The 57,671-nt window shown below is 52.7% G+C and carries 51 protein-coding genes (1 of these 51 running past the window's edge); 25 read left to right on the forward strand and 26 right to left on the reverse strand.

Features of this window, described 5'->3' with window-relative positions:
- Positions 1–276: 276 nt before the first annotated feature.
- Genes F3J38_RS24665 through F3J38_RS24675 form a run of 3 tightly spaced genes read right to left on the reverse strand, consistent with a single transcriptional unit; the run spans position 277 to position 2,838 of the window.
- Positions 277–1,458 carry an acetyl-CoA C-acetyltransferase gene (locus tag F3J38_RS24665; protein WP_167143277.1) on the reverse strand — a complete coding sequence of 394 codons (1,182 nt, stop codon included), beginning with the start codon at positions 1,456–1,458 and terminating at the stop codon, positions 277–279.
- Positions 1,455–2,132: a CoA transferase subunit B gene (locus F3J38_RS24670; RefSeq protein ID WP_167143280.1), complete on the reverse strand. Its 678-nt coding sequence runs from the start codon at positions 2,130–2,132 to the stop codon at positions 1,455–1,457. The genes F3J38_RS24665 and F3J38_RS24670 overlap by 4 nt, the downstream gene beginning before the upstream one ends.
- On the reverse strand, positions 2,119–2,838 hold the full coding sequence (locus F3J38_RS24675; RefSeq protein ID WP_167143283.1) for a CoA transferase subunit A: 720 nt from the start codon (positions 2,836–2,838) through the stop codon (positions 2,119–2,121). The genes F3J38_RS24670 and F3J38_RS24675 overlap by 14 nt, the downstream gene beginning before the upstream one ends.
- A gap of 145 nt (positions 2,839–2,983) precedes the next feature.
- Here F3J38_RS24675 and F3J38_RS24680 point away from each other — a divergent pair, with 145 nt between their 5' ends.
- The 7 genes from F3J38_RS24680 (at position 2,984) to F3J38_RS24710 (ending at position 11,154) form a co-directional block, all read left to right on the forward strand.
- On the forward strand, positions 2,984–3,883 hold the full coding sequence (locus F3J38_RS24680; RefSeq protein ID WP_167143286.1) for a LysR family transcriptional regulator: 900 nt from the start codon (positions 2,984–2,986) through the stop codon (positions 3,881–3,883).
- Between the two features lie 746 nt (positions 3,884–4,629).
- Positions 4,630–5,244 (forward strand): LuxR family transcriptional regulator, encoded by a 615-nt coding sequence (locus F3J38_RS28010; RefSeq protein ID WP_205298400.1) that lies wholly within the window; start codon positions 4,630–4,632, stop codon positions 5,242–5,244.
- A 16-nt stretch (positions 5,245–5,260) separates the two neighbouring features.
- Complete coding sequence (locus F3J38_RS24690) at positions 5,261–5,806, forward strand: fimbrial protein (RefSeq protein WP_167143289.1); 546 nt, start codon at positions 5,261–5,263, stop codon at positions 5,804–5,806.
- A 59-nt stretch (positions 5,807–5,865) separates the two neighbouring features.
- Positions 5,866–6,606 carry a fimbria/pilus periplasmic chaperone gene (locus tag F3J38_RS24695; RefSeq protein ID WP_167143292.1) on the forward strand — a complete coding sequence of 247 codons (741 nt, stop codon included), beginning with the start codon at positions 5,866–5,868 and terminating at the stop codon, positions 6,604–6,606.
- Complete coding sequence (locus F3J38_RS24700) at positions 6,578–9,142, forward strand: fimbrial outer membrane usher protein (RefSeq protein WP_370661741.1); 2,565 nt, start codon at positions 6,578–6,580, stop codon at positions 9,140–9,142. Before F3J38_RS24695 ends, F3J38_RS24700 begins: the two co-directional genes overlap by 29 nt.
- A gap of 4 nt (positions 9,143–9,146) precedes the next feature.
- Positions 9,147–10,466 carry a fimbrial usher protein StbD gene (gene stbD, locus F3J38_RS24705; protein WP_167143294.1) on the forward strand — a complete coding sequence of 440 codons (1,320 nt, stop codon included), beginning with the start codon at positions 9,147–9,149 and terminating at the stop codon, positions 10,464–10,466.
- Positions 10,432–11,154, forward strand: a complete 723-nt coding sequence (locus F3J38_RS24710; protein WP_167143297.1) for a fimbrial assembly chaperone — start codon at positions 10,432–10,434, stop codon at positions 11,152–11,154. The genes stbD and F3J38_RS24710 overlap by 35 nt, the downstream gene beginning before the upstream one ends.
- Positions 11,155–11,191: 37 nt before the next feature.
- Here F3J38_RS24710 and F3J38_RS24715 read toward each other — a convergent pair whose 3' ends face one another.
- From F3J38_RS24715 to F3J38_RS24730, 4 genes are all read right to left on the reverse strand, one after another.
- Positions 11,192–12,460, reverse strand: a complete 1,269-nt coding sequence (locus F3J38_RS24715; RefSeq protein ID WP_369411040.1) for an MFS transporter — start codon at positions 12,458–12,460, stop codon at positions 11,192–11,194.
- Positions 12,461–12,568: 108 nt separating this feature from the next.
- Positions 12,569–13,495 (reverse strand): SMP-30/gluconolactonase/LRE family protein, encoded by a 927-nt coding sequence (locus F3J38_RS24720; protein WP_167143303.1) that lies wholly within the window; start codon positions 13,493–13,495, stop codon positions 12,569–12,571.
- Positions 13,492–14,442 carry a hydroxyacid dehydrogenase gene (locus tag F3J38_RS24725; protein ID WP_167143518.1) on the reverse strand — a complete coding sequence of 317 codons (951 nt, stop codon included), beginning with the start codon at positions 14,440–14,442 and terminating at the stop codon, positions 13,492–13,494. The genes F3J38_RS24720 and F3J38_RS24725 overlap by 4 nt, the downstream gene beginning before the upstream one ends.
- On the reverse strand, positions 14,442–15,134 hold the full coding sequence (locus F3J38_RS24730) for an RraA family protein (protein ID WP_167143318.1): 693 nt from the start codon (positions 15,132–15,134) through the stop codon (positions 14,442–14,444). Before F3J38_RS24730 ends, F3J38_RS24725 begins: the two co-directional genes overlap by 1 nt.
- 167 nt (positions 15,135–15,301) lie before the next feature.
- Between F3J38_RS24730 and F3J38_RS24735 the strand changes: the two genes are divergently transcribed.
- The gene (locus tag F3J38_RS24735; RefSeq protein WP_167143321.1) at positions 15,302–16,033 is read left to right on the forward strand and encodes an IclR family transcriptional regulator; all 732 of its coding nucleotides are present in this window, start codon (positions 15,302–15,304) and stop codon (positions 16,031–16,033) included.
- Positions 16,034–16,076: 43 nt separating this feature from the next.
- Here the strand turns inward: F3J38_RS24735 and F3J38_RS24740 are convergent, their stop codons facing one another.
- From F3J38_RS24740 to F3J38_RS24775, 8 genes are all read right to left on the reverse strand, one after another.
- On the reverse strand, positions 16,077–17,417 hold the full coding sequence (locus F3J38_RS24740; protein WP_167143324.1) for an MFS transporter: 1,341 nt from the start codon (positions 17,415–17,417) through the stop codon (positions 16,077–16,079).
- Between the two features lie 256 nt (positions 17,418–17,673).
- A complete protein-coding gene (locus F3J38_RS24745) occupies positions 17,674–19,002 on the reverse strand; it encodes a M20 family metallopeptidase (RefSeq protein ID WP_167143326.1) in 1,329 nt (442 codons plus the stop codon).
- 3 nt (positions 19,003–19,005) lie between these two features.
- The gene (locus F3J38_RS24750; RefSeq protein WP_167143329.1) at positions 19,006–19,950 is read right to left on the reverse strand and encodes an ABC transporter permease; all 945 of its coding nucleotides are present in this window, start codon (positions 19,948–19,950) and stop codon (positions 19,006–19,008) included.
- The gene (locus tag F3J38_RS24755) at positions 19,947–20,888 is read right to left on the reverse strand and encodes an ABC transporter permease (RefSeq protein ID WP_167143332.1); all 942 of its coding nucleotides are present in this window, start codon (positions 20,886–20,888) and stop codon (positions 19,947–19,949) included. Before F3J38_RS24755 ends, F3J38_RS24750 begins: the two co-directional genes overlap by 4 nt.
- Before the next feature lie 11 nt (positions 20,889–20,899).
- Positions 20,900–21,871 (reverse strand): autoinducer 2 ABC transporter substrate-binding protein, encoded by a 972-nt coding sequence (locus F3J38_RS24760; protein WP_167143335.1) that lies wholly within the window; start codon positions 21,869–21,871, stop codon positions 20,900–20,902.
- Between the two features lie 17 nt (positions 21,872–21,888).
- The gene (locus tag F3J38_RS24765) at positions 21,889–22,656 is read right to left on the reverse strand and encodes an ATP-binding cassette domain-containing protein (protein ID WP_167143338.1); all 768 of its coding nucleotides are present in this window, start codon (positions 22,654–22,656) and stop codon (positions 21,889–21,891) included.
- Positions 22,649–23,305, reverse strand: a complete 657-nt coding sequence (locus F3J38_RS24770; protein ID WP_167143341.1) for a TenA family protein — start codon at positions 23,303–23,305, stop codon at positions 22,649–22,651. The genes F3J38_RS24765 and F3J38_RS24770 overlap by 8 nt, the downstream gene beginning before the upstream one ends.
- A complete protein-coding gene (locus F3J38_RS24775; protein ID WP_167143344.1) occupies positions 23,305–24,150 on the reverse strand; it encodes a BtpA/SgcQ family protein in 846 nt (281 codons plus the stop codon). Before F3J38_RS24775 ends, F3J38_RS24770 begins: the two co-directional genes overlap by 1 nt.
- A gap of 27 nt (positions 24,151–24,177) precedes the next feature.
- On the opposite strand from F3J38_RS24775, the gene F3J38_RS24780 reads away from it, so the two are divergent.
- Positions 24,178–25,044 (forward strand): PfkB family carbohydrate kinase, encoded by an 867-nt coding sequence (locus tag F3J38_RS24780; RefSeq protein ID WP_167143347.1) that lies wholly within the window; start codon positions 24,178–24,180, stop codon positions 25,042–25,044.
- Positions 25,045–25,055: 11 nt separating this feature from the next.
- Here the strand turns inward: F3J38_RS24780 and F3J38_RS24785 are convergent, their stop codons facing one another.
- Complete coding sequence (locus tag F3J38_RS24785) at positions 25,056–26,006, reverse strand: ABC transporter substrate-binding protein (RefSeq protein ID WP_167143350.1); 951 nt, start codon at positions 26,004–26,006, stop codon at positions 25,056–25,058.
- A gap of 341 nt (positions 26,007–26,347) precedes the next feature.
- Between F3J38_RS24785 and F3J38_RS24790 the strand changes: the two genes are divergently transcribed.
- The 6 genes from F3J38_RS24790 to F3J38_RS24815 all read left to right on the forward strand — a co-directional run bounded on the left by F3J38_RS24790 (position 26,348) and on the right by F3J38_RS24815 (position 32,479).
- Complete coding sequence (locus tag F3J38_RS24790) at positions 26,348–27,385, forward strand: LacI family DNA-binding transcriptional regulator (RefSeq protein WP_167143353.1); 1,038 nt, start codon at positions 26,348–26,350, stop codon at positions 27,383–27,385.
- 360 nt (positions 27,386–27,745) lie between these two features.
- The gene (locus F3J38_RS24795) at positions 27,746–28,492 is read left to right on the forward strand and encodes an ATP-binding cassette domain-containing protein (RefSeq protein WP_167143521.1); all 747 of its coding nucleotides are present in this window, start codon (positions 27,746–27,748) and stop codon (positions 28,490–28,492) included.
- Positions 28,493–28,510: 18 nt separating this feature from the next.
- A complete protein-coding gene (locus F3J38_RS24800) occupies positions 28,511–29,512 on the forward strand; it encodes an ABC transporter permease (protein WP_167143356.1) in 1,002 nt (333 codons plus the stop codon).
- Positions 29,513–29,515: 3 nt separating this feature from the next.
- Complete coding sequence (locus F3J38_RS24805) at positions 29,516–30,595, forward strand: phosphotriesterase family protein (protein WP_167143359.1); 1,080 nt, start codon at positions 29,516–29,518, stop codon at positions 30,593–30,595.
- A 13-nt stretch (positions 30,596–30,608) separates the two neighbouring features.
- Positions 30,609–31,364, forward strand: coding sequence for a glutamine amidotransferase (locus tag F3J38_RS24810; protein ID WP_167143362.1), 756 nt, complete (start codon positions 30,609–30,611; stop codon positions 31,362–31,364).
- The gene (locus F3J38_RS24815; protein WP_167143364.1) at positions 31,364–32,479 is read left to right on the forward strand and encodes a M20 family metallopeptidase; all 1,116 of its coding nucleotides are present in this window, start codon (positions 31,364–31,366) and stop codon (positions 32,477–32,479) included. Before F3J38_RS24810 ends, F3J38_RS24815 begins: the two co-directional genes overlap by 1 nt.
- A 50-nt stretch (positions 32,480–32,529) precedes the next feature.
- On the opposite strand, the gene F3J38_RS28415 is transcribed toward F3J38_RS24815, so the two are convergent.
- Positions 32,530–33,393, reverse strand: a complete 864-nt coding sequence (locus F3J38_RS28415; protein ID WP_167143367.1) for a helix-turn-helix domain-containing protein — start codon at positions 33,391–33,393, stop codon at positions 32,530–32,532.
- Positions 33,394–33,618: 225 nt separating this feature from the next.
- Between F3J38_RS28415 and F3J38_RS24825 the strand changes: the two genes are divergently transcribed.
- The 7 genes from F3J38_RS24825 to glgX all read left to right on the forward strand — a co-directional run bounded on the left by F3J38_RS24825 (position 33,619) and on the right by glgX (position 45,700).
- Positions 33,619–35,745 carry a TonB-dependent siderophore receptor gene (locus tag F3J38_RS24825; protein WP_205298402.1) on the forward strand — a complete coding sequence of 709 codons (2,127 nt, stop codon included), beginning with the start codon at positions 33,619–33,621 and terminating at the stop codon, positions 35,743–35,745.
- A 16-nt stretch (positions 35,746–35,761) separates the two neighbouring features.
- Positions 35,762–36,847: an ABC transporter substrate-binding protein gene (locus tag F3J38_RS24830; RefSeq protein WP_167143370.1), complete on the forward strand. Its 1,086-nt coding sequence runs from the start codon at positions 35,762–35,764 to the stop codon at positions 36,845–36,847.
- Positions 36,848–37,030: 183 nt separating this feature from the next.
- On the forward strand, positions 37,031–37,273 hold the full coding sequence (locus F3J38_RS24835; protein ID WP_167143375.1) for a hypothetical protein: 243 nt from the start codon (positions 37,031–37,033) through the stop codon (positions 37,271–37,273).
- A 300-nt stretch (positions 37,274–37,573) separates the two neighbouring features.
- The gene (proP, locus tag F3J38_RS24840) at positions 37,574–39,013 is read left to right on the forward strand and encodes a glycine betaine/L-proline transporter ProP (RefSeq protein WP_167143378.1); all 1,440 of its coding nucleotides are present in this window, start codon (positions 37,574–37,576) and stop codon (positions 39,011–39,013) included.
- 284 nt (positions 39,014–39,297) lie between these two features.
- Positions 39,298–41,082 (forward strand): malto-oligosyltrehalose trehalohydrolase, encoded by a 1,785-nt coding sequence (treZ, locus tag F3J38_RS24845; protein WP_167143381.1) that lies wholly within the window; start codon positions 39,298–39,300, stop codon positions 41,080–41,082.
- The gene (treY, locus tag F3J38_RS24850) at positions 41,079–43,574 is read left to right on the forward strand and encodes a malto-oligosyltrehalose synthase (protein ID WP_167143383.1); all 2,496 of its coding nucleotides are present in this window, start codon (positions 41,079–41,081) and stop codon (positions 43,572–43,574) included. Before treZ ends, treY begins: the two co-directional genes overlap by 4 nt.
- A 50-nt stretch (positions 43,575–43,624) precedes the next feature.
- Entirely contained in the window at positions 43,625–45,700 is a 2,076-nt protein-coding gene (gene glgX / locus F3J38_RS24855; RefSeq protein WP_167143386.1) for a glycogen debranching protein GlgX, read from the forward strand.
- Between the two features lie 36 nt (positions 45,701–45,736).
- Here the strand turns inward: glgX and F3J38_RS24860 are convergent, their stop codons facing one another.
- Positions 45,737–46,075, reverse strand: coding sequence for a helix-turn-helix domain-containing protein (locus tag F3J38_RS24860; RefSeq protein ID WP_240156073.1), 339 nt, complete (start codon positions 46,073–46,075; stop codon positions 45,737–45,739).
- Positions 46,047–46,454: a type II toxin-antitoxin system RelE/ParE family toxin gene (locus F3J38_RS24865; RefSeq protein WP_167143389.1), complete on the reverse strand. Its 408-nt coding sequence runs from the start codon at positions 46,452–46,454 to the stop codon at positions 46,047–46,049. Before F3J38_RS24865 ends, F3J38_RS24860 begins: the two co-directional genes overlap by 29 nt.
- 286 nt (positions 46,455–46,740) lie before the next feature.
- Here F3J38_RS24865 and F3J38_RS24870 point away from each other — a divergent pair, with 286 nt between their 5' ends.
- Together F3J38_RS24870 and F3J38_RS24875 are read left to right on the forward strand one after the other, a co-directional pair.
- On the forward strand, positions 46,741–48,378 hold the full coding sequence (locus F3J38_RS24870; protein WP_167143393.1) for a methyl-accepting chemotaxis protein: 1,638 nt from the start codon (positions 46,741–46,743) through the stop codon (positions 48,376–48,378).
- An 86-nt stretch (positions 48,379–48,464) separates the two neighbouring features.
- Positions 48,465–49,661: an MFS transporter gene (locus F3J38_RS24875; RefSeq protein WP_167143395.1), complete on the forward strand. Its 1,197-nt coding sequence runs from the start codon at positions 48,465–48,467 to the stop codon at positions 49,659–49,661.
- A 103-nt stretch (positions 49,662–49,764) separates the two neighbouring features.
- Here the strand turns inward: F3J38_RS24875 and F3J38_RS24880 are convergent, their stop codons facing one another.
- The 4 genes from F3J38_RS24880 to fliD all read right to left on the reverse strand — a co-directional run bounded on the left by F3J38_RS24880 (position 49,765) and on the right by fliD (position 52,580).
- Positions 49,765–50,100 (reverse strand): SRPBCC family protein, encoded by a 336-nt coding sequence (locus F3J38_RS24880; protein ID WP_167143399.1) that lies wholly within the window; start codon positions 50,098–50,100, stop codon positions 49,765–49,767.
- Positions 50,097–50,411 carry an ArsR/SmtB family transcription factor gene (locus F3J38_RS24885; protein WP_034822684.1) on the reverse strand — a complete coding sequence of 105 codons (315 nt, stop codon included), beginning with the start codon at positions 50,409–50,411 and terminating at the stop codon, positions 50,097–50,099. The genes F3J38_RS24880 and F3J38_RS24885 overlap by 4 nt, the downstream gene beginning before the upstream one ends.
- Before the next feature lie 25 nt (positions 50,412–50,436).
- Positions 50,437–51,048: an ATP-dependent Clp protease proteolytic subunit gene (locus tag F3J38_RS24890; protein WP_167143402.1), complete on the reverse strand. Its 612-nt coding sequence runs from the start codon at positions 51,046–51,048 to the stop codon at positions 50,437–50,439.
- 119 nt (positions 51,049–51,167) lie between these two features.
- Entirely contained in the window at positions 51,168–52,580 is a 1,413-nt protein-coding gene (gene fliD / locus F3J38_RS24895; protein ID WP_167143404.1) for a flagellar filament capping protein FliD, read from the reverse strand.
- A 445-nt stretch (positions 52,581–53,025) separates the two neighbouring features.
- Between fliD and licT the strand changes: the two genes are divergently transcribed.
- Positions 53,026–53,889 (forward strand): BglG family transcription antiterminator LicT, encoded by an 864-nt coding sequence (gene licT, locus F3J38_RS24900; protein WP_167143407.1) that lies wholly within the window; start codon positions 53,026–53,028, stop codon positions 53,887–53,889.
- 30 nt (positions 53,890–53,919) lie between these two features.
- On the opposite strand, the gene F3J38_RS24905 is transcribed toward licT, so the two are convergent.
- The 3 genes from F3J38_RS24905 to F3J38_RS24915 form a co-directional block, all read right to left on the reverse strand.
- Complete coding sequence (locus F3J38_RS24905; protein ID WP_167143410.1) at positions 53,920–55,314, reverse strand: glycoside hydrolase family 1 protein; 1,395 nt, start codon at positions 55,312–55,314, stop codon at positions 53,920–53,922.
- Between the two features lie 15 nt (positions 55,315–55,329).
- Positions 55,330–57,198 carry a PTS beta-glucoside transporter subunit IIABC gene (gene bglF / locus F3J38_RS24910; protein ID WP_167143530.1) on the reverse strand — a complete coding sequence of 623 codons (1,869 nt, stop codon included), beginning with the start codon at positions 57,196–57,198 and terminating at the stop codon, positions 55,330–55,332.
- 296 nt (positions 57,199–57,494) lie between these two features.
- Positions 57,495–57,671: the end of a response regulator gene (locus F3J38_RS24915; RefSeq protein ID WP_167143413.1), read on the reverse strand. It continues 525 nt past the right edge of the window; only the last 177 of its 702 coding nucleotides appear in the window; its start codon lies off the right edge, out of view; its stop codon occupies positions 57,495–57,497.

Consider the following 57,671-nt stretch of genomic DNA (forward strand, 5'->3'; position numbering starts at 1 on the left):
CCTCTTCGACAGGATGATACTGGCGTATTATGACCGGGCAGAAAAACGTATTATCCGAATCGACTGACCACAAAAGTGTTACCTATGTGGTCGGTCTGATCTGTTACCCATGTGCCCGGTTGTACCTAAATCCGCACCCCACGAAAACCGCATCGAACTGTTAGATACGCATAAATGCGCACCCCACGAAAACCGCACCGAACAATGTAGGGGCGCCATTAATGGCGACCGAAACGCACTTAATTGGCAAGCAGGACGCCATTTGCGGCCCTTGTTTTAGGGACGCTCAATCGTCACAGCCACGCCCATTCCGCCGCCGACACACAGCGTGGCCAAACCGCGCTGCTGCTGGCGTTGCTCAAGCGCATGCAGCAGCGTGACAAGAATGCGGCAACCGGATGCGCCAATCGGGTGGCCAAGGGCAATCGCCCCGCCATTGACGTTGACGCGTTCTGGCAACCAGTTCAGTGTTTTACCTACTGCCAGCGCCTGTGCCGCAAAGGCTTCATTGGCCTCAATCAGGTCTAACTGAGCCAGTGTCCAACCCGCCTGCTGCAACGCTTTTTGTGTGGCGGTCACCGGACCGATTCCCATCACGGCAGGATCGACGCCAGCAACACCGCAACCCGTCAAACGTGCCAGCACCGGTAATCCCAAAATTGCCGCACGCTGTGCTGACATCAGCATCACCGCTGCCGCACCATCGTTGAGACTGGACGCATTGCCTGCGGTCACGCTACCGTCCTTTTTGAATGCAGGATGCAGACGTGCCAACCGTTCTGCTGAGCTATCCGCACGTGGCTGCTCATCTTCGCCAATCACCAGCGCCTCCCCTTTCGCTTGCGGCACCTCGATCGTGGTCATCTCTGCGTGGAAACGTCCCTGCTGCTGTGCGGCCACTGCCTTTTGCTGCGATAACAACGCAAACGCGTCCTGCTCCGCACGGGTAATCTGATATTGGTCGGCCAGATTCTCTGCGGTTATCCCCATGTGGTAATCGTTAAAGGCATCCCACAGGCCATCGTGAATCACACTGTCAACAAGCTGGCTATGTCCGAGACGGCAGCCACCGCGTGCGTCGGGCAGCAAATAGGGCGACTGACTCATACTCTCTTGACCACCCGCAATGACGATCTCAGCCGCACCGCTTTGAATCGCCTGCGCAGCCTGAATGACCGCTTTGAGTCCCGAACCACACACCATATTCAGCGTGCTGGCCGGAACGCTATAAGGCACACCGGCGGCCACCGCGGCCTGACGAGCCGGATTCTGCCCGCACCCCGCGGTTAAGACTTGCCCCATAATCACTTCATCAACCTGAGCGGGATCGACCTGGGTCTGCGCCAGTAGCGCGGCAATCACGCGTTGACCTAACTCAGCGGCTGACAGAGAAGCCAGCGCACCATGAAAACGTCCAATCGGCGTTCGGGTCGCGGCAACAATCACGCATTCGTTCATGGCGCCTCCTGAACTTGCGGGGTCAACACCATTTCGCGCACATCATCCGCCACGCGTAACGCTCCGGCGGTCTTGGCACGAATCTCCTCGATGCTGACACCGGGTGCGTATTCACGCAGGACAAAGGTGTCATCCTCAATTTCTAGCCAAGCGAGTTCAGTGATCACACGGCGAATACAACCTGCGCCCGTGAGTGGCAAGGTACATCTTGTTAGCAGTTTCGATTCGCCCTGCTTGGAGGCGTGCGTCATCATCACGATAATGTTCTCGGCACCCGCTACCAGATCCATTGCGCCGCCCATCCCTTTGACCATTTTGCCGGGGATCATCCACGAGGCGATATTGCCTTGGGTATCCACCTCCAGCGCGCCCAGCACCGTGAGATCGACGTGACCACCGCGAATCATGGCGAAGGATTGGGCAGAGTCGAAAATCGCCGCGCCTTTCCTTGCCGTCACCGTCTGCTTGCCTGCGTTAATCATGTCTGCGTCCAACTCCGCTTGGGTCGGAAAAGCCCCCATACCGAGCAGCCCGTTTTCTGACTGCATCATCACGTCCATGCCGGACGGAACGTAATTGGCGACCAGAGTCGGCATACCAATGCCAAGGTTGACGTAATCACCGTCACGCAACTCTTGCGCCACACGCTGTGCCATCTGTTCACGCGTCAACATGCGCGCCTCCCGTTCTTAAGGTGCGTTGTTCAATGCGTTTCTCGAAACTGCCCTGAATCAAACGGTCAACATAGATTCCCGGCGTATGAATCGCTGCAGGGTCCAGCTCACCGGGCGCCACGATCTCCTCGACTTCCACCACCGTGACGCGTGCGGCCATCGCCATCAGCGGGTTAAAGTTTTGTGCGGTGTGGCGATAAATCACATTGCCGTACCAATCGGCTTTCCAGCCTTTGACGATGGCAAAATCACCGCGAATCGCCTGCTCCAGAATGTAATGACGCCCATCGAATACCCTGACTTCCTTACCCTCTGCGACGGGCGTGCCATATCCCGTCGCGGTGTAAAACGCCGGAATGCCTGCACCGCCCGCACGCACTTTTTCTGCCAGCGTGCCTTGTGGCGTCAGAATCACCTCCAGCTCTCCACTCAGCATCTGTTGCTCGAACAGGGCGTTTTCACCGACATAGGAGGCAACCATGGTTTTGATTTGCTGATTCTCCAGCAGCAACCCCAAGCCAAACCCATCTACGCCACAATTGTTGGATACCACCCTCAGCCCTTTGGTCCCTTGACGACGAATCTGGGCGATCAAATTTTCCGGGATGCCGCACAGGCCAAATCCCCCTGCCAGCACGGTCATGTTGTCTTCTAAACCAGCCAGCGCCTGCTGATAACTGGTTACGCGTTTATCCAAACCTGCCATTGCCGTGCTTCTCCTGAATTCACCGGATAAGCCATCCTCGCGTCACAAAAATGATTTGTTAATTTTGTTTTTCTGCGCCTTTCATTTACTTTTTTTATTAATGGGTTGTTAATTGTTGTTTTACATAAAGTTAACAAATTAAAAAATGAAAATGACTATCAAGCAGTTACGCGCATTTTTAGCGGTTGCTCACACTTTGAATTTTGCCCAAGCCAGCGAGCGACTGGCGATCTCGCAGCCGGCATTGAGTCTGGCGATACGCGGATTAGAGGAAGCGCTCGGCGGTCCACTACTGATGCGCACCACCCGGCATGTCTCACTGACCCCAGAAGGCGAGATCTTTTTCCCCATGGCACGGCGGCTACTGGCGGACTGGGAAAATGCCGAAGAGGCCATGCACCTGCGTTTCACATTGCAATTAGGCAAAGTTTCAATTGCAGCCATGCCCTCTTTCGCTGGTAACCTGCTGCCCGCGGTATTGAAGGCCTTCCGTCAGCGCTATCCCGGCGTCAACATCGCCGTGCATGATGTGATCAATGAAACGGTGCTGGAGATGGTGCAGGAAGGTCGTGTGGAGATGGGTGTTGCGTTTGAGCCTGAGCTGGCTGATGCATTGCATTTCACCCCATTAGGGAGCGATCGCTTTGTGGCAGTGGTGCCTGCGGAAAGTCCTCTGGCGCAAAAGTCGCAGTTAACTTGGCGTGAGTTACTGCATCTCGATTTTATTACGTTACAGCGCCCTTCTGCTGTGCGCCTGCTGCTGGAACAGTCGCTGGCCCAAGCTGGGCGGCGCTTAGATGTCGCTTATGAGAGCCATCAGTTGGTCACCGTAGGGAAAATGGTGGCCAGCGGTTTAGGGGCCAGCGCAGTGCCTGCACTCTGTATCCAGCAGATGCGTGAATTAGGCGCCGTCTGCGTGCCCTTGGTATCACCGACGATTGAGCGACGCGTGGGGATATTAAGATTAAAACAACATCAGTTGTCACATGCCGCTGCAGCGTTGGCACAAACCATGAGTGAGCAATGCCGTTGGCCAGACCTATAAAGGTATTTATGTAAAGCCAACCTAAACCAACCCGCAATTTCCTCATTTCCCCGCGGCGATTTCCAGCGCCGCCAGGAATTAAATCACCATATATAATTAACAAATTGCATAGGCACTGAATGATAAATTGGTGAAAGATCATCGCTTAGGAAAATTATTCACCTGCACTTTGGAAAGTTTTGGTTAATCCTACTAATATAAACTCACTTCAGAAATCAATTAGAAAAATCACCTAATTTTTTGGCGGACATTTTAGGATCAAAATAATAAAGACTTAAATGTAAGAATAATCCTAACAACGTCAATTTAATCCGCAATTATATCGAGAATTATCTAAACGTTGTTGTCGTAAAGATACCGATTGATACCCCTGAAACATTATCAATTTGGTTTAATAAGCACGTTATCAATAACAGTGAGAAATAAATATCATTCGCTTGATAGTGATATCAATTGGCCTAAAAACACGGAGGGATTTAGCATTAAGTGCTATAAAAAAATTGATCTTAATGCGTGCTTTTTTAAATTAATCCTGGTGAATTTAGAAAAATCCTAACTCCTTTGAGGTATTCAGAGAAGAACGGCGCTTCAAGTTGAGAAAAGACAAAGAAATTCCATTTTATCCTCACCTGTAGAACCTAAGACTATTCCGAGCAAAGAAAAAACACCACTTTCTTAACTAATTGAATAAAAACAACTATCCTGCCAGGATATCCGCAGCTCTTGATGGGGCGGATGAGTTAGCTATGAGAAACACAACCAAAGAGGACATACGCTGTGCCAGTTGCAAATATGGCTGCCAGCTGACCGATCGGAACAACGATATTCTTAATCGATGCCCAATTCAAAAAATCGCAGTCTGGCCAGACAGTAATCACTATCTGACTCGGGGCGTATTGTCATTGGTAGCAGGTCGCTATGAAAGTGTTTTTTGTCGCGGCTGTATATTTGTTGATTTTTCGATCTACAACATACGTTATTTAACCAATAAGCACTGGATTGATTATCTTAAATCGACCGGCTTAACCATCGTTTTGATTTGCGATCGTGCCTTAGCCGCATTAGCCGCGCACTGGATGAAGAGAGAGGGAATCCACTCTGTTATTTATTGCGAGGAACCGTTGGTCGATATTAAGCGAACCATCAATAGTACTTATTATGGTTTAAAAGGAGGTGCAAAGCGGAGGGTCAATGCGCTCTCCAGTGAAGAAGTAGCCTTTTTGGATTTAGCGCTCAAAGGCAACTCACTCTCTTCCATTTCGTTAGCCATGAACCATGACATAAAAAAGATTTACAACATGAAAGATTCAATTCGTAGAAAAACCGGCACCAGCCTTAATCAGCTGCTCTCGGGTCACTAAGTAAAAGGATTACACGATGATGACTCAAACACATAAAACACTGTTAACGCTGATGATCTCCAGCACCCTGTTCTCCACTGCTGCGTTCGCCGCGTCGGACAACACCATTAACTTCCAGGGTGAAGTATCCGATGAGACCTGTTCGATCTCAGTGAATGGCAATGCGGCATCCCCGGTGGTGTTGATGCCAACCGTCAGCAAAGCCGATCTCGCGGCGAGTGGTAATACGGCAGGACAAACGGCTTTCACCGTGGGACTGTCCGGTTGCACCGGTGATGCTTCCGCCTCCACAAAAATCTCAACCGTGTTTGTCGGGAACAACGTGACGGCCAATGGCAACCTTGCCAACTCCGGTACGGCGACCAACGTTGAGGTGCAACTGGTGGACAGCAAAGACGCGGTGATTAACCTGGCCGGCGGTTACACCGGCAGTGGTGACTTGACGCTGGCCGCAGGTGAAACGGAATCCTCAGCCACCTACAACGCGCAATATTACGCCAACGGCGTGGCCACCGCCGGTACGGTTGAGGCTTCACTGCAATACGCCGTCACCTACCAGTAATCACGAATCCGTGTGGCTCGCATCATTGGGGCCACACGGAATGACATGAGATTGTTTGTATGTTTTTACGTAAGGCCTTGTCTTGTTTATTACTGAGCACGGTGCTGACTTCAGCACAGGCCAGCGTGACGCTGCTGGGGAGCCGAATTATTTATCCAGGTGCGGCTAGCTCGATCGATATTCAATTTAAAAATGGCGACAACATTCCTTATATCATCCAGGCCTGGTTTGATGACGGGGATATTGATGCCAAACCACAGCAAATAAACCGAGTGCCTTTTATTATCACACCGCCGGTATTTCGTATTCAGCCTAAAGCAGGACAAGTTGCCCGCGTCATGTTTAGCTCATCGCGTCCGCTGCCCCAGGATAAGGAATCTGTGTTCTGGTTTAACATGCTGCAAATCCCACCCGCAGGACAGGCTTCTGCAGCTAAGCAGAATGCGATGACCGTGATGTTGCGTAACCGCATCAAGTTGTTCTATCGCCCGGCCGCCATTGGAAAACCAGGCAATATTCTGCAGGGTATTAAAGTCCGTAGCCTGTTCGATGAGCGCCACGGTAGTGGAATCGAGATCGAGAATGCGCAGCCGTGGTTTGCTTCACTCGTTGCCGCCACCCTGCAGATAGCGAATAAAACTTACCGCTGTGAACCCGAGATGGTCGCCCCATTCTCTCAGCAGACCTGTTGGTTTCCCAATAATAAACAGCGCTTACAGGGTGTAGGCACCGTGCGTCTCGACGCCATCAACGACCAGGGAGCAAGAATAAGTGAAAGTTACCCCATCCACTCCCAGTGAATTGAAACTGCCCTTATTCTTCCTGACTGTTTCATTCTATTTTTCTTCACCTGCGCACAGCGATGAATTTTATTTTGATTCGTCGCTGTTTAAAGGATCGGCATTTGGTCAGAACATCGAACAATTTAATCATGGAAATTTACCTGCCGGAGAATATCTGGTCGATGTCTATTTAAATAACCAGTTGGTCTCTTCTGGCGTGAAGCTGAATTTTTTACCCTCTGCCGTGGGTCAGCCAGCAGAGCCGTGTTTGCCGCTCGCACTGGTCAACATGATGCAAATTAAACATAGCACCGGCAACGTGGCTTCAACGCGCTGTTCGTCACTGGCAGCCTGGACGCCTCAGGGCAACTGGGAGTTTGATTCCGCCGCTTTACGTTTAAACATCACGCTGCCGATGTCTGCGCTCAATCGCACGCCCAGAGGATACATCCCACCTGAACAGTGGGATCAAGGCATGACCGCGCTGTTCCTGCGCCATAACACCAACTACACCTGGACGGAAAATAGCGCGGCGGGCTATCGCTATCAGTACTTATGGAGTGGTATCACGGCCGGCACCAATCTCGCTAACTGGCAGCTGCGCCATCAGGGGAATCTACGCTATCTCAGCAGTAGCCTGGGTGGCAGCAGCTATCGCTACAACAGGGTGAGAACCTGGGTACAGAGGCCGGTAGAAGCGATCAATAGTCAGGTTGCCGTTGGCGATAGTTACACCGAAAGCTCGCTCTTCGGCAGTCTAGCCTTCAACGGTATCAAACTCGCCTCCGATGAACGTATGCGGCCGCAAGGACGTCGTGGCTATGCGCCAGAGATTCACGGGATTGCCTCCTCGAATGCACGGGTGGTAGTGAAACAGCTCAACCGTGTGGTGTATGAAACCGTGGTGCCACCGGGTCCCTTTGTCATAAACGATCTCTACAACACCCGCAGTCAGGGTGACTTTGAGGTCGAGGTGATCGAAGCCAATGGCAAGAACGCTACCTTTACGGTGCCCTACGCGTCAGTGCCGGACTCCGTTCGACCGGGCAACTGGCACTACTCACTGGCCCTGGGACGGGTACGTCAATATTACGCGGTCAATAACCACTTCTTTGAGGGTGTGTTACAGCACGGTATCAGCAATAGCCTGACGGCAACCGCGGGTTCCCGATTGGCTGAAGATTATCAGGCTTGGTTGCTGGGCGGCGTCTGGGCAACCGACGTGGGTGCGTTAGGTATCAATACCACTTTCTCTCAGGCAAAAGTCGAAAATGATCAACGTACTTCGGGCTGGCGCGCAGAGCTGAGCTACAGCAAAACGTTCGAAACGGGTACCAACCTCGTGTTAGCGGCTTATCGCTATTCCACTCGTGGCTTTCGCGATCTTGAAGATGTGTTGGGTATGCGACGCCAGCAACAGGCCGGGATCAGCTACTACTCTGATTCGCTCAATCAACGTAACCGCCTCTCCGCCACCTTGAGCCAATCAATGGATGAGTATGGTTTGGTCAGTCTGAGCGCCAGCACCGCTGATTATTACAACAATCAATCACGCATCACGCAGTTGCAACTCGGCTATACCAACAGCTGGCGAGGCATCAGTTACGGCGTTAACGTGGCGCGACAGCGTACCTTCTGGAACACCAGTCGATACGATCTGAGTGTTAATGATGACCAGGACAGCAGCCGTCAGCAGAAATACACCGAAAACACGGTGTCATTCAATATCTCATTGCCGTTGAACTGGGGCTCAGGTTTTTCATCGGTTGCTTACAACTACAACCAGACTAAACAGAGCCGTTCGTCGACGGTTTCCCTTACGGGTTCGGCAGGCGACCAGCGTGATTTCTCCTATTCGCTGTATGGCGGCACCGAGCATTACCGCAATGGTACCAGCGGAGAAGCCAGCTCATTTGGCGGCAACCTACAACAGAACACTCGCTTCGGGGCGGTGCGCGCCAACTACGGCCAGGGGAATAACTATCGTCAGGTGGGTTTAGGCACGTCTGGCACGTTACTGCTGCATCGCGGTGGATTGACCGCAGGGCCTTACACCAGCGAAACCTTCGCCCTGATTCATGCCGAAGGCGCCCAAGGTGCTGTGGTTCAGAATGGGCAAGGTGCTGTGATCGATAGCAACGGCTATGCGTTGCTGCCGTCACTGACGCCCTACCGTGAGAACACCGTGAGTCTCGACACCCTGAATATGCGCGCCGATGCCGAGTTGAGCGGAGGAAGCCAGCGCGTTGTGCCTTACGCCGGTGCGGTGAGCAAAGTGAGTTTCTCCACCCTCCGCGGTAACGCGGTGTTGATCTCATTAAACACTAACCTGGGCTTGCCGCCCCCCATGGGTGCAGAAGTCCGAGATGCGGCCGGTACAGTGGTAGGTGTGGTGGGCCAAGGCAGCCAACTGTATGCCCGTGTGCCGCACGACTCTGGCACATTAAAAGTGAGTTGGGAAGGCAACACAAATCACTGCTTAGTGGATTATCAAATAACCGGAAAAACGCAACAGGCGCTGATCCTTCTCGATGGTATTTGCAGGAAGTCATAACCCCGTGAACATTAAATACACGCTCTTTGCGCTGCTGCTGCTCCCTCTGACGTTGTGGGCTAACTGCATAAAAGTCACCAGTAGCTCCTCGCTCTCTGCCGCCGTAATAGCGGCGGGCTATACGGCGTCCTCCTGGACCGGCGCATGTGATACCTGCTCTGGTAACGTGGGCTTGCCTTCGGTGATCAGTATTAACAGCGGCACATCATTTCAGCCCGCAGGTTCGCTGATTGCCAGTTCGGTAGGATCATTTCTGACTTCGGCCAGCAATGTGGCCTATAGCCCAAACCAAATCCTCTACCGCTGTGCTGTCGCTGATGCCAGCAGCTTGTACGAGATGTACGCCACCAACGGTGACAGTGCTTATGCCGGGATGTATGCCAGTAGCGAAGTCGACGGTGCTTATTATGATGTCGCGAAGAACGTCGCCGTTCGCATGACCAACACCGCGACGGGCGAGTATTACAGTCGCTACTGGAAGGCACGTCAGTTCACCGCTGATAGTTGGTATTCCGATGGGACGTATCTTTATATTCCGGCCAGCGCCTTCAGCAACGTGCTCTATGAGATGTACAAGATCAGTTCGACCAGTTATTACGCCAATGGCGACAACCGCTACAGCGATACATGGACACAGCCGCGCGGCTATATCGCCTTTAAAGGCCCCGGTTTGGATACCAACAGTTTGGTGGTGGGCCAGGACAGCGCCAGTTATTGGTATGGGTGGTACGGCAACTGGCCTGCCGCCTGGAGCACCTATAACAATGTCACCTACGTGCGCGGTGCGCTGTGTGAGGTACAAAACTACCCGTCGGTGGTGCTGTTACCCACCATCAGCGTCGGCACCCTTACCGGCGGTGGCAGCAGCCAGGCCCCTTTTTCTATCTCTTTGCAATGTGAAACGGGCGCCAAAGCCAGCACCAGCACCTCAACCAGCAGTTCCGCCAACGTGGCCATGGGATTGCTGGTGAACCAGTCTAATGCCGTCTTACAGGCAACCCAGTTGGGACTCACCACCAGCGGGGGCGGTCTGACCTGGTTACTGGATTCGCGCTACGGCAGCAGTGGCGTCGCCTCCGGTGTGGGTATCAAAATCTATGACAGCAATGGCAGCGCAATCAATCTGCTGCCTAATTTGGCCAGCACCGGCACAGGCAATACGCGCGGCTGGTATGCCTACACGGATCTGACCTCGCTGGTGTCATCAGGCACCAGCAATATTTACAGCGGTGATTTTACGGCTTCCCTTGAAGCCTTAAGTGGACAAACAGTGACAGCAGGAACAGTGAATGCGCAGTTGCAAGTTGTGGTTAGTTTTCAGTAGCGCAGTGGCGATAGCCAGCCAGTTTTTCAGCGGAAACGCCTTGGCGGTAGTCAATGTAGATCGCACGCGCATCATTTTCAGTGCCAACCAAACCAGCCAGACGCTGAATGTGAAGAATGGGCCGGAGAACCCTACGGTAGTGCAAATTTGGAGTGATGAAGGTGACTTAATGCAGTCACCGGATCTCAGCAAAACGCCGGTATTCGCGATGCCGCCGATGATGAGGTTATCGCCCGATGAACAGCGTTCCATTCGTCTGGTGCTGACGACCCGTCAGTCATTGCCGGAAGACAGAGAAAGCCTGTACTGGCTGAACGTTTATCAGATTCCCGCTCTGACTCAGCAGACCGGCAGTGCAGAGCGGAAGATCGTACTGCCGCTGCGTATTCGACTTAAAGTCTTTGTTCGACCTGCAACGCTTAACGCACCCAAACCCGATGACGCACAAAAACTGCGCTTTGTGGTCAAGGGTAATCAACTCAGCGTGGAAAACCCCACACGCTGGTTTATGAGCCTGCGCTTGCAGATCGCCAATAAGATCCAGGTGAACGATGTGATGGTCGCGCCGCTTAGCACGCAATCCATCACGCTCAGCCAACCTGCGCTGCCCAATGAAAAGGTCAGCTACGAAGTGTTTGACGATAATGGCAATCCGGTGAGTTACATCAGTACTACGCGTTCATCGTGAAGGCTGCCGCGCCAAGGTTTGGCGCGACACTCCAGCATTACTCAGTCTTATAGGGGTCTTTGACCTGTGACACAGCCAGTGCGCCAATCAGTAACACAGCTGAAACGGCTATAAGTGCCCACATAAAACCACCTGACATTTGCTTAACATAGCCAATCAGTGACGGGCCAAAAAATCCGCCCAAATTACCGACAGAGACAATTACCGCCAAGCCAGCGGCGGCGGCATTCCCGGTGAGGAACCCCGAGGGTATCGCCCAAAAGGACGCCTGAAATGCCAGAATCCCACTTACCGTAAAACAAAGTGCCAGCATTTTCAGCACAGGCTCAGACACCACCGCACTGACAGAAAGCGCACATGCGGCAATGATCAAGGCACCACTTACCCAGCGAATTCGATGCGGCGACTGATTGGCTCGCTTAGCCCACAGCAGCATACTCAATGCCCCGCAGATATATGGCAGTGCGGTGAGAAAGCCCGTGGCTGTGTGACTGACGCCCATCTGTTTAATTATTTGTGGCATCCACAAGCCAACGCCAATCGATCCCACAATGCCGCAAAAGTTGATCATCGCCAGTAGCCACAACAAAGGATTGCGCATCGCATGCTGCATACTCGCACCATGCTTGGCGGCAATGCGCTGCTGCTCATCGTCCAACCGACGTTGTAACAAGCTTTTCTCTTCTGCAGTCAGCCACTTTGCCTTGGCTGGTTTATCATCGAGAAAGAACAAACAGAGAATACCGAGGATGACGGCAGGCACACCCTCGATCAACAACAGCCACTGCCAGTTGCGGATATGCTCATGTCCAGTGAGTTGCATCAGCGCCCCCGAAATGGGAGCGCCAATAATATTCGCCACCGGAATACCGACTAAAAACGCAGCGGTGATCTTTGCTCGCCATGTGCCTGGGAACCAATAGGTAAAAAACAGGTAGATTCCCGGTGTAAAACCAGCCTCAGCCATGCCAAGGCAGAAACGTGCTACTGCAAAACTCATCGGCCCCGTGACAAATGCAGTGGCCATTGAGATCACTCCCCACGAGATCATGATTCGCGCAATCCAAATACGTGCGCCGGTTTTCTGCATGATGAGATTACTGGGAATTTCAAACAGGAAATATCCAATGAAGAACATCCCTGCGCCAAAACCAAACTGCTCAGCCGTAATGCCGAGATCGGCGTTCATGCCGAGTGCCGCAAAGCTGACATTGGTTCTGTCGAGATAGCTGATGACATAACAGATAAAAATAAAGGGCAGAATGCGGCGGAATGCTTTGGCGACAGCGCGCTCGCTCTGGTCCATCTCTTGTGCGTTGAGCGTGTTAGATTCGGGCGAAGCAACAGTATTCGGTGCCGCGTCAGGTAAGGTATGCAGGGTCATAAGAGGCTCCAGAGTGCTCTGCGGCACCTGTTATTGTTGTTGTGAGCTGTACAGCACGTTGCCGGGGATTGTCATTTCGCAAGTCAATATGGAACCGGTAACTGACTCGGTAATGAACAGCTTGTGTCGGTGATGACCGCCATAACAGACATTGGTGGTGGAACGCCCTGCGGGACTGGTGATGATTTGTATAGGTTCCGCCAAAGCGTTCAATAACCACAATCGACCTAATCCCGGATTTGCAATCATCAACTCCCCTTCTGCGTTGATGGCCAGCCCATCTGGGCCACTCGGACCATACGAAGTGAAAAATTGGCCGACTTTGCTGACCGATCCATCCCTTTGCAGCGGAACACGCCAAATACAGTTGCCGCGCGTCATGGCCACATACAGCACACTTTCGTCAGGAGATAGTACTAAGCCGTTGGGACTTGGACAGTTGTCCAGCAACAGGTCGAGTCGCCCATCAACGCCCAATCGATAGACGCGGCCGGTTGGGTCATGCAAACCGGTTTGGCCTTGGTCGGTGAAGTAGAGATTGCCACAGCGATCAAAAGTGAGATCGTTAACACCTTTGAAACTCTCAGAGTTACGCCGTGTCAGCCAAGGGGTGACGCTTTTGTCAGAGAGTGACAGCTTCATCAGGCCATTTTGGTAATCGGTGATAATCAGCGTGTCATCATCCAGCAATTTCATGCCGTTGGGCTCACCCGCGTACTGAACGATCAACTCCCACTCACCGTTCATATCGACACGGAAGATGCGGCCATAGGGGATATCCGTGACATACAGACAGCCTGAAGGGTGCCAGACGGGTCCTTCAAGAAAAGAGTCTACGGCCTGCCCACCGCGATTCGCCGCAGACCAGGCATTGGCTGGATCGGGATGCCGATAGTGGTCAGGCAACCGAGTAAAAAATTCTGCCTCGCGGATGACGGGTTGTGTCAACGTGATCACGGTGACACCCCCGCTTCCAGAGGATGCTCTTGCAATACCTGCAAAATATTCTGCGCCGCAACCGTCCCCATACGAATATAAGAGGCATCGCTGACTCCCCCAATATGCGGTGAAAGGATGACATTCGGAATACCCTGCCAACGATGGGGTGCCGCGAGGGGCTCCACACTAAAACTGTCGAGTGCCGCAGCATGCAATGCACCAGATGTCAGGGCCTCGACCAACGCCGTTTCGTTAATCAACCCGCCTCGTGCGGTGTTGACTAAAATGGCACCGGGTTTGAATTTGGCTAAGGTTTCCGAATTGATCATCTCGTGATTGGATGCGGTAAGTGGGCAGTGCAGTGAAACAACATCTGCCTGCGCCAATAGACTCTCCATGTCAGCGACCGCTTCACAAGCTGGCGGCAGTTCTCGCGCGTAGGGATCATAGGCGAGCACTCGCATACCAAAAGCGTTACCTGCACGGGCAACCCGGCTACCAATCGCGCCCAGGCCAATCAACCCTAAAGTACGGCCTTCCAGTTCCACTGACTTATGCGTCGATTTGTCCCAGAACCCGGCTTGCATACGCGCATCCAAGGCAATGACTGATTTGGTGCAGGCCAGGATCAATGCCCAAGTGTGCTCTGCCACGGCGGCGGCGTTGGCCCCAGGAGCAGAGCAGACAAGGATATTGCGAGCTGCCGCCGCCTGCTGATCGATAACATCAATGCCACTGCCATGCTTGGAGATCACCCGTAGCGCAGGTGCAGCGTCCATCACTGCCGCGGGAATTTTGCCGTAGCGCACCAGAATGGCTACTGGATTGTATTGCTGACAAAGCGCGATCAGTTGCGCTTCTGTGGGTTGTTTGCCTGCGAAAACCAGTTGATAGCCATGCAACATGGCCACCGCTTCTGCAGCCAGATCGCTGCCAGTAATCAGTACTACGGGAGCAGCATCCATCACAGCGACTCCCCTTCGCCCAACATACCGGCCTGGCGCAACGCTTTCTCTACCCATGAAGGGCGCAAATCACCTGTACGAATAGCGGCAAGACGCTGGGTTTCCCCTTCCAGTTTTTTCTTCGCGAGTGCGATGATGGCCTGCACTTCAGCACGCGGAATCACAACCACACCATCGACATCCCCGACAACGAGGTCACCCGCCTCAATCTGTGCGCCAGCCACTGAGACCGGGTGATTGACCCGTCCAGGAATGAGTTTTGTCGGACCACAAGGGTTTAAGCCTGCGGCAAAGACCGGATAATTTTGCTTGCTCAGCGTGTCGGCGTCACGCACAGCGCCATCAATGATGATGCCTGCAATGCCCGTCGCTTCTGCCTGCGTCGCCATAATCTCACCCAGCAAAGCACAGCTGAGATCGCCTTTACCGTCCACCACGATGACATCCCCCGGTTGGGCAATTGCCAGCGCCGCATGGATCGCGAGATTGTCGCCTGGGCGGACTTCAACCGTAATTGCCGGGCCTGCCACCTTCATGTGTGATGCCAGTGGTTTGATTCTGCCATGCAACGTACCTCTGCGACCGGCGACATCCGCCAATATTGCGGCCTGATATTCCGCAGCCTGCTGTACTTCTTCTGCCGTCACTCGCTGGATATTTCGCTGAATCATGGTGTTGGTTGGGTTTGTCATACCTGCTCCTGTTGTTTTACTCTGTAAAACTGATGTGTACAATATAAAACAACTATAGCCAGGCTAATGCATGATTAGCCATAGCCACAACAGGGTTTGTGACGTAAACACGAGGTGACTCACAAAATTTCAGGTACACTCTCTGTCGTTCAAAACAGGAGGAATGCATGGGAAATGAAGGCGTTATTGCGGTGGAAAAGGCGCTTGCGCTGCTTGACTGCTTCCGTCCGGGCGACGATAGCCTGACGCTGACAGCGTTGTCACAGGCGTCTGGATATCATAAAACCACAGTTTATCGCCTGATGAATTCTCTGGAACGCATGAACTATGTGGTGCGCCATGAAAATGGCAGCTATGGATTGGGGCCACGACTGCTTTACCTGGGTAAGCTTTATGAACAATCGTTCCATTTAGCGAGCGTTGTGCAACCTGAACTGCATCAGTTGGCACAAACCAGTCACGAAAGTGCCAGTTGGTATGTGATTGAAAGCGGGCAGCGCATGTGCTTGTTCCGTGCAGAAGCTTCAGAAGGTTTACGCCATAGCCGTCTGCCAGGCACTATTTTCCCCCTGGATAATTCGGCGATTAGCCAAGTGTTACGCTACTGGGGGCAAAATGAGGCGCTGTTTGATGTAGAACCGCCACTGCCACTTTATACCTCGGGCGCACGCGATCCCCACACAGCCGCTTTTGCCATGCCGGTATTTGGCGTGAATGACAAGTTGATCGCCGCATTGGCATTAACCGGTCCTGCCTCCCGCTTAGTTGAATCGCGTCGGGAAGAAGGTATTGCCCAACAGATGAGTCAGACTGCCGCTCGTCTTTCCATGAAGTTAGGCGCGTCAAAAGCTTTTTGCACAGTGCAATATGGTGCTGAAGCACTGGCCAGCGAGAGCTGATAGCCACAATATAGAACCGGTGCGCAATGCACCGGTTTGGTTTTCAGGACGTATGACTGGATAAGGCGTCATCCTGCGTTTCACGCCGCGAAAGGTTGCGCCCCATCATCACTACGGCAATTCCCCCGGCTAGACAGAGCGCAGCCAGTGGTAACAGCGCCAAAGTATGACTTCCGGTTTTCTCATTAATGATGCCGTACGCGTTCACCATAACGGCACCACCAATTAGGTTGGCTATGGCACCAATTGCTGCAAGTCCTGCGGCGGCTGAACCACTGCTCATCCAACCTGCCGCCAGTGCCCAAAACGGCCCTTTCATCGAATAAGCACCCACCAAAATCAAGCTCATGATGATGACAGTCGCAGGCAGTGAGAGGCTCACAAAGGCCGCGAATATCCCGCCTGCAATCATGAACAACGTTAGTGCCGTATGCCAACGACGCTCACCTGTGCGATCGGAGCTTCGCCCCCACACAATCATCAATACAGATGCCAGACCATAAGGGATGGCATTCAGCAAACCGGTGGTGAGATTGTCTAAATGGAAAGATTTCAGCAATTGCGGAGACCAAACGCTCAAAGTTGTACCCGCTGCTGACGCGCCCGAGTAGATCAGCGCCATCAGCCAGATATGTTTGTGCTTAAGCAACTGCCAGGTTGAGATGTGACCGATGTTTTTCTGCTGCTGACGTTCCGCTTGTAACGTCTCCACCAGCCACTGCTTTTGCTCTGGATTCAACCAGCGCGCCTCGTGAGGGCGATTACTCAAGACAAAATAGGCGGCAATACCCAGTAACACCGCAGGTAAGCCCTCAATGATAAACAGCAAATGCCAGCCGCGAAGCCCCATCCAACCGTCTAGCGTGAGGATCAGGCCAGAGAGCGGAGAGCCGATAAAATTCGCTAACGGGATCGCCACCATAAAGGAAGCGATGATTCTTGCGCGATAACGGGCGGGGATCCACCAGGTGAGGTAGAGCACCACGCCAGGAAAGAACCCCGCCTCTGCTGCACCCAGCAAAAAACGCAGCACATAGAGAGAGGATGACGTCTCAACCAGCGCCATACACATGGAAACGATACCCCAGCTGATCATGATGCGAGGGATCCACAGCCGCGCCCCCACCTTTTGCATTGCCAGGTTGCTGGGCACTTCAAAGAGAAAATACGCCACGAAGTAGAGGCTACTGGCAAAGCCAAAAGCGGCCTTACTTAAGCCTAAATCTTCATTCATCTGTAACGCGGCCATGCCGATATTGCCACGATCGATAATGGAGACCAGGTAACTCACCACCAGGAAAGGCAAAATGCGCCAGATCACTCGCCGCATCGTATCGCGCTCCAGTGCCGAGGCCGGGGCATGTTTTAGGGTTTGTTCAGTCATTCTTTCCTCGCAGGATCTGATTATGGTTATCAGGAAAAGACGTCATGTTTTACTGTGTAAAATAAGGTTGTACAATATAAACTATCAGAATCCACACAAAGCCCACTCTCCTGGCAACAGGGATGCGGCACGAATCACAGAATCCTATGGGATAAAAGGTTGAATTGTGATCGAAGGCGAGAGTTTAAAACGAAAAAACCTGCCAAATCCGAGGGACTAAAAGCAGGTTGATACGACGCTGGAATGTAGAAGAAGATTAGGCCGGTTCCTTTACACCACACCAACGAACCAGCGTCAGCGCAATCGCCTTCGTGCAGGCCACTAAGTCGCTAATGGGTACATGCTCATTGGGTTGGTGTGACATTGCCGGATCGCCAGGACCAAAGTTCACGGTCGGCGTTTGTCCGAGCGTACTCGGCAGGCCAATATCACTGTGCGCGCCAAAGCCCGCCAGCGCAGGATTGAGTGCTGCCTCACTGACGCCTTGCTGGAAAGTAGTGACGAACGGGTGCTCAGCCTCAATCTCCGCGCAATCGGCATCAAGTATCCACTCCACTTGTGCCGGATGTTTCGCGAGATAAGGATCCAGAGCACACACTTTGGCGATATGCGCTTCGATTTCCTTTTTCACCTTTCCACCCAGCCCCATCTCATCTTTCTCACCAGGCAGGTACTGCACATCGATCACTATCTCTGCGCGACCGGCAATGGAGGCTGGGTGTTCACCCACTTTCAATTGCGTCACGATGATTTGATTAGGCATCGCCATTAGGGGATGATTTTTCTCCGGCTGTGTTTGCCAGCGGCGATTCAACACATCAATGCCATCCAGCATCTGGCGACACAGCATCACAGCATCCACCGGACCGCTGCTGTCCCAGCTGTTTGGCGTCAATTCCGCATGCCCACCAATCCCGTCCAAAATAATTCTCGCCCACAGAATACCGTGGCAGATGGGTGAAATGCGGTTGGCCGTCGGTTCCGTCATGATGCCAGCATCTGCTTTAAAGCCGCGATCTACCATCGCTAACGAGCCCATGCCGCCAATCTCTTCATCCACCACCGTGGTGAACACCACGTCACCCGCTAACTGAATACCGAGGTCTTGTAACAACTCGACGGCCATCAGCATACAGGCCACCCCTCCTTTCATATCCACGGCACCACGGCCATACACCTTATCTTCCTTAATCACCGGCACAAAAGGACCGCTGTGCCAATGTTCTGCCGGGCCCGGTGGCACCACATCAATGTGCCCGGTTAGCATCAGCGATTTACCGCCCCCCGCACCGCGCAGTGTGCCACCCAAGTTGGGACGGCCTTCAAAGGTACGCCCTTTGTGGGCTCCGGGACGACCCGCATATTTTTTCAGTAACGCAGGACCATCGGGATCCCATAAATCCGTTGCCATGCCCAACGCAGTCAGCCGCTGTTGCAAATAAAGCTGGCAATCACGTTCACCCGGACCCGCTTCGCGGGGATCGACTTTGACAATAGAGGGAAAGGCCAGCAGATCACACAGTGTCTGCGCAATACGGTCAGCGCTGGCATCAACGTGTGCGTTAATTTTTTCAGTCAAACTCATGCGTTATCTCCGATAAATGAAAAGTCGTTGTGCCATTAAGACGACGATGAGCAACATGCCAACAGCGCCAAGCTGCCAGACGCTGTTGAGGCCTAGCTGCAACATGCAAGTTTTGATCGTGACCAACATCAATGCTGCGGCCATGACCCCTATCACGCTTCCGCGACCGCCAAAGATGGCGACGCCCCCTAGCAGAGCAGCGGTAAGCGATTCCAGTTCAAGATTGACGCCGATTTCCGGTCGGGCGCTGCCAAGCCACGTTAGTGAGACGAAGCCAGCGCAACCCGCTAACAGTCCGCTAAGGCAATAAGCCAGTAGGCGCAATCGGTCCACGGGAATTCCCACCAAACGTGTCGCGTGCTCGTTGAAGCCACTGGCATAAATCCACTTGCCCCACGCGCTTTTGCTCAAGATCAGCCAAGCAACAACAAACGCCGGAACAACACAGGTAATAAAAGGTAACGGGAATGAGAAGCTCACCCCTCTTCCCCATTGCGTCAGTTCCGGGGGGACACCGGCAATCGCTGCGCCGCCGGTTAATGCCAACGCCAAGCCGGAAAACAGGTAGAAACTTCCGAGCGTGACAATCAAGGGCCACAGCCGGAGTCGAGCCACCAGGAAGCCGTTCAGCGCACCAGCCAGGGTGCCACTCAGCAGGCAAATCAGCGGAAGCAAGGCCGGACTTACGCCTTGGTTCAGCGCTAACATCCCCATCACCGCCGAAAGTGATACGTTGCCACCAACCGACAAATCGATGCCTCCGCCGCCGGTCATCACCACCAGCGACTGGCCTAATGCCACCAGCGAGAGCAAGGTCGCGAATTGCAAAATGGAAGTGAGTGACCATGGCGCCAACATCTGTGGTAATGCCAATACAATCCCCAACACCAGCATCAGCCAAAGCACCAGCAGTAATGCGATTTCGGGAGATCTGCGTAAGATGTTCATGACACTCTCCTGAAAGCCAATACCCGACCGCTGGCCGCCTCGCTACTCAGTACCACCAGCAACACTGCCCCCGTTACCACGGTTTGCCAAAGAGAAGGCACTCCCACCAGCAACAAACCATTTTGCAGAATGCGTAGCAGCAGAACCCCTAACAATGTCCCTAACAGGCTGCAGGATCCTCCGGTAATACGCGTGCCGCCGAGCACCACCGCCGCAATCGCTTCTAGCGCCAGGCTGCCCCCCACCGTCATTTCAACGTTGCGATAGGTCGCGATGTAACAGGTTGCCGCCAAGCCACACAGCGCGCCGCTGATCAAAAACGTGGCAATCCGTACCTGCGTGACAGGAATGCCAGCCAGTCGTGCTTTCTCCTCTGAATTGCCCGCTGCCAACAGCCACAATCCATAGGGCGTATGCCGCAGCGCCAGCCACACCAGCAACCACGCGATGGCGATGATCCACGCCATCAGTGGTATGCCGATCAGCGTCTGCATCAATCCCTGAGTTAACGTATTGGGTAAACCCGAGAGCCACTGCCCTCCGAGCAACACAAATAACCCAGTACGCCAAACGCCAAACAACCCCAATGTCCCGACAATCGCAGGCATGCGGCCCAGCACCACCACCAGTGCAGTGATCAACCCTGCCAGTAGACCGATAAGAGGTCCGGCTAGAGCAGCGAGCCAAGGAGATTGCAGCATCAGGAGTTGGCCTGTGCCCCATGCCGCCACGCCCATCACTACGCCAACAGAGACGTCCACGCCACCCATAGCAATCACCAGCGTCATACCCAATGCAATTAACAACAACTCGCTGCTGTTACGCAGCACAGTCAGCAGATTGTCGACTGTGGCAAACCAGGGTGAGAACCATGAGAAGCAGCCAATCGCTATCAAGGCGATCGCCAGTAAGGCGATCTCCCGTGAAGTCATGTGCATGCGAAGCCCCGTCAGAAGTTGAACTGATCCACGTTATCTTTGGTAAATACAGCCGGATTACCCAATAACAGCACGCCGGTTTTACTGTCAAAGGTTACGGGTTGAGCGAAACCCGGCACGCTGTTTTGCGCAGCAAAAGGTTTACCATCGATAAGCTGCTTGCCCGCCCACACTGTCAGGTATCCCAGCTTCTCTGGATCCCACAGCACGGTGTAGCCAAACGCACCGCTTTTCAAATAGGCGCGTGCCGTGTTCGGGCTGCAAAAGCCGCTGCCGATCACTTTGTCATTTTTCTTTGCACTCTCAATCGCTTGTGCTACGCCGGGGCAGGTTGTCGAGGCCATCGCGATCACTCCTTTTAGATCGGGATTGGCTGACATAAGGTCGGTGGTGATCTGCGCAGCACGGCTGGCCGAGCCACCGGCATATTGCGGCTTGAGCAGGGTGATGTGCGGGTATTTACTTTTAACCCGTTGCTGCATAAAGCTAATCCAGCTATTAAGGTTCGAGGCAGTGGCTTCGCCGGAAACAATGCCGATTTTCCCTTTATCACCCACCCGCTTGACCATCTCGTCGATGATGGTGTCACCGAGCCCCTGGTCGGTGGCTTGTGCAACGTACACGGGACGTCCGCTGTCTGGCGCATCGCTGTCACTGGTAAACAGATGCACATTGCTGGACTTGGCTTGTGCCATTACTGGCGCGATACTTGATGCATCTAACACACTGATACCAATGGCATTGACCTTTTGTGCAATCAGGTTTTGCACAATTTGTAGTTGATCCATGGGATTGGTGTCGACCGGTCCGCTATAGACGAACTCGACCCCCAAATCCTTCGCCGCGCGTTTCCCCCCGGCTTCCATCGCCTGAAAATAAGGAATCCCAATAATCTGCGGCACAAAGGCCACTTTTTCCGCCGCGATCGCGACGCCAGCAACCAGCAGTGACAAAGAACAGACAGCCGTAGCAATTCGACGCATGATGTTTCCCCTGGTATTTAGGTGTTTTCGAAGGCGCGCGCATCAGGATGCGCACCGGTAATCAATGAGACGATTTCATCTGGTGTGGTGTCAGCATGGCGACGCTCAGCAATTTTGCGTCCGCGTCGGAACACCACCATGCGATCGGCCACCGCAAACACATCACTGATGTTGTGGCTGATCAACACCACCGCACAGCCGCGTTCGGCGAGTCGTCGTGTGAGTTGCAGGACTTTCTGGGTTTCAGCGACGGCTAGAGCCGCAGTGGGTTCATCCATGATCACCAACTGTGCATTAAGATTCAGAGCGCGGCAGATCGCCACAGCTTGCCGTTGCCCACCCGACAAACTGCCAACCGCCGCCTCTGCATCGGAGATATGTGCATCAAGATCCTTCAATAACTGATCGACCTGCTCGCGCATCGCACGCCGCTTAAGGAAGGGGATGCCCAAAAAACGTCGTTTCAATTCACGGCCCAGAAAAACGTTTTCAGCGATGCTCAGGTTCTCAGCCAATGCCAACTCTTGATAGATAGTGGCGATACCGTGTTCAGCAGCTTGTCTGGGCGAGGAAAATTTCACCGCTTTTCCCTCGATCCACAGTTCGCCATCACTGGCGCTATAGGCACCCGAAAGTACTTTAGTGAAGGTGGATTTTCCCGCGCCGTTATCACCTAGCAACGCCAACACTTCTCCACGATGAATAGATAAGCTCACCTGATTGAGTGCGGTTAATGCGCCAAAGCGCTTACAGATATTGCGCGCTTCAATAAAACAGCTATTCATCCACACTCTCCAGATAGGCCGCACTATGGAAGTCGATTTCCCATTGCAGTACGGTGCCGTAAAGCTCGGTAAGCCGCTGTTTCTCTTCAATGCTGAGTGACAATGCGCACTGATCCAGTTCGGCTTTCAACCATAACGCCTGTTGGTGGAACTCCTCTTCAGCGTGCATCTCTACCCAGCGGCGCACATCCGCATCGCTTTGAGGTTGCGCGCTGACGCGCTTGCACCAGTGGTAATACATCCACTCAGCACCAAACATCAGGGTAATAATCTCGGCATAGCTGCCCTGCAGCGCCACACGCAGCATGCCGTCACGGAAGCGATTCACGCCCGGCAAATCATCGGGATAGTCGCTGGGGTTAATTGCTCGCTGCGCGAGCACGGCTTCGAACCAGGCTATTTGGGTGTCCACCAGGGCATTGAGCACCCCGATAAGCCAGCGCTGCTGACGTATATCCGGCGCTTTGCTCACCCCCAATGCAAAAATAGCGATGGCGGTGGCCACGAAGTTGCCTTCAAACACTAAATAGCGATTGAACACGCTGTCTGGGAGTTGGTCATGTTCAATGTCCAGCACAAAGCGATGCTGTTGCATGGCTTGCCACACCGCTTGATGCTCGTTCAACAAGTGATCGGTAAAGCTGCTCATTACGCCTCCTCCAGTGCAGCCTGCGCCACCGACATAAAATGCTTCACGCGCGCCAGTTCAACGTCGTTCCACCACACGCCATCCACTTTCATGGTGCTGGCTACGATCACCCCTTGGGTGCGCCCTAAAATCTGGCAAACATTGGCTGGCGTGACGCCTGAACCCACCAGCAGCGGCAATTCGGTAGCAGCACGAATCTCATCGATTTCACTCAAGGTGGCGCTGTCACCGGTTCGTTGTCCGGTGGCAATCACAGCATCCGCTTCGAAGAAATCGACATCGCGTGTCAGTTCCTGAATCGATCTATCCGCCACAATCGCATGGCTGCCGTGTTTTACGTGGCTATCGGCAAATACGCGGATATGGTCAGCGCGCAGCTGGTTGCGGTAACGCAACGCTTTCGCTGCGGCGCCTTCAATAAAGCCCTCATTGGCGATATACGCATTGGCCCATTGGTTGACGCGCACAAAATCAGCGCCACCTGCCAGCGCGGTGGCAATGGCTGGAATCGCGGCATTCGCCAACACGTTAATCCCCAGCGGTGCGCCAAAGCGTTGACGGATCTTCTCAGTAATGACTGCCATAAAAGCAGCGGTTTCAGGGCCGATGTCCTCGGGTTTAGCGAAAGGAATGTCGCCATGATTCTCAACAATCAAACCATGAACACCTCCAGAGAGATAATTATCCGCATCGCGTAAAGCACGATCGATAATATCTGAAACTGATTTTCCACGATATTTTGGCGACCCTGGAAATGCATCGCAATGAATAACACCAATCACTGCTTTCTTTCGTGAAAAAATATCTTGTATCGCGCTACTTTTTTCTGCTGATATAGAAGCCATCTCTTTCACCTTATTAACGAGAAAACCATGCGTGTATATGTTGCAGGTAATATTGTTGTTGACGAAACGTGGTCCATTGATGAACTGCCACAAAAAGGCGCCTCAATACATGGGCGAAAAATATCCCAGGATATTGGTGGGAAAGGCGCTAACCAAGCGATTATTCTTTCACGCTGCGGTATCGACACTCATTTAATCGCAGCTACGGGCCGTGATATTCATGGTCAGTGGATCCGCGAGCGTATGCAGAGTGAAAACTTATCGCTACAGCCCGAAGTGGCTTTATTCGATCACAGTGACACCTCCATTATTTTCAATAGTCGTGATGGTGACAACGCTATTATTACCACCCTCGCCGCAGCAGAAGCGTTGGCGCTGGAGCGCATCCTGCTTTATTTAGCGGATGCTGCACCTGGCGATATACTGTTACAACAAGGTAATTTCTCCGTAGAAAAAACCCGCGCGCTGTTTAGTTGGGCGAAATCCCACGGCTTAATCACTGTTTTTAATCCCTCACCGGTTAATCCTGACTTTGCCGATTTATGGCCGTTGATTGATATTGCTGTGGTCAATCAACATGAAGCCGAATTACTGCATCCCACGGGTGTCAACACCTTGGTGATCACGCAAGGGGCTGCTGGTGCCGACATTTTCCGGGCTGACGACCACCTTTTTTGTCCCGCGGCACCCGTACAAGCAGTAGATAGTACCGGCGCTGGCGATACCTTTTTGGCGGTGTTACTGGCGTCTTCCCTGATACGTGGCGTCGAACCTGATGCACTTGCCCTGTATCATGCCAGTGCCGCGGCGGCCATCACCGTCAGCCGCACTGGTACCCTGAACGCCTTCCCTACGGTAGATGAGCTGACGGCAATCCTGACTCACCGCCCGTAAGGGCGGTTTGCTTACTTAAACAGCGGACGGTAAGTGTCGACGTTCGCTTTGGTCACCACAGTTGCGGGAACCAAAATATTCTTGCTGACCGTTTTGCCCTCATTAATGGCATTCAGGGCTTTCAACGCGTCTTCACCCATCTTTTTCGGGTCTTGCTGCAGCACCGCAGCAACGTAACCGCCATCAATTCCACTGATGGCTTTAGCGGTTAAATCCCAGCCGAAGACTTTGATATCTTTCTGACGCCCCTGATTCTCTACTGCTGCGATAGCCCCCAGCAGTGCCGGCTCTCCCGTGGCATAAATTGCCGTGAGGTCTGGATTACCGGTGATCAGGTTTTCCGCTGCACTCATCGCGTTGTCCTGAATATTTTGCCCATCAACCACATCAGCAACCGTGATTTTGCTGTTGCTCTTAATGGTCTCTTCAAAGCCCTTCTGCCGCTGGTTCTGGATAGCTGAATTCAACGCACCTACAATACCGAGACGCGCTTTGCCGCCCATCTCTTTCGCGACATAATCAACAAAGTATTTACCGAGGATTTTCCCGCCTTCCAGGTTATCTACCCCAACCTGTGAGGCTTGCGGTCCTGCCGGTAATACCGCGTCAATGGCAATCACCGGAATTTTCGCAGCGGCAGCTTCTTTAATCGCCGGCATGATACCGTTAACATCAATGGCATCCACCAGAATACCTTTCACACCCTGCTGAATATAATTTTCAATCGCATCATTCTGCGCCACAGGATTATCGTTGGCATTGTAGATCACCAACTCTTTGCCACTGGCTTTCGCCGCATCCTGTGCCCCTTGGTTCATCAGATTAAAGAACAGCGCCTGCTGATTAATTTGCACTAATGCATAAGTGGGTGCGGCCTGAGCCATTGCAAATAACGATCCTGCGGAGAGGAGTGTCGTTGCCAAAACCATTGAACGCAGTTTTCCGGTGAAAGATGACATCATTGAGTTCCTCGTCGGGAATAAATAATAATCAGCGTTACCCAGCGCTATCACGCTGAGAGTTTATGTTGGCAGGCAAATATCGATTAAATAATGCAGAACACGCCATTTAAGTCGCGTTTTTGATACCACCGAATTTCACTATTTCGGCATCCCCTCCGTTGGGAGTGCGGTTGAAATAGCTCGAAGCGGGTTGGGAAGCTATTCCCGGTACTGCGGTAAACGGTTTATACAATTCGCCTCATGGATTTTTTTGTCAAGTGTTTATTTATCGATCAGCGTAAAAGGGAAAGCGCTGTATCAGTAACGCTTAACTGTGTTACAGATAAACCACCTGAGCAGAAATGGCGAAATTCATGAGTACAAAACGCGTGTTGTTGTCTGATGTCGCGAAGCTGGCTGGCCTGTCGAAAGCCACGGTTTCACGTTATATGAATCACAGCATCGTGCTGCCTCAGGAGACCATTGACCGTATTGAAACCGCCATTCACACCCTCGATTATCGCGGCAACAGTCTCGCGCGGCGCTTAAGCAAAGGCGGCAGTGAAACGCTGGGTTTGGTGCTGCCTGATATCACCAACCCCTTCTTTGCGGAACTCGCCGATGCGGCCGAAGAAGCCGCCTCTGCGCGCGGCTACAGTCTGGTGTTGTGCATCACGCGGAACAATCCGGACAAAGAGGCGCAATTTATTCGCTGGCTGGACACGCGCCAGGTGGATGGTTTGCTGTTCACCACCAACCGCCCAGATAACGGCGTATTGCGGGCTGAAATCCAGCGTCAACACCACGTGGTATTGCTGGACGAAGATATCCCCGGCAGCCAGGTACCCAAGGTGTTTGCGGATAACGTGCAGGGTGGACGCATTGCCACTGAGCAACTGATCGCCGCTGGGCACACGCGAATCGCGTTTATCGGCGGGCCGGAACAGCTGATGAGCGTACGCGAACGCTATCTGGGTTTTTGCACTGCGATGCAGCAGGCCGGTTTGGCGGTGCCGCCCGAGTGGGTGATGTACGGCAACTATGCTCGCGAATTCGGCCAGCAGGCGCTGAATCATCTGTTCAGTTGCGACCAACGCCCTACCGCGGTATTCGCCGCCAGTGATTACCTGGTGTTGGGCTTGCTCGACGGTTTGCGTGCCAACGGTTTACAGGCTCCCGCCGCCCTGTCACTGGTTGGTTTCGATGACGCAAACTATACCGACCTTACGCAACCCCGAATCTCCACCATCCGCCAGCCCGCAAGGGAACTCGGCCACACAGCGGTCAACATCATGCTACGCCTGCTCAACAACGAATCCGATATCCCCATGGAGACACGTTTGCCGGTTGAATGGATTGGGCGTGATTCGATTGGATTTGTTAACAGCGTCCCAAAATGATGCAAAAGCGCACAACAATGGCGCAAAAAGTGAGCTAAATTTTTTAATCGCATTATAGTGAGTAAACCGGTTTACTTGAAAATTACCTAACAAGTGATGCTTTACAACAAGTTAACCGAAAGTGCAGTGCCTGCGATGCAGGCTGGCATGGATGCTGCAATGTCGTACCTGGCGAGTAAATATCATTGTAGCGTTTGTCCTGTTGGTTTTGACAAAAGTCTTATCTGGTAGGTAAACCGGTTTACTAGATTGTAAACCGTGCTGGATGAGTCCTTTTTCCCAACAGGACAAACATTTCCCACAAGCGTTGATGGGAGTTGTCCAATGCAGCAATTACAAGCTCTTCCTGCCCGGGTTGAAATGGTGAATATCACCAAAACCTACGGTTCGATTCGCTCCCTGCGCGGCGTCAATTTGCAGCTTGCGCCGGGAGAAGTGCTCGGTTTGGTCGGCGATAACGGTGCCGGCAAATCGACACTCACCAAGGTCCTTTCAGGCGCCGTGATCCCCACCAGCGGGACCATCCGTATTGACGGGGAACTGCAACATTTCAACAACCCGGCTGATTCACGTCGCTGCCATATCGAAATGGTCTATCAAGATTTGTCACTGTGCGACACTGTGGATGTGGCGGGTAATCTATTCATGGGCCGTGAGCCGATGAAAAGCGTGCTCGGTGTGCCCTTTCTTGACCAAGCAAAAATGCATGCTGAAGCCCGCGACATGCTGAAAGGGTTGGGGATCTCGATTCCCGATACTCGCTTATTAGTTCGCAACCTCTCAGGTGGACAGCGTCAGGCGATTGCCATTGCACGCGCTGCGGCATTTGACCCGAAAGTCCTGATCATGGATGAACCCACGGCGGCACTGGCAGTCGCCGAAGTGGAGGCGGTACTTGAATTGATTCGCCGCGTGTCGGCGCGCGGCGTCAGCGTGATTCTGATTACGCACCGCCTGCAGGATCTCTTCCTGGTGTGCGACCGCATCATGGTGATGTATGAAGGCACTAACGTAGCCGACCGCCGAGTGGCCGATACCAGTCTCAGCGACATTGTGAACCTGATCGTGGGTGAAAAATTTACCGCGCACTCAGCGGCTGCACATTGAGGTAACAGGATGAGCATCATGAATTTAGGCAGTTCCCGCATGATCCAGCACTCACTTCCTCGCCGCCTGCTACATAACCATTCCGGCGTGGTAAGCATTGCACTGTTTTTTATCTTCTGCTGTGTGGTGTTTTCGCTGATTACCAGTAATTTCCTCACCAGCACCAACTGGCTGAATATCGTTCGCCAAAGCGCACCGTTGCTGATTGTCGCCACCGCGATGACGCTGGTGATCACCACTGGCGGCATTGATTTATCGGTGGGGTCGACGCTGGCGTTGGTCGGCGCGCTTTCCGCTATTGCGCTGAACAACTGGGGTTTGCCGTGGCCGGTGGTGCTGATCGGCGGGCTGCTGCTGGGGGGCTTAGTGGGGGCGATCAATGGCTTCTTTATTGCCTTCGAAGGGATACCCGCCTTTATCGTCACGCTGGCCACCCTCGCCGTGGTGCGGGGTATCGCACTGTTGGTGACCCAAGGTTATTCGATTCCGGTTCCCGCCGACAGCCTGTTTACCTTTATGGGTCGCGCCTGGGTGCTGGGTATACCGATGCCCGCGCTGATTGGCATTGTCTGTTTAATCGCCGGACACATCCTACTGAATCACATGCGTTTTGGCCGTTACGTGACCGCCATCGGGGCTAACGCTGAAGGCGCGCGCCGCAGTGGTATCAATACCAAAGCGGTGACCATGAAGGTGTACATCATCAGCGGGATGGCAGCCGCACTGGCGGGCATGATCATCACCGCACGTCTCGGCAGCGGCTCCTCTAACCAAGGCGAAGGCTTTGAACTGCAGGTGATTGCCGCAGTGGTATTGGGCAGCACCAGTTTGTTCGGTGGTTTTGGCACGGTCATCGGCACGCTGTTGGGTGCGCTGTCTATTGCCATTATCCAGAACGGGCTGATCTTGTCGCACATTTCGCCGTTCTATACCCAGATTGCGACAGGCACCATCATTCTTCTCGCCATCTGGCTCAACACCCGCATTCTCAACCCAACCCGCGCCGCCGCGAAAGGATAGCTCATGAAAGGATCAATATTTCGCCACGCAGATCCGTTACCCCTCGGGGTGAGCAGCGGTCATGTGATGACGGTGCTGGGTCCGCTGCCACTGGCAGAAATGGGTGTGACCTTGATGCATGAACACATCCTGCTGGATGCGTCAGGAAAATGGGTGGCACCCTGCTGTTGCAGCGAACGCCACGTGGCCGAGATGCCCGTCAAAATGGAAAACCTGGGTGAGCTGTCGCTCAACCCTCTGATGAGTCGTGATAACTGCCAGCTTTTTGATGTGGATACCGCCATCGAAGAATTGATGAAGTATCGCGCGCTGGGTGGAGAGACCGTGGTCGACCCTACCAATATTGGCATTGGTCGCGACCCCAAAGGCTTGCAACGTATCGCACGTTTGACGGGCTTAAACATTGTGATGGGTACCGGATTGTATCTGGAGCCTTCACATCCTGAATGGGTAAAAAGCATCAGCGTTGAGCAACTCGCAGACAAACTGATTTATGACCTCGGTGGCGCCGAAGAAAAACCGGAGGTGATCGCGGGTTTGATTGGTGAAATCGGCATCTCCAGCCGTTTCACGCCAGACGAAGAGAAATCACTGCGCGCCGCTGGACGCGCCAGTGCGGCCACCGGCGTGCCGATTCAGGTGCACTTACCCGGTTGGGAGCGACTCGGCCACAAAGTGCTGGATATCCTGGAGCAGGAAGGCGCGAACCTGCGGCATGTTGTGCTGTGCCATATGAACCCTAGCTTTGCTGACAAGCGCTATCAGCGCGAGCTGGCAGAACGCGGGGTGTTTCTGGAGTACGACATGATTGGTATGAGCTATTACTACGCCGATGAATCTGCGCAATCCCCTTCCGATGAGGAAAATGCGCGTGCCATCTGCGAGCTGATTGAGGATGGCTACATTCAGCAGATCCTGATGTCGCAGGATGTTTTCCTCAAGACCATGCTGACGCGCTATGGCGGTCACGGTTATGGCTACATCCTCAAGCATTTTGTGCCGCGTCTGAAACGCCATGGTGTCACTGGCGAACAACTGGAAACCTTAATGATTGCCAATCCGCAGCGGGTATTTGGCGGATAAACGGAGAGATGTCATGCAGAAAAACGTTTTGCTGGTCGGTGAATCCTGGACCAGTACCTCGACCCATGTAAAAGGCTTTGATCAATTTGCGACCGCGACCTGGCACAGCGGTGCGGTGGATTTTATGGCGGCCTTAAAACAGAGCGAATACGCCATCACACACATGCCTGCCCATGCCGCGGCAACGGAATTCCCTTTGACACTGGAAGCATTACAGCAATGGGATGTGATTATCCTGTCTGATATTGGCGCCAACACCTTGCTGCTACACCCAGATACCTGGCTGAAAAGCCGACGCACGCCCAATCGTTTGGCGCTGATTCACGATTACGTGGCAGACGGTGGTGCATTGATGATGATTGGCGGTTATTACAGCTTCCAGGGCATTAATGGCGGCGCGCGCTACCGTAATACCTTAGTGGAAAAAGTCTTGCCGGTGCGCTGCCTGGCCTGGGACGATCGCATTGAAACCCCCGAGGGCAGTCATGCAGAAGTGACGATGTCACATAAAATTCTGGATGATATTCCCACCGACTGGCCTTGGTTGCTGGGTTATAACGAGGTGGAAATGCAGCCCGAAGGTCAACTCCTCGCCACCATAGCCGGTACCGGACATCCATTACTGGCCGTGCGTGAATATCAACATGGTCGTTCACTTGCCTGGACCAGTGATATGTCGGCCCATTGGCTGCCGGAAGAATTTTCAAAATGGCCCGGTTATCGACAATTGTGGATTAATTGCCTCGACTGGCTGACGGAGCCCCGCTGATGCAACCCAAGTCCCTTGAATTAGCTCAGCGCTTGTTGGGCTTCGATACCATTAACCCACCGGGTAATGAAGCCGACTGCATGCACTATTTCGCCAACTGGCTCACTGAGCAGGGCTTTACTGTTACCCTCACCGCCTTTGGTGAGGGGCGCGCCAACCTCGTGGCCCAACTGCCAGGTCAACACGCTGGCAAACCGCTGGCATTTACGGGCCATCTGGATACCGTTCCGCTTGGCAACCAGCCGTGGCGCTTCGATCCGTTTGGCGGCGATATCGAAGGTAACCGTCTTTATGGCCGTGGTGCCAGTGACATGAAAGCGGCTGTGGCTGCGTTTGCGCTGGCCTGCGTGCAGCAAAAAGCCGCCATTGAAGCGGGACGCGGTGTGGTATTGATCATCACGGGGGGTGAAGAGACTGGCTGTGATGGTGCCAAAGCGCTTATTGACGCTGGCAGCTTGCCTGATATCGGCGCATTGATCGTAGGAGAGCCAACCGCAAATTATCCGGTAATCGGCCACAAAGGTGCGCTGTGGCTGCGTTGTGAAACGCGGGGTAAAACGGCGCATGGTGCCATGCCTGAACTGGGCATTAATGCTATTTATCTGGCGGCAGATGCCTTGGGTAAAATCCGCCATTTTTCTCCCGGCGCGCCTCACCCGCTGATGAAGCACCCCACGTTGAATGTGGGGCGCATCCAGGGCGGGTTAAACATTAATTCGGTGCCAGACCGAACGGCATTCGATGTCGATATCCGCAGTGCGCCTAATCTAGAACATGCCACCATTCGGCAACGACTCGCTGACCTGTTAGGCGCAGAGGTCACGTTAACCACCCTGGTGGATTTGCCTGGAGTGCTGAGTTCTGAAGCGCATCAGTGGGTTCAATCCGTGTTCCAACACTGTCAAGCGCTGTTCGACCGGCCCCTTGAGGCCAAAGTGGTGCCCTACTTTACCGATGCCTCACTGCTTTTGCCTGCGCTTGGCAATCCACCTTGCGTGATTCTTGGTCCGGGGGAACCGGCGATGGCGCACCAAACGGATGAGTATTGCCTGCTAAGTCGCCTGGCTGAAGCGGAAGTGCTGTATGCGCAACTCATTGAGGACTGGATGCGCTAATCAGTCACGGGCCAGATTCTGGAGTGAAGAGATTGACTTCACCCTGTGCGCTAAATGCGCATCTCTTTGGGTGCAAAACCATACTTTTTGCGGAATGCCACCGACAAATGCGCGGGTGTGTAGCCAACTTTGTAGGCAATCGATGAAATACTGGCTTCACCGGTTGAAAGCATGCGCCATGCTGTTTCCAGCCTTAACGTTTGCAGATAGCCATAGATACTTTGATCAAACAAACGTTTAAAACCTGAGGTCAGTTTGCGTGTGTTAATGCCCACCAAGGCACTCAGCTCACTGATTGAAGGGGGTTTATCAATGTGCTCAGCCAACAGGCGTTTCACATCATGTAAGCGCGCGATATCACTCGCATTTAAGCGCGGCAATGCTGGCTGCGTTTCTGCTGTCAGGCTATCGAGCGTATGCGCCACAATTTCCAACGCTTTCCCGGTCATATACAGCTGACGCGCCAAGCCTTGCAATGGCGTGGTAAAGAGTTGTGCACGAAGGCCGTTGAGTGTTTTGGGCGCGGAATGAATGCGCATTTTAGGGCGCGCCGCGAGGTCGAGATGCAAACCCGACGCGAGTTGTTCCATGACATCAGCACCAAGATGCTGGGACAGCGAACGCGTGGAGAGAGACACGGCGCTGTAGCGCAAATCTTTGCCCGGCAGGAAACACTGGCTGGCTTCGGCTCGATCTTGATTCCATACCGCACACAGGGCTGGCCCCGCGATATGCCGTTCCTGTTGCGCAGGGAAACGGCAGAGTAGCTCGCCACTCTCAATAATGATGATTTTAAGCCCAAGACACAGCTGTTCATCCTGCCAGATAGCCCGCTGCGGCCTGACGCTTCCGCTCATTAATGCAATATCCCCGCTGAGCAAGGTGACCTGATCATGGAAAGGAGGTTCCGTCACCACCTCCCGATTTTCCCGCTGTAGCATGACCCTACTCTCAATGCAATTAATGATATTGATTCTCATTTGCACTCTAAGCGTTTTGCTGCTCGCTGTCTATTTTTGCTTTTTTCCTTCCAGCTAAAGAAAGAGTTCGGCAAACAAAAGGGTTGCAGATTGTTCACAAAATCCCGCGCTGACACACTTTCAGCCGACAAATTGGCTGATTCATTTCGGGAGAATACCTTGCAAAACAATAATAAAAATCGGGCGCGCTGGAGCACGCCACTGACCTGTCTTGCCCTGCTGGTTCAGGCGCATTGCGTGATGGCGGAAGAAACATTAACCGTCAACACTAACGGCGAAAGCTCATCTGAGAAAGGCTATGTGGCGCAAACCAGCAGCACAGCCAGTCGCACCAATCAATCCATTCTGGCAACACCACAATCCGTCTCGGTGATTACGCGTGGCGAACTGAATGACCGTAATGTGCAGAGCACCACGCAAGCCCTGCAATATACGCCGGGGGTTTTTGCCTCCACTACCGCCATTTCGTCACGCTTTGATTATTTCAGCATTCGCGGTTTTGATGCCACGCTGAATGGCACGCTGCTGGATGGACTGCGCTCAACCACGCGACAATCCTATGTGCGTTATGAACCTTACGGTTTGGAGCAACTGGATGTCCTGCGTGGTCCTAGCGGCTTCCTGTATGGGGCCGGATCGCCAGGTGGCATTGTTAATGGGATGAGCAAGCGCCCTACACTCACTGCGCAGCATGAAGTCGCGCTACAAACGGGCAGCCATGGGCGTATGCAAGGCCAATTTGATACTTCAGGCCCTCTCGATGACGACAAAACTCTGCTCTATCGCGTGGTTGGCGTTGCGCGGGACAGCAACACGCAATTCAATAACGTACCTGATGACACGCTCTATCTGGCCCCCTCTTTGACATGGCGCCCTGATACCGATACCACCTTAACGGTACTCGCCTCGGTCAACCGCAACAAGTTTGGCCCACCTCGCCCATTCCTGCCGCTTCATGGCACTTTGCTTAGCAATCCCAACGGGCCGGTCAACCGTAACAGTTATCTTGATGGCACCAACCTTGATAACCACATGACCCAGACAAATTTGGGTTACGAACTGGATCATAAGTTTGCCGATCGTTGGACTTTCCACTCGGCCAGCCGCTACAGCGAAACGGACCTCACAACACAGACCCTATCAGGGTCGGCGCTGGCTGCTGATATGCGCACGTTAAGCCGCGTGGCCTACGCATTTAGGATCAGAGGAAAAATCTTTGCCACTGATAACAACCTGAAAACACAATGGGAAGCCGGTCCGGTGCAGGGTTCGAGTGTGGCCGGATTATCGTTTCGCCACACCGGCGAGGATTACACGCTGGATTACGGTCGTGCCAGCAGCATTGATATTTATAACCCCACCGGAAATGGCCGTTTCTCTGCTCCCACGGCGTATACCAGCACACAACAGAATGCCAATGAAACTGGCGTCTATCTTTCAAACAGCCTGTCACTGTTTCAGCATCTGAATCTGGATCTCTCCGCGCGACAGGATTGGGCAACGGTCAACACTAAAAATCGACTGAGCGATAGTTATACCTCCCAGAATGACCAACGCTTCACCTGGCGTGCAGGTTTGAGTTGGATCACCGATAGCGGCATGGCGCCATATGTTAGCTATGCCACCTCCTTCGCGCCTACGCTGAGCACCAACATTTATGGTGAAAATTATAAGCCCACCACCGGCAAGCAGTGGGAAGTGGGCGTGAAGTATCAGCCTGTCATGATGGATGCGCTATTCACGCTGGCTTGGTTTGATTTGCAGCAAAACAATGTGCTCACCACTGATCCCAATAATTCACTGAACAGTGTACAAACCGGGCAGATCACCTCTAAAGGCATTGAAGCATCTGCAACCGCTAACCTGACGGATCAATGGAAATTAGTGGCCAGCTACAGCTGGAACGATTTGGAAACCACTCAGTCCAGCGTAGCGGGTGCACAAGGTAAAACACCTGTCGCCATGCCAGAGCATATGGCCTCATTGTGGAGTCACTATACCGTACAGAGCGGGCCATTGGCTTCGTTAGGGCTCGGTGCCGGTATTCGCTATTCAGGTTCAACTTGGGCGGATACCAACAACACGATAAAAGTCCCGGATTACACCCTGGTTGATGCCTCAATTCACTACGACCTCGGCCAACTCAGCCAGCGATTGCGTGGTGTGAATGTGGCCCTCAATGCCAATAACCTGTTTAACAAACATTATTGGGTGAGCTGCTCAACCACCACCTGCAGCACCGGCTACGACCGTTCACTGCTCGCCACTCTCTCGTACCGTTGGTAAGTGAAGGAGAACACTCATGAAAAATTATCTGCTGCTCACGTTGTTGTGCTTGATGTTTGGTATGTCCTCCGCGTCGGCCTCGATTACGGTGACAGATATGCTGCAACGTAAAGTGACCTTGCCGGGCCCAGCGAAACGCATCGTGTTAGGCGAAAGCCGCCACATCATTACGCTGGCACTATTGGAAAAAGATCCATTCCGCAATTTGGTGGGCTGGGGAGATGATCTTCAACGCTACTCGCCCGCCACTTGGGATGCTATCAAGCAGCAGTATCCAGCGGCGCGCAATGTTCCGGTGCTGGGTACCATGAATAGCGGTACTTTTTCACTGGAAGCGGCCATAGCGACAAAGCCTGACCTCGTTATTTTCACGCTTTATGGCCCCATTCCACCGGGACTGGAAGCGCTGGATGCAGCGCACATTCCTTACGTATTTGTGGATTTTTTCCGCAAACCTTTGGTGAATACTGTACCCAGCCTGAAACTGCTCGGATCGGTGCTGGGCGAGAGCACACAGGCTGGTAAGGTGATTGCATTCTGGCAACAGCACATGGACGAGGTAAAAAAACGGCTCGCTACTGTCAGCACACGTCCTTCGGTATTCTTTCATCTCAATCCCGGCAAAGGTGACTGCTGCTTCACTTCAGGTCCCGGCAATATGAGTGATTTTATCGCCGCGGCGGGTGGGCACAATATCGGCACCGATCTGTTGAGTGCGCCGATTGGCAAGCTCAACCCGGAATATATTGTGTCACGGAACCCTGACTTTTATTTAATGGGCGGGGGTTCTGCAGTGAGTCGCGAAGGCTTGCAGATTGGCACTGGCGCAACAACACAACAGGTCGCTCAAAGCAGCAAGCATTTGCTTAGCACGCCCGAAATCGCGAACTTACCTGCCGTGAAAGCTGGGCATGTGGGAGGCGTCTGGCTGTTCTTTTTTGATAGTCCACTCTATTTCATCGGTGTCGAAGCCATGGCGAAAATGTTCCATCCGGCCCTGTTCTGCGATATTGACCCCGACGCCACACTGCGCGCGGTAACGCAAGACTGGCTTTCGGTGCCGCTGCGGGGCACCTTCTGGACAACCTTGCCACAGCAGTAAACACCATCGACCACCGCTCTTCGGTGGTCGTTCCCCCCCAGCCTTCATCGCCGTAGATACGCCCTCAGGCCAGCCCCTGACGCAACTGTGATAACCGTCTTAACGCAATCCATCAGGATTTGATAAAGTGGCTGGCAATAAAAGAAAAAAGCCGCATTTGCACACTTAACCGGGAAAATGACCATGCCAAATTACATCTTCTATCGTAAAGATCAGGTGGTTGCTACCGTAGAAAGAGCGGACGTTGAAAACGCCGTACTTTTGATATCGCAAGGCTATGAAAAGCTGACGGATGAAGTTGAAGCAGCAAGTCCGGAAGCGGCATTAAGGCGATTAGCTGATATTCGCCAGGAAGATAATGTCACTGAACACGCTTTCACCACCGGCAGCGTTTTCTGTTCCATCGTGAGTGCCATGTTCAAATAGCCTGTTGCTCTATGAGCAGCATATTTGTCTGGCTGGGTGAGCCTCACCACATATTATTGTGGTGAGCCATCTAATTAACATCGTCAGCCCTATAATCATTTATTTCACTCCTTCAGCACTTTGACAGATTATTCGTTCATCGCTACGCTTAATTGCAAGGATATATGTCACAAACTTGCACATCTTAAAAATATTTCCTAAGGTGTCCGCCTTTCAGCCTCTTATAGCTTTCATTTCCATTAGTGAATTGTACGGCTGCGAAAGCTATAAGATCGCTCCAATTTTACTCATGGGGAGTTTATGAGCACCGGAACGATTTCTAAACAAAATAACTTAACCGTTGATGATATTACCGTTATCGACAACAAATTACTTAAACGTGCCGTCAGCGCTGCTGCATTGGGCAATACCATGGAATGGTTCGATTTCGGCGTATATAGCTATCTCGCGGTGATAATTGGCCAGGTGTTTTTTCCCGGCGCCAGTAATACCGCACAATTAATCGCCTCATTCGGTACATTTGCCGCCGCATTTTTAGTCCGCCCGATTGGCGGCATGGTATTTGGCCCCCTGGGTGACCGCTTTGGTCGCCAGAAAGTATTGGCTTTCACCATGATCATGATGTCGATTGGCACCTTCTGCATCGGACTGATTCCGAGTTATGCCAGCATCGGCATTGCCGCGCCCATCTTACTGCTGGTCGCCCGTCTGGTGCAGGGTTTCTCTACGGGAGGCGAGTATGGCGGTGCTGCCACCTTTATCGCCGAATATTCTACCGATAAGCGCCGCGGCTTTATGGGCAGCTTCCTGGAGTTCGGGACTCTGGCGGGCTACCTGTTGGGTGCCAGTCTGGTAACCGGTATGATCGCGATATTACCGCATCAGGCGATGATGGATTGGGGCTGGCGTATTCCGTTCTTCCTGGCCGCGCCTCTGGGATTATTTGGTCTCTATATTCGCCTTAAACTGGAAGAAACCCCCGCCTTTAAAGAACATATGGATAAACGCGAGGAACTGGAGCACAGCAAACCGCAACTGGGCTTAATCCAAATGCTGCGTAAGCAGAGCAAACCGTTATTGAAATGCATTGGTTTAGTGCTGCTATTCAACGTTTCAAATTATATGCTGACCGCCTACATGCCGAGTTATTTAACCGGCGTATTGGGGCTGAGTGAATTATCCGGCCTGATGCTGGTTATGGTGGTGATGTTTATTATGATGCCACTGACCTTGATGTGGGGGCATTTCACCGATCGCATTGGCCGCAAACCGGTTATTGGCTTAGGGGCATTAGGTTTATTATTGCTGTCAATTCCGAGCTTTATGTTAATTGGCTCCGGCAATATGATGCTGGTATTTTCCGGCCTGGCGATATTAGGTTTACTCCATACCTGTTTTAGCGGCACCATGCCAGCGACACTACCAGCCCTTTTTGTGACCGATATTCGTTACAGTGCTTTGGCCATTGGTTTTAATCTATCGGTGTCACTGTTTGGTGGTACGACTCCCTTGATCACCGCCTGGCTGGTCGATACCACGCACAACGCGATGATGCCTGCTTATTACATGATGGGAGCGGGCGTCATAGGCCTGATTACCGTCTTAACGCTGAGTGAGACCGCGCGTAAGCCGTTGAAAGGCTCTTCACCCGCTGTAGCCACCAAAGCGGAAGCGCATAAATTGATCGATAAACTGCGCAAACAGCGTGGCCGTAAAATTCAGCAGCAAAAACCGGCTTAAGGCTATTAGGTTAGGCCATGACTGGTGTTCGGGCGTGCCAAGGTACGCCCGAACATCCTCCCTGATTCATCGTTTTTCTGCCCCAATTAGCGAAGCGCAACGCTCCGGTAATTTCCGAAACCCACCGAATTCCCTTCTGCACCCGCCTGAAAAGGCAAAAATATCGACTATGATCTGTTCTCAGTCCTGATGAGCCGTCCCACTTTACGCCATACATTTTTTAACGGAACGCTTACCGCTTGATGTCGTCCATTGCCCTTGCGTGGGCTTAACGAGGCAATTGAATGGAATTCAGATCATTTGAGAAATCCTGGGGTGCGGAGATTAAGGCAGATGGCAGCGTGCTGTTTCGTCTGTGGGCACCCGGCCAGCAGCAAATTACACTGCGCATCGCTGAGGGTGACCATCCCATGCACGCGATGGGTGAGGGTTGGTATGAGCTACAACTAAGCGACATTGCTCATGGAACGCCATACCATTACCTGCTCGCCGATGGCACTTTAGTGCCCGACCCTGCATCCCGCGCACAGCAATCGGCGGTGAATGGCCCTTCACTGGTGATAGACCCTCGCCATTACGTATGGCAACACCCAAACTGGCGCGGCCGGCCCTGGGAAGAAACCGTGGTGTATGAACTGCATATCGGCACCTTCACCCCGGAGGGCACCTTCCAGGCGGCGATAAAAAAGTTGCCGGAATTAAAAGCACTGGGCATCACCATGATCGAAGTTCTACCAGTGTCGCAATTTGGTGGAACCCGCGGCTGGGGTTACGACGGCGTATTGCTTTATGCTCCGCAAGCCAGTTATGGATCGCCGGATGATTTCAAAGCGTTCGTTGATGCCGCGCATGCGCATGGCTTATCGGTGGTTCTCGACATTGTGCTTAACCACTTTGGTCCAGAAGGCAATTATTTGCCGCTGCTGGCACCCGCGTTCTTCCACCAGGAGCGTATGACGCCTTGGGGCGCGGGTATCGCCTACGATGTGGATGCCGCACGCCGCTACATTATCGAAGCCCCGCTCTACTGGCTGCAAGAGTTTCATCTCGACGGTCTGCGTTTTGATGCTATCGACCAGATCGAAGATAGCTCCAGTAAGCATGCATTAATTGAGATTGCTGAACGCATCCGCCGTGACATCACCGACCGACCCATCCATCTCACCACGGAAGATTGCCGCAACGTGACCTTCCTGCACCCACGAGACAAACAGGGTAACGCGCCACTGTTTACCGGCGAATGGAATGACGACTTTCACAACGCCATCCATGTGTTTGCCACCGGTGAAACCCACGCCTACTACCAGGACTTTGCCGACGTACCGGAAAAACTGATTGCACGCATTCTGACTGAAGGCTTTGCCTATCAGGGCGAAATCTCCCCGCAAAGTGGTCAGCGGCGTGGCGTACCGAGTGCCGGGCAACCGCCGGTGGCCTTTGTCGATTTCATCCAGAATCATGATCAGGTCGGTAACCGGGCGCAAGGGGATCGATTGATTACGCTGGCTGGCACAGAACGCACCAAAGTGCTACTCGCCACCTTACTGTTGTCACCGCATATCCCATTGCTGTTTATGGGAGAAGAGTTTGGCGAAACCAACCCGTTTTTATTTTTCACAGATTTCCACGGCGATCTCGCCAAAGCCGTACGCGAGGGACGTGCCCGCGAATTCACCGGCCACGCTGGGCATGATAGCGACGTGCCCGATCCTAACGATGAACAGACCTTTATTCGCTCTAAACTCGACTGGAATAAACCGCACAGCGTTGAGGGGAAAGCCTGGCTAGCGTTCACACAGAGCCTGTTGCAGTTGCGCCAGCGCCACATTGTACCTTTGCTGGGTTCGGCTGCGGGTCACAGTGGCAAGGTAGTGAAAACTGCCAAAGGCTTTGTGGCGGTAAGCTGGTCATTCCCGGCTGGAGAGCTGTCAATAGCCCTCAATATCGGTAAAACTGCACAACCCCTTCCTGCTCTGCCCGGTGAAACCATTTTTGCGTGGCCACAGGAAAGTGCGTCCCTGCCACAACACACCATTGTCGTTCGTCTGAACACGGGAGTATCCGCATGACTGTGCCTTCCGCCACCTACCGTATTCAGTTTCGTAATGGCATGACGTTTGACCGCGCCATCGAACTCATCCCCTATCTGCAACGTCTGGGGATTAGCCATCTGTACGCTTCGCCCATCTTCACCGCCACCCGTGATTCCACTCACGGATATGATGTTACCGATGCCAATGAGATCGATCCCGCACTCGGTGGACGTGAAGGGTTTGATCGCCTGTCTGCCGCTTTGCAGCAGGCACACCTCGGTTTAATTCTCGATATTGTGCCAAACCACATGGCCGCATCGCTGGAAAACCCCTGGTGGCATGATGTCATTGAACAGGGTGAGCACAGCCGCTATGCCCGCTACTTTGATATCGACTGGTCACGCCGTTTAACCCTTCCGTTCCTGGGCGACGACTTTGACCGGGTACTACAAAATAATGAGCTCAGCGTAAAGCCCCATCCACAAACTGGCCGTCCAGTCATGGCTTACTACGACAGCTTCTACCCCCTGACGCCGACCAGCTGGGAAAATCGGGTTGATGAGGTGCTGGCCATCACCGACCATGAAGCCATTGCCGAACTGCATCAACAGCAGCCCTGGCAGTTAATCAGCTGGCGCGATGCACGAAGAAACCTCTCCTACCGCCGTTTTTTTGAGATTACCGGTTTGGTGGGGATACGCGTGGAGGATGAAGACGTATTTAACGCGTCACACGCGCTGATTCTGGAATTGGTGCACCATGGCGCAGTGAGTGGATTACGTGTCGATCACATTGATGGATTGGCCGATCCGCAAGGCTATCTGCAACGTCTGCGCAAGGCCGCGGGACCAGATTGCTACATTACGGTGGAGAAGATTCTGGCCGAAGGGGAACAGATCCCCGCAGAGTGGCCGATTTCTGGCACCACCGGCTATGAGTTTATCGCAGCGCTGTCTCATGCCTTAATCGACGACACACAGATTGATGCGCTACACCTCGCTTACGAAGCCGCGACGGAAGAGAGAAACAACCTTCGAGCGGGTTTGCGGGCGGCACGTGAATTAATGGTGGATCGCAATTTTGCCGGTGAGTTTGCCCGCCTGCTGGCATTAGCCACCGATATTGCTGGCGAAGAACAGCGTAATTTTGGCGAAGCGGAACTGCATGTTGCGCTGAGAGAAATGCTGATTGCCTTCCCTGTTTATCGCACATACGGTCGCCACGCTGGCATGACGTTGGCGGGAGAAGAGTTGCTGCAGCGGGTGCTGGAGGAGGTGAAGTTCAGTGCGTCACCCGTTGCCCTGAGCTTTCTGCAAGCCGTATTACTGGGGGCGCTATCTGAACACAGCGAGCAGAACGCTGCTGAATTCCGCTCGCGTTTCCAACAGCTTACCGGCCCGCTGATGGCGAAGTCCGTCGAAGATACCCTGTTTTTCCGCAATCACGTGCTGCTGGCGATCAATGAAGTGGGCGCAGAACCGTTGCCGCACCCCTTCTCGTTGCAACATTTTCACCAAGAGATGCAAACCCGTCTTCAGCGCCAACCTGATGGCATCTCTACCACCTCAACACACGATACTAAACGTGGCGAAGATGCCCGTGCGCGCCTTTATACACTCAGTGAAGCCCCCGCATTGTGGGCTGAGCATGTGACGCGCTGGCGTGATCTTCATCAATTACAGATAACGCCACTGCGAGATGGCGTTGCCCCTGAACCCGCTGTCGAGTGGATGCTGTATCAGGCATTGGCAGGCGCATGGCCCACAACCTTACAGCCACAAGATGCCGCAGGATTAGCCGCACTGCAGGAACGTGTTGTTCCTTTTGTTGAGAAAGCACTGCGAGAGGCCAAACTGCGTACCGATTGGGCTGAAGGCAACGAGCAATACGAAAAGGCGGTGCTGGACTATACGCGCCACCTGCTCTCACCGCACAATCAGGCGTTTTTGGTGGACTTCCATCAAGCGTTACAACCCTTCCTGACCGCCGGACTGATCAATAGTCTGACCCAAACCGTCATCAAACTCACCGCGCCCGGTGTACCCGATATTTACCAGGGTAGTGAAGCGCTGGATTTCAGCCTGGTTGATCCTGATAACCGCCGCGAGCCCGATTTTTCCACCTTACAACAGCAGCTTAGCGCAACGGATACACCGAATTTTAATCAGCAGACGGATTGGTTAAATGGCACGCTCAAACAGCAGGTTATCGCCCGTATGTTGCATCTGCGTCTGGATAAACCGCAGTTGTTCCGTTTTGGCGATTACCAACCGCTGTATGCCACGGGTGAAAATGCAGAGCATGCCATCGCGTATGCCAGGCAGGACAGCAGTGATACGTTGCTGGTCGTGGTTCCCCGTTTGCTGCTAAACAGCCAAGGCTGGGCACGAGCCATCATTCAATTACCGGAGCCATTGGCACATCGCCGCTATCGCAATCTGTTGAGCGGCGAAATGCTCTCGCTTAACGAACAACTTTCACTGGAAAACATGCCGTACTACGCGCCGCTGGTGCTGATTGCCAGCTAAGCGTTCATCACATCAACCTGTATTTCTGTTCATTGGATGGAGAGGAATGAATGTCTAACGGTAAGCCTTTGGAAATCACCGCGGGTTCGGGTCTGCAGTTGGGTGCGAACTATGACGGTGCAGGGGTGAACTTTGCCCTGTTCTCAGCCCACGCTGAACGTGTTGAGTTGTGTCTCTATGATGAGAGTGGGCAGCATGAGATCGCGCGTTTTGATCTGCCCGAATATACCCATGAAATCTGGCATGGCTATGTGCCAGGATTACCTGCGGGCGCTCTTTACGGTTATCGCGTACATGGCCCGTTCGACCCGGAAAATGGGCATCGTTTTAACCCCAATAAGCTGCTTCTTGATCCTTATGCGCGTGAACTACGCGGCAACATTGACTGGAATGACGCGCATTTCGCCTACGATCTGCTTCATGAAGATAAAGACCTGACCTTCGACGAGCGTGACAGCGCACCCTTCACACCGAAATGCCGTGTTATCGACCCTAACGAATTTGACTGGCAGGACGGTAAGCGCCCTCACATTCCGTGGTCGCAAACTGTCATTTATGAAACGCACGTGAAAGGCTTTAGCCAGCTCAATCCGGCCGTGCCGCCAGAAATGCGCGGCACCTATGACGGAATGAGCAATAAAGCCACGGTGGAGTACATTAAAAGCCTGGGGGTGACGTCGGTTGAACTGCTGCCGGTGCACTGGTTCCCCGACGATCAGCATCTGCTGGATAAGGGGTTGAAAAACTTCTGGGGTTATAACTCACTGGCCTTTTTTGCACCGGCATCGCGCTATTTTGGTCCGCGAGGGATTCAGGGTTTTCGCGATATGGTGCGCGCCTTCCATGATGCCGGGATTGAAGTGATTCTTGATGTGGTCTACAACCACACCGCTGAGGGCAACGAACTCGGCCCAACCTTGTCATTTAAAGGCATCGATAACTTCTCCTATTACCGCACGCTGCCCGATCAGCATCGTTATTACATCAACGACACTGGCACCGGCAATACCCTCAACACCTCACATCCTCGCGTGCTGCAGATGGTGATGGATTCGTTGCGCTATTGGGCAGAATCGATGCATATCGATGGTTTCCGTTTTGATTTGGGCACCATTCTCGGACGCGAACCCGAAGGCTTCGATCAACGCGGCGGCTTTTTTGACGCCATGACGCAAGACCCGGTGTTGTCGAAACTGAAACTCATTGGCGAGCCTTGGGATATTGGACCGGGAGGTTATCAGGTAGGCGGTTTTCCACCTGGCTGGGCCGAATGGAACGACAAATATCGCGACACAGTACGCGAATACTGGAAAGGCGATAACGTCTCTACCGACTTCGCCGCGCGTTTATTAGGTTCCGGCGATCTCTACGATCAGCGCGGACGCCGCCCGTGGGCCAGCATCAACTTCTTAACCGCGCATGATGGCTTCACGCTGAACGACTTAGTGTCATACAACGAGAAACACAACGACGCCAACGGTGAAGACAACAACGACGGCCACAACGATAACCGTTCCTACAACTATGGTGCAGAGGGCCCTACCGACGACGAAGGTATCAATGCAGTGCGTGAAAGACAAAAACGCAATTTCCTTGCCACACTGCTGTTCTCACACGGCACACCGATGTTGCTGGCGGGCGATGAGTTTGGCCGCAGCCAAATGGGCAATAACAATGGCTACTGTCAGGACAGCGAAATTTCGTGGCTGCACTGGGAGAATTTGCCAGAATCTGCCGACGCGCTGCGTGAATTTACCCGTCACCTGCTGTCCTTGCGCGCCAAACAGCCGCTACTGCGACGTGAAAACTGGCGCGATGGTATGGATATCAAGTGGTTCAACGCTGGCGGCGGTTTCCAGCAAGCTGAACAGTGGGATGAGGGCACTACACTTGGCGTCTATATTGGTCGCCCCGATCTCCAGACTGAAGAGGGCATCTGGCACGATGTGCTGATGCTGTTCAATCCGTTTGAAGGCAATGTGCCCTTCCGTATTCCACAATTCGGTGAAGGCGGCTGGGTACTGGAACTCACCACTTCCGATACCGCTAAAAAAGGTCTCGTCATCACCAAAGAGAAAGATTTCGAGCTGGAAGGACGCAGCATGGCGCTATTTAGACGGCCTTAACTCATTATGCGGGAAGCTGAACGGCAGCTTCCCTTTTTAAACCGCAAATGCATCTGGCCCCTTGGCAGCAAGGGTATTGAGAATACGTAATGCTGGACCACTTGGTTTGATCTCTCCGCGCTCCCATTTCGAAACGCTATCCACCGTCATTCCCAAGGTATAAGCCAATAGTGCCTGAGTTAAACCATACTGGTTTCGCATCCGTTTGATTTCCTGCCCGGTCATATCATGTACGGCAGCGACGCGTTTGCGGTATTCACTGGCTGAGATGCGCGTTTTAATTTGTTCGACATCTTCACCAGAGATTAAACCTAATGCGCGCAACTCTTCAGCATCTTCAAGCATCTCATTCAATGTCGCTGACGTCGTTTTCATTACAATTTACCTCTCTAAAAGTCCCTCTATTTTTGAGTTGAAGCAGATCGGCCTCACTCGCCTGCAAATAACCCTTAGCGAGAATTTTGTAAGCAGTCAGCGCATCATCTTCAATTTCCTTGGCGTTTTTCTTGTTCAACTCGCCCTTGGACCAGCCATCATAAAAAAATAGCGTGTTTCCTCTTTTGAAGAAAATCACCGAACGCGCCCCACCGCTCTTTCCAGCCTTCAACGCTATACGCTTTTTGATAACACCACCGCCTAAATCAGCTTCGAACTCTCCTCTTTTGACCTCAGCAGCAGCGTTGCACAAATCGGCATCAAATAGTTTTGTTTTCTTGAAACTCCTGTCAAACCGCTTATGCACATAAATCCCCATTCCCTGCCCCTAAAATCCGTAATGATTATTATAGTAATCATTACGGCATTGCTTCAACATCTCCGTTGATAAGATTCATACATGTCTGTCACATTAAATTTTATTGGCACTGAAATGATCCACGACTTCGGTTAAATGCGTCACAATCTCACAACGGTTTACTCGCAGTGCACCACCCCTTCATAAAAAAAAATTAACTAAATCTCACAATCTGCCGATGGTTATTAATCTGCCCTATTCCCTGATTTTCCTTAAGCCAGGGGTGCTTTTAGATTAAGGATAATAAGTGAACATCTCCCAACGTCTTTTACTGACCCTCACCATGCTGTTTGGCGCCATCATCCTGCAAGCCGTGTTTGCTATCTCACTGCTTTCTGGGTTTCAGGACCGTTTTGAATTTGTGCAAACCAATGCCATTCCTTCCATTAAGGACCTTGGCAAACTCATCGATCAAAGTAACCAACTGGCACTGACGCTGTATAAGCATCAAAGCCAAATTCATGACAGCAATATGCCCGCCGTTGAGCAACAAATTGACGGACAAATCAATGGATTGAAAGCACTGACCGATTACTACAAGGCAAACGACATTTCCAATGATGAGGACAAGCGTTTAACTCAGGTCGCTTTTGATAACATTCAAAATGTTGTCGCGCAGTTGCCAGCCTTTTTAGCTGCCTCACGCGCGCATCAAGATGAAATCAGTTTAGGTTTGATGGAAGGCAACAGCGGCGTCGGCGCTGCCATTCGTCAAATGATCAGTGATTATCAAAAACAGCTCATGTTGAATATTGCCGTTGGTGATGAATTGCGTGCCACCAACCGAAGCACCTTTCATTTCGTCTTTTGGGCCACCATTGCGGGTGTTGTCGCGACCGTGGTGATTTTCGGCCTGTTCTCGCTGTTTACCGTCATGCGTATTCGTCGCAGCTTAAGCGCAGTGGGCAAGGTGATGTTATCCGCTAGCGAGAATCTTGATCTGACATTGAGCGCAGATGAAAGCCGTCGCGATGAAGTCGGCAATATGGCGCACTCATTCAATATTTTGATGCAGCGTGTTTCAGACGCACTCTCCTCCGTGCGCAAAGCGTCACAATCGGTGAGCAGTGCTTCCGTGCAAATCACAGCAGGTAACGAAGACCTTTCAGCACGTACTGAGCAGCAAGCGGCCTCGCTGGAACAAACCGCTGCCAGCATGACAGAACTGAGTGAAACGGTCCGTCAGACAGCGGATAACACCCGCCAGGCGAGCCAGTTAGCAGCCAACGCCAGCGAGTTATCCGAGAAGAGCGGTACAGCGCTCACCACCATGTTATCGACGATGGATGACATTCGCGGCAGCTCACGCAAAGTCACGGAGATCGTCTCGATCATTGAAGGTATTGCCTTCCAGACCAACATTCTGGCACTGAATGCTGCTGTTGAAGCGGCACGCGCGGGTGAGCACGGTAAAGGCTTTGCAGTGGTCGCGGGTGAAGTGCGCAGCCTGTCACAGCGTTCAAGCAATGCGGCACGCGAGATCAAAGTATTGATTGAAGAGTCGCACCGATTGACCGAAGCCGGTGCAAATCAGGCCAGCGATGTCGGCCGCAATATGGACGTGATGAATGATGCCATTCATCAGGTCAGCCAGTTGGTTGGTGAAATTGCTGCGGCGGCTGTTGAACAGAGTCAAGGCATTGTGCAGGTTCAACAAGCCGTGAATCAGATGGATGATGTCACCCAGCAAAACGCCGCGCTGGTCGAGCAAGCCGCGTCAGCCTCGCAGTCACTGCAGGAACAAGCGGGAACCTTGAATCAACTGGTGGGCAAATTCCATGTCAGCGATGCGATTGATGTTCCACAGCCTGTTCTGCGTAAAATCTCACAGCCAAAATCTCAGCGTTTAACCGTGGTGAACGACGCCGACTGGCAGAGTTTTTAAGCCCTGCCCCTTCCTGCGCCGCGCGCGCAGGAAGGGTTTCTGTTACCCTTGCCCGCAGGTAATGCCTCCAGGCACTAAGGGAAACGATGAATTTACAGCAACAGCTACGCGGCAAATGGGCGATTTACGGCCTGATGTTTTTACCCGGCTTCACCTGGGCTTCATGGGTTAGCCGCACGCCCTTTATGCGTGACATTCTGCATGCCTCCACCGAGATGATGGGCCTTATCCTGTTCGGCTTTTCCTGTGGTTCCATGCTGTGCGTGTTGCTGGCAGGAAAATTAATCGCGCATTGTGGCACCAGCCGTGTCATGCGTTATGGCTTTGTGCTGCTGCTGAGTGGTGTCGCCGTCATGTTAGCTGCCCTACTCCTGCATAACGCTTACGGGGTGTTCGCCAGCCTGGTGTTACTGGGCGGAGGGACAGCGTTAATCGATGTGGTGATAAACGTTGAAGGCGCAGCCTTTGAACGGCTGATCGGCAAGTCAATTATGACCACCATTCACGGCTTCTTTAGCTTTGGTACGCTGATTGGCGCTCTGTCAGGTCTTGCTATGACGGCAGCAGATATCAGCATTAGCTGGCACTTTGCCGCCGTGGTGCTGGTGAACCTGCTGATCGTCTCCACTGCGCTGCGTCATTTACCCGCCACCAGCGGCAGCGAACGACATGAACAGGATCACAGCGGGGGTTTTCTGGCGCAAGTTGGACGAGAGCTGCGCGACCGTCAACTGCTCATCCTTGGGGTGGTAATTTTGGCCATGGCGTTGGCGGAAGGCTCTGCCAATGACTGGCTGCCGTTATTGATGATCGATGGTCATAATCTCAATCACACGCAAAGCACGCTGGTGTACGCGGGTTTCACTGCGGGCATGACCGTTGGGCGTTTCCTTGGCGGATATGTCGTGGATCGCGTGGGGCGTGTTCTGGTATTACGTGCCAGCGCATTCTCAGCCGCCTTGGGCCTGGCAATGGTCATTTTTTCCAACAACCAATGGCTGGCGGCAGCGGCGGTGTTGTTCTGGGGAATTGGCGCATCGCTTGGCTTCCCTCTGACCGTCTCCGCTGCGGGCGACGGCCAAAACAGCGCGGTTCGTGTGACCATCGCTGCAACACTTGGCTATCTGGCCTTTCTAGTGGGACCGCCGGGCTTGGGCTTTATTGGTGAACACGCGGGTCTGCGCATGGCGATGTTACCAGTGCTGGTGATGGTGCTGCTGGCGTTAGTGTGTGCAGGTGCGGCGGGTTCTCGATACCTCAAAAAGGCTGATCAATCGGTTTAACTGGGGCGGCCCTCAGGCCGCGCAAGGTATCAGAGTAGGCGCTTGATCGCTGAGCAACCTAAAACCGATGCCGCTCTCAATGATTAACCCATTCTGCCAGGCGCTAGGCGGCCAGCATGAGTGGACTGAATCCATCGTTGGCTGCTTGCAGGCGCGGATCGCTCAGGCGATGCACAATGGTCAACAAGGTGCCACCGGCATTATCTGGCGCGATCATAAACGCCACCTCGCTCTCCAGATAGGGGGGCGTGTCATCGCGCATACGATAATGGATCGCTTTGCCAGGTTCACAGGCAACGGGTTCAGCATCAGCTAAAACCGCATCGGGCAGCCAGGCTTCCCGGTATTCGGCGATACTGATGGCGCGCCACACTTTCTCCGGCGGCGCGTCCAGTTGATACTCCTCAACGCGTTCGATAGTTGTCTCGACCTCACTCATTGGTCCATATCCTTCAGCAAACTCTTTAGGGCATCAATGCGTGTCGGCCAAAACGCACGATACTTGGCTAGCCAGTTGACCAGAAACGTCATGCCAACCGGGTCGACTTCATAGTTCACAAACCGCCCTTGCCGCTCTTCACGCACCAGCCCAGCACCACGTAACACCGCAAGATGCTGAGACATCGCCGATTGGCTGATCTCCATCCCGTCGCGCAACGCCGTGGCATTCATGCGCCCCACCGACAGCTTTTCAAATATGGCACGGCGGGTCGGATCCGCCAGTGCTTTGAATATCGCATTTTCAATCATGTCGATGACATTAGCATTTGCTTATTTATTCAGCAAGATAATGTGCAGCAATTTCATGCTCGGAAACAATGACGTTGTGCACTAAACCGTATTCCACCGCCTGCTCCGCACTCAACCAGAAATCACGCTGGGTATCCTGCTCAATTTTTTCGATTGGCTGCCCAGTGGCGTCAGCAAAAATGAGGTTAAGACGGTTTTTCATGCGCACGATTTCATTGCTGTAAATCTGCATATTGCTGGCCGGACCTTGCATGCCGCCGGATGGCTGATGCAGCAGAAAGCGTGTGTTAGGCAATGCATAACGATGCTCCTTTTTGGCCGCCACATAGATGAGCGCCCCGGCGCTGGCGACACAGCCTGAACCGATAATAATCACGTCTGGCGCGATAAAGCGGATAGCATCAAAGATCATATCACCGGATTCCGCATGACCACCGGGAGAGTTAATGAAAAGGGTAATGGGTAGGCTGTTGATGGCTGCAAGAATGTGTAAATGCTGCACCACCTCTTTCGCCATTTTTTCATCGACGGTTCCGGTGATGAAGATCTTACGGGCGTCGATCAGGTGTTCCATCAACGAGGAATTAAGCGGTGCAGCGGCGGGCGGCTGAGGCGCTTCAGAGTGGCTATCATGCATGGGTTGGCTCCGTGAAAAAGACACCCTTACACATTAGCAATCACTTATCTATTTAGCGAATGTAAAATAATCGGTGTCAGGACTCAACGAATGCGTCCTGACACCGATTGAAAGAGAGGTTATTTTTTGCTGCTATTGGAGTTATCGAACTGTTCGGTAAGGTAGTTGCTGGTGTTATTCAGCGTACTGATCATCTTATCTAAATTAGTGAACTGGGTTTTATAGCGTGCGATTTTGTCATCAATGCGCTTACTGGCCGTATTGTATTGATCGGTGAGTTGATTCAGTTTTTTACTGATACCGTCGGTTGCCCCCTGCAACACGCCTTTGCTACTCAGGAAGGCGCTCAAGGTCGTATCCATCACGGTGATTACACCCGATTTTTTACCATCGCCCGTGAACATTTCGCGCAGGCCGTTTGGATTGACATCCAGCGCGCTGGAAAGCTTGTCCGTGTCGAGCTTTAATTTTCCGTTGGTAGGGTCCGTAGTGATACCCGCTTGGCTCAGAGTTTTATAGACGGTAGAGCCCGATGAATTGGCCAGAATACTTTTCAACTGCGTCTGAATGTTTCGTAGTGTGCCATCACCCAGTAACGCACCGTTTTTGCTGTCAGGGTCTTTGCCTGCATCCACCGGGGTGTACTTGGTTAAATTACTCATGGTGTCTTGCAGCGAGTTATAGGCATTGACCCATTCAGTAATGGCACTTTTAGCCTTACTGGTATCTTTGCTCACCGTGAGTGTCTGATTACCAGAGGTTTCATCATTCAGCTTGAGTGTGATCCCTTCTACCGCTTCAGTAATCGTATTGCTGCTGCTTTCAATGGCCACATTATTGACGGTCAGATTAGCATTTTGCGCTTCCACGCTCTGCTTCATACCGCTGTTGGTCTGGTCTGCCGCATCGAAACCAATAAAGCGATTAAGGTCATCATCCCCCGACACGCTGAGGGATTTCACTGCATGGTCAGTGCCGGTCGCGGTAGACGTCAAAGAGAGACGAAACTCGGTGCTTGATACCTTAATTAGACTCGCACTGATGCCTACGTCAGATTTGTTAATGGCGTCACGTAAGGCTGAGAGTGATGTCTGGTCTTTCGTCAGCGTAATGCTCTTTTCTTTACCATCTGCGGTGACAAATTTCATGGTGCGTGAGGCAGCATCGCTGCCGATTGCCGCTTTTACGTCGGTGCCTTTTTCACTGGTCAGCGTTTGCGATTGCGCCAGATTCTTCACGCTAATGGTGTACTTACCGGCTAACGCATTGCCATCACTATCGGCACTAAACGCTGTAGAGCTCGATGCGGTTGAAGTCGAGGTGTATAGCGCAGCATCTTTTAATTTGGTGTTAGCCGTCTGAAAAGTCTGAATTGCAGTTTTAAGCGAGCCATAAGCCGAAAGCTTTGCCGTCGCAGCCGATTGCTGCTTTGAAATTGGCGCTAAAGATTGCTTTTCCGCGCTGGTCAATTTGTCCAGCGTGTCACTCAACTTCATCCCAGAACCGATGCCTAAAGTTGATATCCCGGTCATGCACGTAACTCCTGTTATTTTGACGTTACGGTACTATCGGCGACTTAAGGCAAACCTTTAATGAAAACCTGATCATTTCCTTACGATTTCCTTACGAAACCCCTTACATATCGCCCGGATTTGGTGCAAATGCCCGCTCCACGCCCTTTGCAGGAGATTTGCCATGCAAACAGTCTCTTTACGTTTCGCTATTCCTAGCTATTTTGCGCATCATGCGCCGGCAAGTTTTGGCAAAAGCACGCTTTTAACCCCGGGTATTCTTTACTGCGCTTAGCCTGCCATGGCGTAAAAACATGATGTAAATCACATATCACGGCTATCTCGCTTGTCGGAATCACGCAGCCGCTTATGATCCTGCCAGATTGTTACTGCGTGCAACGCAGGCAAAACCTGACACGCCGTCCTCCCGGTGGGTCAGGTTTTTTCTTTTTCAGGGCCGATAAAAATGAAAATCGCGAAAATCCTCAACAATAATGTCGTGGTGGTACTGGGCGACAACGGCAAAGAACAAGTGGTGATGGGACGCGGGCTGGCTTTTCAAAAACGCGTGGGCGATGTGCTCGATCCCCAGCAGATTGAGAAAGTCTTTGCGTTGCAAAGCGATGCGTTAACTGGACGGCTCAGCGAATTGCTGTCTGATATCCCGCTAGAGGTGATCACCACCAGCGAACTGATCATTGCGCATGCACGTCAGCAACTGGGGCAACCGCTGCATGAGAGCCTGTCGATTGCGCTATGCGATCACTGCCATTTTGCCATTGAACGCCATCAACAAGGCGTGCCGATCCGCAATGTGCTGAAGTGGGAGATTAAAACCTTATATCCCAAGGAGTTTGCGCTAGGTCTAGAGGCACTGGCGTTGATTAAAAAACGCATCGGTGTCGATTTACCCGACGATGAAGCCGGCTTTATTGCCCTGCACTTGGTTAACGCCCAGCTCGGCAGTGACTTTGCCGATGTTTCCCACGTCACACAATTTATGCAGGAGATCCTGCATATCGTTAAATATCGACTGCAACTCGACTATCGCACCGACAGCTTGAGCTATAACCGTTTCGTCAATCACCTGAAGTTTTTCGCACAGCGAATGCTGGGTAAACGCGGCGTGTGCAGTGAGGATGAGTCGTTACATGACGTGGTGCGCGACAAGTACCCCATCGCGTATCAGTGTGCGATGAAGATCGATCAACACATTCAGCAGAAACACCTGTACTCGCTCTCAGCAGAGGAGCGCATGTTTCTAACCATCCACATCGAGCGAGTGCGTAAAGAGACGTTGGCGTTAGAGGAAGATGCGGATGAGGCATGAAACCGGGCGCGCCCGCGCCCGGTCGCAAAATTATTTCAGTGATTCGCCGTGGCTACGGATCACATCCTGATACCAGAAGAAACTCTTCTTGCGCGAGCGCGCCAGTGACCCGTTACCCGCGTCATCACGATCCACGTGAATAAAGCCGTAACGCTTGGAGAATTCCGCTTTGGATGCGCTGACCAAATCAATTGGTCCCCAGCAGGTGTAACCCATAACCTCAACACCATCTTCAATCGCCTCACGCACCTGTACCAGATGGTCATTCAGGTATTGAATACGGTAATCGTCATTGATACTGCCATCCGCTTCCACCACGTCCTTCGCCCCTAGCCCGTTTTCAACAATAAACAGCGGCTTCTGGTAGCGGTCATACAGGATGTTAAGCAGAATACGCAGCCCTTCAGGATCGATCTGCCAACCCCACTCTGAACTGGTAAGATGCGGGTTAGGCACCATCGATAAAATATTGCCGCGCGCTTTCTGATTCTCCTCTTCATTGGTAGTCACACAACCGGTCATGTAATAACTGAAGGAGATGTAATCCACGGTGTTTTGCAGGTCGCGTTTATCTTCATCGGTGATGCTGATGGCAATTCCACGGTCGGCGAAGAAACGCTTCATATAAGCCGGGTAAGCGCCACGCACCTGCACGTCACCAAAGAACAACCATTCACGATTCTGCTGCAACGTTTCCAGCACATCGGCCGGGCGGCAGCTCAGCGGATAAAGCAGTGCGCCGAGTAGCATGTTGCCAATTTTACCGTCTTTCACAATCTCGTGGCAGGCTTTCACCGCGCGTCCGCTCGCTACCAACTGATGGTGGATGGCCTGATAGATGGCTTGTTGATCGCTCTCTTCCGGCAGCCCCACGCCGGTAAACGGCGCGTGCAGCGACATATTGATCTCGTTAAACGTCAGCCACAGCTTCACTTTATGCTGGAAACGAGTAAACACCGTGCGCGCATAACGTTCAAAGCAATCAATGGTGATGCGATTACCCCAACCACCGTACTGTTTGATCAGTCCATAAGGCATCTCATAATGTGACAAAGTCACCAGTGGCGTAATGTTGTATTTAGCCATCTCGTCAAACAGGCGATCGTAGAATGCCAGCCCTTCTTCATTAGGCTCGGCTTCGTCCCCTTGCGGGAAGATACGCGTCCATGCGATGGATGTACGTAACACGGTGAACCCCATCTCAGCGAACAATTTGATGTCCTCTGGGAAACGATGATAGAAATCGATAGCCGTATCTTTGATACCAAAATCAGCACCGCTACGCTCCACGCGTGCGCCGAATATCCCTTTAGGTTGTAGATCCGACGTTGATAATCCTTTGCCACCTTCCTGCCAGGCACCTTCAACCTGATTGGCAGCGACAGCGCCACCCCATAAAAATGCTTCTGGGAAACGAGTAGTCATTTGCTTGCTCCTTGGTTATTTCAGTACGGCCAGCAGCGGTGAGCCTTCACTCACCACGCTGTTATTCAGAGTTAGGACATCAATAAAATCATCACTGTTAGTCACCAGCACCGGCGTGGTGATGTCGAATCCGGCGGCTTTGATGGCTTCAATATCGAACTCCAGTAACAGATCGCCTATCTTCACCGGCTGATCGTTTTGCACTTGCGGGTGGAAGTACTGTCCCTCGAGTTTTACCGTGTCCAGACCAACGTGAATCAATACTTCAGCTCCCTGACTGGACGTTAAGCCGATGGCATGCCCGGTTCTAAACATTGAGGACACCACGCCATCCACCGGCGACACCACGCGTCCGTTCTGCGGCAAGATGGCCGCCCCTTTACCCAGTAAGCCACTGGCAAAGGTTTCATCTTTCACGTGGTTCAGTCCGATCACTTCACCGGCGATCGGACTGACAACGCTTTCACGACGCGTCAAAGGTGCCGAGACTGGCGCAGTTACGGGTTCTGCCACTGCGGCGACAGGGGCGCTCTCTTGCAGGCCAAACAGATAGGTCGTGACGCAGGCAAACAGCAGCGCCACGGCGGCACCGGCAAACGAAGCCAATACGCTGGCATCAATACCCGTGCTGGGCACTACCTGTATAAAGGTGAATACGCTGGGGAAGCCAAACGAGTAAATTGTGGTGTGCCAAAAGCCGAGAATGGCCGCGCCCAACGCACCGCCGATACAGCCAAAAATAAACGGACGCCGACGCGGTAAGGTGATGCCATAAACAGCCGGTTCCGTAATACCAAAGATACTGGCTGTAAAGGCTGAACCCGCCATCGCCTTCACTTTGGCTTCTCTTGTACGCAGGAAAACACCCAGGGTCGCACCTGCCTGCCCCAATACCGCAGGCATCAGCAATGGCAACAGCGTGTCATGCCCAAAGTTGGCGAGATTGTTGAGCATGATGGGGACTAATCCCCAGTGCAGGCCGAAAATCACGCACACTTGCCAGATCGCACCCATCACTGCGCCTGCAATCATGGGGCTGAGGCTATAAATCCACAGATAGCCTTCGGCCAGCATACGGCTAAGCCAAGTTGCCGCCGGGCCAATTGCCAGGAAAGTCAGCGGTACCGTAACCAGCAAGCACACCAGAGGCGTAGTAAAGTTACGCACTGCAACAGGTGAACGTGGATGCACCCCACGTTCAATCAGGCTGGACACCCACGCGGCAAATATGATTGGGATCACCGATGAGCTGTAGTTCAGGATCTCCAGCGGAATGCCGACGAAGGTCAGCGTCTTGCCTGCCTGCTGCTGTTGTAAGGCGTCGAGTATCAGTGGATGCACCAGCGCAGCGGCGATGGCCATGCTGACGAAAGGATTGCCGCCGAATTTTTTCCCGGCGCTGTAGCCGAGCAGAATAGGCAAGAAATAGAACAAGCCATCGCTGGCAACAAAAAGCACTTTATAACTGCCACTACTGGCTTCCATCACCCCCAGTACCAAGGCAAGTGCCAGCAAACCTTTAATGATGCCGGTTGCGATCATCACGCCAATAAAAGGGGTGAAAATCCCAGAAACCAGATCGATAAAGCGGGCGAACAGGTTTTGTGGGGCGGCATCTTCCCCCTTATCTGCGTGGTCGAGTGCATAACGGGCGGTGAGTGCCTGATAAACATCGGCAACCTGATTGCCAATCACAACCTGATACTGGCCGCCGCTCTCAACCACCATGATCACGCCAGGATTGTTTTTCAGCGCGGCGGTCTGCGCTTTTTGGCTATCTCTTAGCTTGAAGCGTAAGCGTGTTGCGCAGTGCATCACACTAAGGATATTTTCTTTGCCGCCAACGCCCGCAACGATCTCATCTGCCAATTCCTGATACTGCATCATCCCTTCTCCCGAAAAATGCCCCGAATTTCACGCAAAAAAAAACCTGAGACACGCCCTCTGTCTTGAGAAAGGGCGCGTCTCAGGTTTTGCCTGCCGAACAGTAACAATCCTAAACGCAGATTATATTGCTCAGCCACCTTAAAAAATGGCAAGGCGTTTTCAAAAAAAACGCATAAAAACGTGAAGTGAGTCAAAATTTGCGTGGTATTGAACAGCAGAAAATTTGCCCATCACTGATTGCTTTGAATGAGAAGCCTTCCAGTCAATGCGCCCGGTCATGGCCCTCTTAACGGTTAAAGAAAAAGGTCGTCATGATACTTGAACAGTTCGAGTTCGGAATGAATACCCAATTTTCTCATACCGGATTGTTTATGCCCGCTTATTGTCTTATTGCTTCTTTTTAATTTCTCTGCAATGTCACTATTTTTCATCCCAGCCAGGATGTAGCGAATCACTTCAGCCTCACGAGG

It is taken from the genome of Candidatus Pantoea formicae, from assembly GCF_011752625.1.
Classification (GTDB): domain Bacteria; phylum Pseudomonadota; class Gammaproteobacteria; order Enterobacterales; family Enterobacteriaceae; genus Pantoea; species Pantoea formicae.

Bases quoted from the DNA above. Each gene is read 5' to 3' on its own strand.
- F3J38_RS24795 (WP_167143521.1), top strand. From the start codon at position 27,746: ATGGTGAATATCACCAAAACCTACGGTTCGATTCGCTCCCTGCGCGGC.
- F3J38_RS24710 (WP_167143297.1), top strand. From the start codon at position 10,432: ATGCGCAGTTGCAAGTTGTGGTTAGTTTTCAGTAGCGCAGTGGCGATA.
- F3J38_RS24830 (WP_167143370.1), top strand. From the start codon at position 35,762: ATGAAAAATTATCTGCTGCTCACGTTGTTGTGCTTGATGTTTGGTATG.
- F3J38_RS24890 (WP_167143402.1), bottom strand. From the start codon at position 51,048: ATGCATGATAGCCACTCTGAAGCGCCTCAGCCGCCCGCCGCTGCACCG.
- F3J38_RS24790 (WP_167143353.1), top strand. From the start codon at position 26,348: ATGGCGAAATTCATGAGTACAAAACGCGTGTTGTTGTCTGATGTCGCG.
- treY (WP_167143383.1), top strand. From the start codon at position 41,079: ATGACTGTGCCTTCCGCCACCTACCGTATTCAGTTTCGTAATGGCATG.
- F3J38_RS24665 (WP_167143277.1), bottom strand. From the start codon at position 1,458: ATGAACGAATGCGTGATTGTTGCCGCGACCCGAACGCCGATTGGACGT.
- treZ (WP_167143381.1), top strand. From the start codon at position 39,298: ATGGAATTCAGATCATTTGAGAAATCCTGGGGTGCGGAGATTAAGGCA.
- F3J38_RS24740 (WP_167143324.1), bottom strand. From the start codon at position 17,417: ATGACTGAACAAACCCTAAAACATGCCCCGGCCTCGGCACTGGAGCGC.
- F3J38_RS24760 (WP_167143335.1), bottom strand. From the start codon at position 21,871: ATGCGTCGAATTGCTACGGCTGTCTGTTCTTTGTCACTGCTGGTTGCT.
- F3J38_RS24905 (WP_167143410.1), bottom strand. From the start codon at position 55,314: ATGACTACTCGTTTCCCAGAAGCATTTTTATGGGGTGGCGCTGTCGCT.
- F3J38_RS24675 (WP_167143283.1), bottom strand. From the start codon at position 2,838: ATGGCAGGTTTGGATAAACGCGTAACCAGTTATCAGCAGGCGCTGGCT.
- F3J38_RS24865 (WP_167143389.1), bottom strand. From the start codon at position 46,454: ATGGGGATTTATGTGCATAAGCGGTTTGACAGGAGTTTCAAGAAAACA.
- proP (WP_167143378.1), top strand. From the start codon at position 37,574: ATGAGCACCGGAACGATTTCTAAACAAAATAACTTAACCGTTGATGAT.
- F3J38_RS24755 (WP_167143332.1), bottom strand. From the start codon at position 20,888: ATGCACATGACTTCACGGGAGATCGCCTTACTGGCGATCGCCTTGATA.
- F3J38_RS24770 (WP_167143341.1), bottom strand. From the start codon at position 23,305: ATGAGCAGCTTTACCGATCACTTGTTGAACGAGCATCAAGCGGTGTGG.
- F3J38_RS24875 (WP_167143395.1), top strand. From the start codon at position 48,465: ATGAATTTACAGCAACAGCTACGCGGCAAATGGGCGATTTACGGCCTG.
- fliD (WP_167143404.1), bottom strand. From the start codon at position 52,580: ATGACCGGGATATCAACTTTAGGCATCGGTTCTGGGATGAAGTTGAGT.
- F3J38_RS24735 (WP_167143321.1), top strand. From the start codon at position 15,302: ATGGGAAATGAAGGCGTTATTGCGGTGGAAAAGGCGCTTGCGCTGCTT.
- bglF (WP_167143530.1), bottom strand. From the start codon at position 57,198: ATGCAGTATCAGGAATTGGCAGATGAGATCGTTGCGGGCGTTGGCGGC.
- F3J38_RS24860 (WP_240156073.1), bottom strand. From the start codon at position 46,075: ATGAAAACGACGTCAGCGACATTGAATGAGATGCTTGAAGATGCTGAA.
- F3J38_RS24670 (WP_167143280.1), bottom strand. From the start codon at position 2,132: ATGTTGACGCGTGAACAGATGGCACAGCGTGTGGCGCAAGAGTTGCGT.
- F3J38_RS24800 (WP_167143356.1), top strand. From the start codon at position 28,511: ATGAATTTAGGCAGTTCCCGCATGATCCAGCACTCACTTCCTCGCCGC.
- F3J38_RS24810 (WP_167143362.1), top strand. From the start codon at position 30,609: ATGCAGAAAAACGTTTTGCTGGTCGGTGAATCCTGGACCAGTACCTCG.
- F3J38_RS24695 (WP_167143292.1), top strand. From the start codon at position 5,866: ATGTTTTTACGTAAGGCCTTGTCTTGTTTATTACTGAGCACGGTGCTG.
- glgX (WP_167143386.1), top strand. From the start codon at position 43,625: ATGTCTAACGGTAAGCCTTTGGAAATCACCGCGGGTTCGGGTCTGCAG.
- F3J38_RS24750 (WP_167143329.1), bottom strand. From the start codon at position 19,950: ATGAACATCTTACGCAGATCTCCCGAAATCGCATTACTGCTGGTGCTT.
- F3J38_RS24725 (WP_167143518.1), bottom strand. From the start codon at position 14,442: ATGGATGCTGCTCCCGTAGTACTGATTACTGGCAGCGATCTGGCTGCA.
- F3J38_RS28010 (WP_205298400.1), top strand. From the start codon at position 4,630: ATGAGAAACACAACCAAAGAGGACATACGCTGTGCCAGTTGCAAATAT.
- F3J38_RS24690 (WP_167143289.1), top strand. From the start codon at position 5,261: ATGATGACTCAAACACATAAAACACTGTTAACGCTGATGATCTCCAGC.
- F3J38_RS24785 (WP_167143350.1), bottom strand. From the start codon at position 26,006: ATGATGTCATCTTTCACCGGAAAACTGCGTTCAATGGTTTTGGCAACG.
- F3J38_RS24680 (WP_167143286.1), top strand. From the start codon at position 2,984: ATGAAAATGACTATCAAGCAGTTACGCGCATTTTTAGCGGTTGCTCAC.
- F3J38_RS24780 (WP_167143347.1), top strand. From the start codon at position 24,178: ATGCGTGTATATGTTGCAGGTAATATTGTTGTTGACGAAACGTGGTCC.
- F3J38_RS24835 (WP_167143375.1), top strand. From the start codon at position 37,031: ATGCCAAATTACATCTTCTATCGTAAAGATCAGGTGGTTGCTACCGTA.
- F3J38_RS24885 (WP_034822684.1), bottom strand. From the start codon at position 50,411: ATGATTGAAAATGCGATATTCAAAGCACTGGCGGATCCGACCCGCCGT.
- F3J38_RS24815 (WP_167143364.1), top strand. From the start codon at position 31,364: ATGCAACCCAAGTCCCTTGAATTAGCTCAGCGCTTGTTGGGCTTCGAT.
- F3J38_RS24730 (WP_167143318.1), bottom strand. From the start codon at position 15,134: ATGACAAACCCAACCAACACCATGATTCAGCGAAATATCCAGCGAGTG.
- F3J38_RS24715 (WP_369411040.1), bottom strand. From the start codon at position 12,460: ATGGACCAGAGCGAGCGCGCTGTCGCCAAAGCATTCCGCCGCATTCTG.
- F3J38_RS24745 (WP_167143326.1), bottom strand. From the start codon at position 19,002: ATGAGTTTGACTGAAAAAATTAACGCACACGTTGATGCCAGCGCTGAC.
- F3J38_RS24805 (WP_167143359.1), top strand. From the start codon at position 29,516: ATGAAAGGATCAATATTTCGCCACGCAGATCCGTTACCCCTCGGGGTG.
- licT (WP_167143407.1), top strand. From the start codon at position 53,026: ATGAAAATCGCGAAAATCCTCAACAATAATGTCGTGGTGGTACTGGGC.
- F3J38_RS24775 (WP_167143344.1), bottom strand. From the start codon at position 24,150: ATGGCTTCTATATCAGCAGAAAAAAGTAGCGCGATACAAGATATTTTT.
- F3J38_RS24765 (WP_167143338.1), bottom strand. From the start codon at position 22,656: ATGAATAGCTGTTTTATTGAAGCGCGCAATATCTGTAAGCGCTTTGGC.
- F3J38_RS24880 (WP_167143399.1), bottom strand. From the start codon at position 50,100: ATGAGTGAGGTCGAGACAACTATCGAACGCGTTGAGGAGTATCAACTG.